The sequence below is a fragment of the Pantoea sp. Fr-CA_6 genome (assembly GCF_024520895.1).
Classification (GTDB): domain Bacteria; phylum Pseudomonadota; class Gammaproteobacteria; order Enterobacterales; family Enterobacteriaceae; genus Pantoea; species Pantoea agglomerans.
Window position 1 is genome coordinate 1 of record NZ_JALNPO010000021.1, and the last position, 42345, is coordinate 42345.

Annotated in this window: 37 protein-coding genes and 1 tRNA gene; 22 read left to right on the plus strand and 16 right to left on the minus strand. The window is 54.8% G+C overall.

The annotated features are described in order from the left end of the window. Nucleotide 1: 1 nt before the first annotated feature. Nucleotides 2-77 (minus strand) — tRNA-Gly (locus tag NR201_RS21555). 154 nt (nucleotides 78-231) lie between these two features. After that, on the minus strand, nucleotides 232-780 hold the full coding sequence (gene orn, locus NR201_RS21560; RefSeq protein ID WP_010256094.1) for an oligoribonuclease: 549 nt from the start codon (nucleotides 778-780) through the stop codon (nucleotides 232-234). A 101-nt stretch (nucleotides 781-881) separates the two neighbouring features. On the opposite strand from orn, the gene rsgA reads away from it, so the two are divergent. The 3 genes from rsgA (at nucleotide 882) to mscM (ending at nucleotide 6345) form a co-directional block, all read left to right on the plus strand. Beyond that, entirely contained in the window at nucleotides 882-1931 is a 1050-nt protein-coding gene (rsgA, locus tag NR201_RS21565) for a small ribosomal subunit biogenesis GTPase RsgA (RefSeq protein WP_010256092.1), read from the plus strand. Between the two features lie 170 nt (nucleotides 1932-2101). Further along, nucleotides 2102-3001: an archaetidylserine decarboxylase gene (gene asd, locus NR201_RS21570; RefSeq protein WP_010256089.1), complete on the plus strand. Its 900-nt coding sequence runs from the start codon at nucleotides 2102-2104 to the stop codon at nucleotides 2999-3001. A 14-nt stretch (nucleotides 3002-3015) separates the two neighbouring features. Then, nucleotides 3016-6345 carry a miniconductance mechanosensitive channel MscM gene (gene mscM / locus NR201_RS21575; protein WP_132500101.1) on the plus strand — a complete coding sequence of 1110 codons (3330 nt, stop codon included), beginning with the start codon at nucleotides 3016-3018 and terminating at the stop codon, nucleotides 6343-6345. 49 nt (nucleotides 6346-6394) lie between these two features. Here mscM and mdh read toward each other — a convergent pair whose 3' ends face one another. Beyond that, entirely contained in the window at nucleotides 6395-7333 is a 939-nt protein-coding gene (gene mdh / locus NR201_RS21580) for a malate dehydrogenase (RefSeq protein ID WP_010699812.1), read from the minus strand. Between the two features lie 428 nt (nucleotides 7334-7761). Between mdh and argR the strand changes: the two genes are divergently transcribed. From argR to yhcN (NR201_RS21600), 4 genes are all read left to right on the plus strand, one after another. Beyond that, nucleotides 7762-8232: a transcriptional regulator ArgR gene (gene argR, locus NR201_RS21585; RefSeq protein ID WP_010256080.1), complete on the plus strand. Its 471-nt coding sequence runs from the start codon at nucleotides 7762-7764 to the stop codon at nucleotides 8230-8232. A 474-nt stretch (nucleotides 8233-8706) separates the two neighbouring features. After that, nucleotides 8707-8970, plus strand: coding sequence for a peroxide/acid stress response protein YhcN (gene yhcN, locus NR201_RS21590; RefSeq protein ID WP_010256077.1), 264 nt, complete (start codon nucleotides 8707-8709; stop codon nucleotides 8968-8970). An 88-nt stretch (nucleotides 8971-9058) separates the two neighbouring features. Next, a complete protein-coding gene (locus tag NR201_RS21595; protein WP_010256074.1) occupies nucleotides 9059-9325 on the plus strand; it encodes a YdgH/BhsA/McbA-like domain containing protein in 267 nt (88 codons plus the stop codon). 93 nt (nucleotides 9326-9418) lie between these two features. Continuing rightward, nucleotides 9419-9682 (plus strand): peroxide/acid stress response protein YhcN, encoded by a 264-nt coding sequence (yhcN, locus tag NR201_RS21600; protein ID WP_010256072.1) that lies wholly within the window; start codon nucleotides 9419-9421, stop codon nucleotides 9680-9682. Between the two features lie 65 nt (nucleotides 9683-9747). Here the strand turns inward: yhcN (NR201_RS21600) and NR201_RS21605 are convergent, their stop codons facing one another. The 5 genes from NR201_RS21605 to aaeX form a co-directional block, all read right to left on the minus strand. Beyond that, complete coding sequence (locus NR201_RS21605; RefSeq protein WP_010256069.1) at nucleotides 9748-10017, minus strand: hypothetical protein; 270 nt, start codon at nucleotides 10015-10017, stop codon at nucleotides 9748-9750. A gap of 55 nt (nucleotides 10018-10072) precedes the next feature. Further along, nucleotides 10073-11524 (minus strand): NAD-dependent succinate-semialdehyde dehydrogenase, encoded by a 1452-nt coding sequence (locus NR201_RS21610; RefSeq protein ID WP_010699815.1) that lies wholly within the window; start codon nucleotides 11522-11524, stop codon nucleotides 10073-10075. Nucleotides 11525-11637: 113 nt separating this feature from the next. After that, on the minus strand, nucleotides 11638-13590 hold the full coding sequence (gene aaeB / locus NR201_RS21615; protein WP_010256064.1) for a p-hydroxybenzoic acid efflux pump subunit AaeB: 1953 nt from the start codon (nucleotides 13588-13590) through the stop codon (nucleotides 11638-11640). Nucleotides 13591-13599: 9 nt separating this feature from the next. Beyond that, the gene (aaeA, locus tag NR201_RS21620; protein ID WP_010256061.1) at nucleotides 13600-14532 is read right to left on the minus strand and encodes a p-hydroxybenzoic acid efflux pump subunit AaeA; all 933 of its coding nucleotides are present in this window, start codon (nucleotides 14530-14532) and stop codon (nucleotides 13600-13602) included. A 7-nt stretch (nucleotides 14533-14539) separates the two neighbouring features. Beyond that, nucleotides 14540-14743: a p-hydroxybenzoic acid efflux pump operon protein AaeX gene (gene aaeX / locus NR201_RS21625; protein WP_010256058.1), complete on the minus strand. Its 204-nt coding sequence runs from the start codon at nucleotides 14741-14743 to the stop codon at nucleotides 14540-14542. Nucleotides 14744-14973: 230 nt separating this feature from the next. On the opposite strand from aaeX, the gene aaeR reads away from it, so the two are divergent. Continuing rightward, entirely contained in the window at nucleotides 14974-15891 is a 918-nt protein-coding gene (gene aaeR / locus NR201_RS21630) for an HTH-type transcriptional activator AaeR (RefSeq protein WP_010256055.1), read from the plus strand. Nucleotides 15892-16143: 252 nt separating this feature from the next. Here aaeR and tldD read toward each other — a convergent pair whose 3' ends face one another. The 8 genes from tldD to csrD all read right to left on the minus strand — a co-directional run bounded on the left by tldD (nucleotide 16144) and on the right by csrD (nucleotide 28648). Continuing rightward, entirely contained in the window at nucleotides 16144-17589 is a 1446-nt protein-coding gene (gene tldD / locus NR201_RS21635) for a metalloprotease TldD (protein WP_060681163.1), read from the minus strand. Nucleotides 17590-17653: 64 nt separating this feature from the next. Then, nucleotides 17654-21478: an AsmA2 domain-containing protein YhdP gene (gene yhdP, locus NR201_RS21640; RefSeq protein ID WP_256850158.1), complete on the minus strand. Its 3825-nt coding sequence runs from the start codon at nucleotides 21476-21478 to the stop codon at nucleotides 17654-17656. A gap of 148 nt (nucleotides 21479-21626) precedes the next feature. Further along, nucleotides 21627-23096, minus strand: coding sequence for a ribonuclease G (gene rng / locus NR201_RS21645; RefSeq protein WP_003855268.1), 1470 nt, complete (start codon nucleotides 23094-23096; stop codon nucleotides 21627-21629). Further along, a complete protein-coding gene (locus tag NR201_RS21650; RefSeq protein ID WP_010699818.1) occupies nucleotides 23086-23679 on the minus strand; it encodes a nucleoside triphosphate pyrophosphatase in 594 nt (197 codons plus the stop codon). The genes rng and NR201_RS21650 overlap by 11 nt, the downstream gene beginning before the upstream one ends. A gap of 8 nt (nucleotides 23680-23687) precedes the next feature. Further along, nucleotides 23688-24176 carry a rod shape-determining protein MreD gene (gene mreD / locus NR201_RS21655; RefSeq protein ID WP_010256045.1) on the minus strand — a complete coding sequence of 163 codons (489 nt, stop codon included), beginning with the start codon at nucleotides 24174-24176 and terminating at the stop codon, nucleotides 23688-23690. Next, nucleotides 24173-25195: a rod shape-determining protein MreC gene (mreC, locus tag NR201_RS21660; protein ID WP_010256043.1), complete on the minus strand. Its 1023-nt coding sequence runs from the start codon at nucleotides 25193-25195 to the stop codon at nucleotides 24173-24175. Before mreC ends, mreD begins: the two co-directional genes overlap by 4 nt. Nucleotides 25196-25343: 148 nt before the next feature. After that, nucleotides 25344-26387 carry a rod shape-determining protein MreB gene (mreB, locus tag NR201_RS21665; RefSeq protein WP_004385136.1) on the minus strand — a complete coding sequence of 348 codons (1044 nt, stop codon included), beginning with the start codon at nucleotides 26385-26387 and terminating at the stop codon, nucleotides 25344-25346. 311 nt (nucleotides 26388-26698) lie between these two features. Then, a complete protein-coding gene (gene csrD / locus NR201_RS21670; protein ID WP_010699819.1) occupies nucleotides 26699-28648 on the minus strand; it encodes an RNase E specificity factor CsrD in 1950 nt (649 codons plus the stop codon). Between the two features lie 286 nt (nucleotides 28649-28934). Here csrD and msrP point away from each other — a divergent pair, with 286 nt between their 5' ends. From msrP to NR201_RS21740, 14 genes are all read left to right on the plus strand, one after another. Continuing rightward, entirely contained in the window at nucleotides 28935-29939 is a 1005-nt protein-coding gene (gene msrP, locus NR201_RS21675; RefSeq protein ID WP_010256016.1) for a protein-methionine-sulfoxide reductase catalytic subunit MsrP, read from the plus strand. Further along, nucleotides 29940-30545 carry a protein-methionine-sulfoxide reductase heme-binding subunit MsrQ gene (gene msrQ, locus NR201_RS21680; protein ID WP_010256013.1) on the plus strand — a complete coding sequence of 202 codons (606 nt, stop codon included), beginning with the start codon at nucleotides 29940-29942 and terminating at the stop codon, nucleotides 30543-30545. 232 nt (nucleotides 30546-30777) lie between these two features. Continuing rightward, the gene (gene aroQ / locus NR201_RS21685; RefSeq protein WP_010256011.1) at nucleotides 30778-31230 is read left to right on the plus strand and encodes a type II 3-dehydroquinate dehydratase; all 453 of its coding nucleotides are present in this window, start codon (nucleotides 30778-30780) and stop codon (nucleotides 31228-31230) included. 25 nt (nucleotides 31231-31255) lie between these two features. After that, the gene (gene accB, locus NR201_RS21690; protein ID WP_010256009.1) at nucleotides 31256-31717 is read left to right on the plus strand and encodes an acetyl-CoA carboxylase biotin carboxyl carrier protein; all 462 of its coding nucleotides are present in this window, start codon (nucleotides 31256-31258) and stop codon (nucleotides 31715-31717) included. A gap of 11 nt (nucleotides 31718-31728) precedes the next feature. Beyond that, the gene (gene accC, locus NR201_RS21695) at nucleotides 31729-33078 is read left to right on the plus strand and encodes an acetyl-CoA carboxylase biotin carboxylase subunit (RefSeq protein WP_010256007.1); all 1350 of its coding nucleotides are present in this window, start codon (nucleotides 31729-31731) and stop codon (nucleotides 33076-33078) included. Nucleotides 33079-33150: 72 nt separating this feature from the next. Further along, on the plus strand, nucleotides 33151-33393 hold the full coding sequence (locus NR201_RS21700) for a YhdT family protein (RefSeq protein ID WP_010256005.1): 243 nt from the start codon (nucleotides 33151-33153) through the stop codon (nucleotides 33391-33393). Continuing rightward, nucleotides 33383-34828 (plus strand): sodium/pantothenate symporter, encoded by a 1446-nt coding sequence (gene panF / locus NR201_RS21705; RefSeq protein WP_256850159.1) that lies wholly within the window; start codon nucleotides 33383-33385, stop codon nucleotides 34826-34828. Before NR201_RS21700 ends, panF begins: the two co-directional genes overlap by 11 nt. Nucleotides 34829-34844: 16 nt before the next feature. Then, nucleotides 34845-35726: a 50S ribosomal protein L11 methyltransferase gene (gene prmA / locus NR201_RS21710; RefSeq protein WP_010699821.1), complete on the plus strand. Its 882-nt coding sequence runs from the start codon at nucleotides 34845-34847 to the stop codon at nucleotides 35724-35726. 367 nt (nucleotides 35727-36093) lie between these two features. Beyond that, entirely contained in the window at nucleotides 36094-37059 is a 966-nt protein-coding gene (gene dusB / locus NR201_RS21715; RefSeq protein ID WP_008925814.1) for a tRNA dihydrouridine synthase DusB, read from the plus strand. 23 nt (nucleotides 37060-37082) lie between these two features. Next, the gene (gene fis / locus NR201_RS21720; protein ID WP_003855228.1) at nucleotides 37083-37379 is read left to right on the plus strand and encodes a DNA-binding transcriptional regulator Fis; all 297 of its coding nucleotides are present in this window, start codon (nucleotides 37083-37085) and stop codon (nucleotides 37377-37379) included. A gap of 543 nt (nucleotides 37380-37922) precedes the next feature. After that, nucleotides 37923-38948 (plus strand): amino acid ABC transporter substrate-binding protein, encoded by a 1026-nt coding sequence (locus NR201_RS21725; protein ID WP_010255984.1) that lies wholly within the window; start codon nucleotides 37923-37925, stop codon nucleotides 38946-38948. Between the two features lie 68 nt (nucleotides 38949-39016). Beyond that, on the plus strand, nucleotides 39017-40195 hold the full coding sequence (locus NR201_RS21730; protein WP_031592703.1) for an amino acid ABC transporter permease: 1179 nt from the start codon (nucleotides 39017-39019) through the stop codon (nucleotides 40193-40195). Nucleotides 40196-40210: 15 nt separating this feature from the next. Beyond that, on the plus strand, nucleotides 40211-41311 hold the full coding sequence (locus tag NR201_RS21735; RefSeq protein WP_064690035.1) for an amino acid ABC transporter permease: 1101 nt from the start codon (nucleotides 40211-40213) through the stop codon (nucleotides 41309-41311). Between the two features lie 8 nt (nucleotides 41312-41319). Then, complete coding sequence (locus NR201_RS21740) at nucleotides 41320-42081, plus strand: amino acid ABC transporter ATP-binding protein (protein WP_010699823.1); 762 nt, start codon at nucleotides 41320-41322, stop codon at nucleotides 42079-42081. Nucleotides 42082-42345: the final 264 nt, after the last annotated feature.

Sequence of the window (42345 nt, forward strand, 5' to 3'; positions counted from 1 at the left end):
CTGGAGCGGGAAACGAGACTCGAACTCGCGACCCCGACCTTGGCAAGGTCGTGCTCTACCAACTGAGCTATTCCCGCGCCTTGTACCGTTAATAAATTCTTCACCGGTACGGGGTGCGCATTATACGAGAAATCGTTGCTGCTGCAAGCGTCTGAAAGCAAAAATTTTCGCTTTCAGCGCGTTTGCTGATTAAATCAGCAACCTGGTGATTTCATGCGCACCCGTCGCCGATTAAAGCTGCAAAAAGTGTTCGCGGTAGTACGCCAGCTCCGCCACGGACTCACGGATATCATCCAGAGCCTGGTGCGTCCCCCCTTTTTTGAAGCCAGGAAGGATATCGGGTTTCCAGCGACGAGCCAGCTCTTTCAGGGTACTGACATCCAGATAACGATAGTGGAAGTACGCTTCCAGCTCAGGCATATACTTAAACAGGAAACGACGATCCTGCCCGATGCTGTTGCCGCAGATAGGCGAGGTGTTCGCCGGAACCCACTGTTTCAGGAACTCAATGGTCGCCAGCTCTGCTGCACGATCGTCAATCTGACTCTCCTTCACCCGCGCAACCAGACCGCTGTTGGTGTGGGTGCGGACATTCCACTCATCCATCAGCGCCAGCTGCGCATCAGACTGATGAACGGCCATGACCGGCCCTTCCGCCAGAATGTTCAGGTTGGCGTCAGTCACCAGGGTCGCAATTTCAATAATGCGATCGTGCGTCGGATCAAGTCCGGTCATCTCAAGATCAATCCAGATCAGATTCTGTTCATTTCCAGTAGCCATGCTGTTTCCTGCGGTTGCTGTAGTCGTCATTTACGATGAATAAGGTGTATCATAGACGTTTTGCCCAGCCGGGCGAAATCTGGCTAACGCTGTGAGGGTGAGTGAGTAAAAATAAACTGTCGAAGGGCCAACAACGCCGCGTAAGCGCTAACCACGATCGCCGTCTCAACCAACGCAGAGAGCGTCCGGAAGCGGATGACAACCTGTTTGGTGAAGCTGCAGATGGGGTCGTTGTCAGCCGTTTTGGCATGCACGCTGATGTTGAGGATAGCGCAGGCGTCGCCCACCGCTGCAATATCCGCCGTACCATTCGTTCGCTGGTCACCGGCGACCGGGTGCTGTGGCGTCCGGCAACCAGCGGCAACAAAGGTATTGTTGAAGCGGTGCATGAGCGCACCAGCGTATTAACCCGCCCCGATTTTTACGACGGCGTGAAGCCGATGGCGGCGAATATCGACCAGATCATCGTCGTCTCCGCAATCCTGCCTGAACTGTCGTTAAACATCATCGACCGCTATCTGGTTGCCAGCGAAACGCTGGATATTGAACCGTTGCTGGTACTGAACAAAACCGATCTGCTGGATGACAAGGCGCGCGCCTTTGTCGATAAGCAGATGGATATCTATCGCAATATTGGCTATCGCGTGGTGATGGTCTCCAGCCGGGCGAAAAACGGCATGGACGACCTGAAAGCGGCGCTGACCGACCGCATCAGTATCTTTGCCGGTCAGTCTGGCGTCGGCAAATCGAGTCTGCTGAATGCCCTGCTCGGCTTCGACAAAGAAGAGCAGGTCGCTATTCTGACTAACGAGGTTTCGGATGGCTCAGGCTTAGGCCAGCACACCACCACCGCATCGCGCCTTTATCACTTCCCGGACGGCGGCGATGTGATCGATTCACCTGGCGTGCGTGAGTTCGGTTTATGGCATCTTGAGCCGGAACAAATTACCCGCGGATTTGTCGAATTCCGCGCATTCCTTGGCGATTGCAAATTCCGCGATTGTAAACACGGCAGCGATCCCGGCTGTGCCATTCGCGAAGCGGTCGAACAGGGCAAAATCAACAGGTCCCGTTTTGATAACTACCACCGTATCCTGGAGAGCATGGCGCAGGTAAAAACGCGTAAAAATTTCCCTGATGGTGAAAGTTAATCGGTATAACCGCGTCTGAACGGATAAGCCGGAGCATTTTGCGAGGTGCATTCCAGTCGCGCGTCCAGACCGTGCAGCGTGCCGGAATTCGGGTATAGTCGCCATCTGAACGGGGCGCTGCTACAATCCGCCCCCTTTTTTACAACGTCATAAATAGCCAGGAGGCTAAGGTGTTTGATCGTTTAAAACTCGGCTTGAATCATATTCTCCCGAAGAAATGGCTGACTGAACTTGCCGGTTGGGGCGCCAGTCGCCGCGGTGGTTGGTTGACCAAACTGGTCATTGACATCTTTGTCTGGTTTTACAAAGTCGACATGGCGGAAGCGCGTAAGCCCGATACCGCCAGCTATCGCACCTTTAATGACTTTTTCGTTCGTCCGCTGAAAGACGATGCGCGTCCGGTGGATGCCGATGCCAATCTCATCGCCCTGCCCGCGGATGGTGCTATCAGCCAGCTCGGCCACATTGATGGCGATCAGATTTTCCAGGCTAAAGGTCATCACTACACCATTGACGCCCTGCTGGCGGGTGATGAGCGGATGGCAGCCCAATTTGTTGATGGCGAGTTCGTCACCACCTATCTGGCGCCCCGTGATTATCACCGCGTCCATATGCCGTGCAACGGCATCCTGCGTGAGATGATTTATGTGCCTGGCGACCTCTACTCCGTCAACCCGCTGACCGCGCGTAATATTCCCAACCTGTTCGCCCGTAACGAGCGCGTCATCTGCTACTTTGAAACCGATATCGGGCCGATGGTGCAGATCCTGGTGGGTGCCACCATTGTCGGCAGCATCGAAACCGTCTGGGCTGGCACCATCACGCCACCGCGTGAAGGCGTGATCAAGCGCTGGCACTATCCGGCAGCGGATGATGAAAGCGCCGTGGTGCTGTTGAAAGGCCAGGAAATGGGCCGCTTCAAGCTTGGCTCTACCGTCATCAATCTGTTCGCACCTGGCCGCGTCAAACTGGCTGAAAGCCTGGAAGCAGAAAGCAAAACCCGTCTGGGTCAACCGCTGGCGATTGCGCTGCCGGTCGCGACAGACATTTCAGACGTCATCGTCGATTAAATTGAGTGTCCTCTGTGCGTTCGATTCTCCTCCTGCTGCTGAGCCTGTGGCTCAGCAGCCCGGCCTTCGCGGCCAGCCTTCCTGATGCCAGCCAGCTCAAACAGCAGCTGGAAGAGATAAAATCGGCCAAAAGTTCACCCTCTCAGGCTGAACAGATCCAGACGATTGAAGCCGCCTTAAACTTTCTCTCTGAACGCGATGAATCGCTGGAGCGCGCGGCGCAATATCAGCAGGTTATTGATGATTTTCCGCGTCTGGCGCGCGAACTGCGTCAGCAGATCGCCGCGCTGAGTGACAGCGGGAAAACCGTGCGCAACAACATGAGCAGCGCCGAGCTGGATCAGGAGATCCTGCAGGTCAGCAGCCAGCTGCTGGAAGAGGGGCGTCAGGCACGGCAGGAGCAGGATCGGGCGCGGGAAATCAGTGATTCGCTGTCGCAACTGCCGCAGCAGCAGACGGAAGCACGCCGGGCGATGACGGAGAGTGAACGCCGTTTGCAGAGCGTCAGCAGCAGTTCGCCACAGGGGCAGCTGCAGCTGGCGGCTCGCCAGGCGGAAAGCGCCGCGAATAAAGCGCTGGTCGATGAACTTGAGCTGGCACAGCTCTCTGCCAACAACCGTCAGGAACTGGCGCGGATGCGGGCTGAAGCCCACCAGCGCAAAGCAACTCAGCTCGATAACTATCTTCAGGCGCTGCGCAACCAGCTCAACGATCAGCGGCAACGTGAAGCCGAAGTCGCGCTGGCCCGCACCGAGCAACTGGCAGAAAACAGTGGCGATCTTCCGCCAGAGATCAGCGATCAGTTTCGGGTTAACCGCGAACTCTCGGTTGCCCTGAATCAGCAGGCGCAGCGCATGGATCTGGTGGCGTCGCAGCAGCGACTGGCCACCAACCAGATTATTCAGGTCCGTCAGGCGCTCTCTACCCTGCGTGAACAGTCGCAGTGGCTGGGTGCCTCTAATCTGCTGGGCGAAGCGCTACGGGCGCAGGTCGCGCGTCTGCCGGAGATGCCCAAGTCGCAGCAGATTGATAATGAGATGGCACAGCTTCGCGTGCAGCGTCTCAATTATGAAGATCTGCTGGAGCGCCAGGAGGCGCTGCGCAAGGGACGGCAGACCGATGGTCAGCCCTTCACCGCAGACCAGAAGCGTATTCTTGATGCGCAGCTACGCACTCAGAGGGAACTGCTCAATTCGCTGATCTCCGGCTGTGACACGCTGATTCTGGAGATCACCAAGCTCAAGGTTGGCAACACGCAGTTGCAGGATGCGCTGACGGAAGTCAAAGAGGCGACGCACCGCTATCTGTTCTGGACCGCCGACGTTAACCCGATTGGTTTGAGTTATCCGCTGGATCTGGCCAAAGATCTTTCCCGTCTGCTGTCGCTGGATACGCTGGGTCAGCTCGGCAAAGCGATGGCGATGATGTTTACCAGCCGCAACTCGGTGCTGCCGATTATTGGTGCGTTGCTGCTGGTCGGCTTCAGCATCAGTTCGCGCCGCCACTTCAATGCTTTCCTTGACCGTTCCGCCAGCAAAGTCGGCAAGGTCACGCAGGATCGTTTCCGCCTGACTATCCGTACCCTGTTCTGGTCGATCCTGGTGGCGCTGCCGCTGCCGGTGTTATGGGGTGCGCTGGGTTATGGCCTGCAAAACGCCTGGCCCTACCCTATCGCCGTAGCGATTGGTGATGGCATTACCGCCACGCTGCCGCTGCTGTGGGCGTTTATGATCAGCGCTGCCTTTGCCCGTCCTAACGGCCTGTTCATTGTGCATTTCCGCTGGCCGCAAAACCGGGTGGCGCGCGCCATGCGCTACTACTCGCTGAGCATCGGATTAATTGTGCCGCTGATTATGTTGCTGATCGCCTTTGGTAATCTGGAAGATCGGCAGTTCTCCTCGTCGCTGGGCCGTCTCTGTTTCATCCTGATCTGCGGGGCAATCAGCATTGTCACCGTGAGCCTGAAGCGTTCCGGGATTCCGCTCTATCTCGATAAAGAGGGAAATGGCGAGAACATGGTGAACCGGATGCTGTGGAACCTGATGATCGCTATGCCGCTGATGGCTGCCCTCGCCTCCGCTGTGGGTTATCTGGCTACCGCGCAGGCGCTGCTGGCGCGACTGGAGACCTCTGTCGCCATCTGGTTCCTGTTGCTGGTTATCTATCACATTATCCGGCGCTGGATGCTGATTCAGCGTCGCCGTCTTGGCTTTGATCGCGCCCGTCAGCGCCGTGCCGATATGCTGGCTAACCGTGCGCGCAGTGAAGAGGAGAAGGAGCAAGGCTCTCTGAACACTGATGCGATTGAAATTGAAGAGCCGGTAATTGACCTGGATGCGATCAGTGCGCAGTCGCTGCGGCTGGTACGCTCTATCCTGATGCTTATCGCCCTGGTCTCCGTGATTGTGCTGTGGTCAGAAATCCATTCGGCCTTTGGCTTCCTGGAGAATATTCAGCTGTGGGACGTCAGTACCTCAGTACAGGGCGTAGAGTCGATTCAGCCTATCACCCTGGGGTCAGTGCTGATCGCCATTCTGGTGTTTATTATCACCACCCAGCTGGTGCGCAATATGCCCGCGCTGCTTGAGCTGGCGCTGTTGCAGCATCTTAATCTGACGCCAGGTACGGGTTACGCCATCACCACACTGACCAAATATCTGCTGCTGTTGATTGGCGGGCTGATTGGTTTCTCAATGATTGGTATTGAGTGGTCGAAGCTGCAGTGGCTGGTTGCCGCGCTGGGTGTGGGACTGGGGTTTGGTTTGCAGGAGATTTTTGCCAACTTTATCTCAGGTCTGATTATCCTGTTCGAAAAGCCGATTCGTATCGGCGATACCGTGACGATCCGCGACCTGACCGGCAGTATCACGCGAATTAATACCCGCGCGACCACCATTACCGACTGGGACCGCAAAGAGATCATCGTGCCAAACAAGGCCTTTATCACCGAGCAGTTTATTAACTGGTCGCTGTCCGATTCCGTGACGCGCGTGGTGCTCACCATTCCGGCTCCGGCGAAAGTCAGTAGTGAACAGGTGACCACCATTCTGATCCAGGCGGCTGAACGCTGCAGCTATGTCCTGGACACGCCGCAACCGGAAGCCTTCCTGGTCGATCTGCAGCAGGGAATTCAGTTATTTGAACTTCGTGTGCATGCTGCTGAGATGGGACACCGTATGCCGCTGCGTCACGAACTGCATCAGTTGATTCTGAGCGGATTTGATCAGCACGGTATTGAGATGCCGTTCCCGCCGTTCCAGATGCGTATGGAAACCCTGGGTAAGAAGCTGCCTGCCAGCAACGGCACACCCGCTGCCCGCGCCTATAAGTCTGGCGGACTGTAATGCAAAACGCCCGGCAAAGCCGGGCGTTATTGCAAGTCTGAGCCGTCAGTTACTGCTTAACGAACTCTTCGCCCTGGGCGATATCTTTCTTCAGCGTATCCAGCATGCCTGACAGCGCCTGCTGTTCGTAAGCGCTGAGGGTACCAATCGGCCTGCGTTCAGCCACACCGTTTTTACCCAGCAGCAGCGGCTGGGAGAAGAAGCGCGCATGTTCACCCTCGCCTTCTACGTAAGCACACTCCACCACATTAGCTTCACCCTTCAGCGCGCGTACCAGTGACAAACCGAAACGTGCAGCTGCCTGGCCCATCGACAGCGTGGCCGAGCCGCCACCCGCTTTGGCTTCCACCACTTCGGTGCCGGCGTTCTGGATGCGTTTGGTCAGATCGGCCACTTCCTGATCGCTGAAGCTGACGCCTTTAACCTGCGACAGCAGCGGCAGAATGGTTACGCCAGAGTGGCCACCAATGACCGGGACTTCAACCTGGTCAGGCTGCTTGCCTTTCAATGCAGCCACAAAAGTATTGGCGCGAATGATATCCAGCGTGGTCACGCCGAACAGCCGATTTTTGTCGTAAACACCGTGCTTTTTCAGCACTTCTGCCGCAATGGCCACGGTGGTATTGACCGGGTTGGTGATGACACCAATCAACGCTTTAGGTGCCGTTGTGGCAACCTGTTCGATCAGGTTACGGACGATACCTGCGTTAACGTTAAACAGGTCGGCGCGATCCATACCGGGCTTACGTGCGACACCCGCGGAAATCAGTACCACATCGGCACCCTGTAAGGCAGGCGTGGCGTCTTCTCCACTGAATCCCTGAATAGCCACTGCGGTAGGAATATGGCTGAGATCAACGGCAACACCCGGCGTAACCGGCGCGATGTCATACAGCGAGAGTTCTGAACCTGCGGGAAGCTGGGTTTTGAGCAGAAGTGCGAGCGCCTGGCCTATGCCGCCAGCGGCACCGAGAACGGCAACTTTCATTCTTAACTCCTTATTAAGGTGGGGCAGAGATGGGCCGAAATTCTATCTGTGTCAGACCTTAATCAACTGCTCAGGCGATGATAAATATCCGTTGTTAATTCTACGTGTTTTCACACTTAATCTCCGGATTCAAAAGTTACTTATCATTGCACCTGAATGACCGACAACTTTGCCGTCGTCAGACAGAGAACGGCTACGTGCGTTTTCTGTTACTACACCACCAATAATATAACAACTTTGCAACCTTCGCCTTCCGGGGCTGTGACGCGTGTTTTGGTCTGAGCGGATTTATTTGCTATTATCGCCGCCCGCTAGCCGCCCGGACGCTGCTCATCAATCGAACGATTGCATAAAAATGCATATAAATGCATAATCACCACTCTGCCGCGGGCGGATGCGCGGTTATTCTCTCTATTTATTGGTAACCTATGCGAAACCCATCGAAACAAGACGATCTGGTTAAGGCTTTCAAAGCCTTATTAAAAGAAGAAAAATTCAGTTCCCAGGGCGAAATTGTTCAGGCGCTTCAGGACGAGGGCTTTGAAAATATCAATCAGTCCAAAGTCTCGCGGATGCTGACCAAGTTTGGCGCAGTGCGCACCCGGAATGCCAGGATGGAGATGGTCTATTGCCTGCCCGCTGAGCTGGGTGTGCCGACCACCACCAGCCCGTTAAAAAACCTGGTACTGGATATCGACTACAACGATGCCCTGGTAGTGATTCATACCAGTCCCGGCGCAGCGCAGCTGATTGCACGTATGCTGGATTCACTGGGTAAGTCGCACGGGATTCTGGGTACCATCGCTGGCGATGACACAATCTTTATTACCCGCGCGCGCGACTTCACCGTTAAGCAGCTGCACGGCGCCATCCTCACCCTGTTTGAACAGGAACTCTGATCGCGGACTGACGACCGGCCATCATGCGCCAGATCGTCAGTTCGTTCTCTCTGCTCACCCCTTTCCACAACAATTACCCGCTCTGGATAAGTAATAAGCCTGCTTTAACACGCCCGGCTGTTGGTCAGATCGATAACTCTGCTTCACTTTCTGCGCTATTTTACACTGCTTTACATCACTGAACCGGCACCATTGCCCGGATCCAGATCAAACTCCAGCCCGATGCACGCCCGACTTTCGCACTAAAAGTTAAAGTGATCTATCTCACTGTTTTTGCAATTAAAAGTGGCTTAAAGGTTACTTTTTGCCCTTTTTTTATAACGTTAAGTTATTAAAAGTAGCCATAAGGATAAAGAATCACAAAAAAACATTATTAGCGGGGTATTAATTTCTGACGTTATTAGTTCTATACTTCTTTTCGTGATGCAAATCACACTAAATAAAAAGATAAAAATAGACGACGAGGAAAAATCTATGAACGTAAAAACTACTATTGCTACCCTGAGCATTCTCTCCGCCCTCTCATTTGGTGCTGTGGCAGCAGAATCTATTGATGCGTCACAGGCACAGGATCTGCAGGCTGTCGGCACCATCAGTGTCAGCGGCGTGGCGGGTTCACCGATGGATATCAAACAGAAACTCAGCGACAAAGCCGATCAGCAGGGCGCAAAAGCCTATCGCGTGATTGAGGCATACAACAACGGCAACTATCACGCTACCGCCGCACTGTATAACTAAGGCGTAACCGATAATGCCATCTGCTCTCTGTCTGACGCGCCCTTTTGCGCTCCGGAGAGCTGAAGCAGAAATTTCAGGAGAGTTGACCATGAAAATGAAATTAGCTATCGCTGCACTGAGTCTGGCATCCCTGTTCTCAGTGGGTGCTAACGCCGCCAGCCTGGTGTCCAATGAACAGGCACAGGGTCTGCAGCCAATGAATCAGACCATCAGCATTGGTGGACGAAATGGCGACCAGACGCATATCCGTCAGGTGCTGTCAGAGAAAGCGGATGCCCAGGGCGCAAGCCACTATCGCATCATCGAAAACAACCAGGATAACACCTGGCATGTCACCGCTGAGCTTTATAAATAATTAACCGTGATGACGCCTGAAGGGCGTCAGAAGATATCGACGACCCGCCTTTACGAGTAACCGCAGGTTGTTGAAAGTATTGAGGAGATAATCATGAATATCAAAACAACCATCGCTACAGTCAGTCTGCTTTCCGTTATGGCGTTCGGCGCATCAGCCGCACAGCTGGTCACCGGCGATCAGACGCAGAACCTGCAGCCTGCGGGCACCGTAACCATCAGTGGAACCGCGGGATCGCCAATGGATTACCGCGCTGAGCTTTCTCAGAAAGCGGATGAACAGGGTGCCAGCGCCTATAAAGTTATTGAGGCGCGCACCGGCGATAACTATCACATCACCGCACAGCTTTATAAGTAATTCCTCGTCAGATGTATGACGAACCCTTTGGCCCCGCTCGCCGGGGCCTTTTTTCATCTGACGTTTTATCTGACATTAAAGTGAAGTTGACCTTCCAGCTCCTCTTCCGCTTCATCAAATAACAGAATCAGCGCGCCATAACGCCGTCGCTGTCCCCTGCCCAGATTAACAAATTCAATCTCCAGCGGCAGCGGTAACAGATCGCCCGTCACCACATCCCATAATCCATCCAGATCGCAGATGCGGCGCTCCTCCAGCGCAAATCGCTCGCTGAACTGGCGGAAGAAATGGGCCTGATCGACAATTTCATTAAAATCAAAACGCTCGATTTTCATGCTGACGGCTCCCATGCTCCGTCTGCGGGCGACCTTCGCCGCCCGTTACTGTCCGCTAGCTCAAACCGCCCAGGTGCAGCGCTTTGACCTCCAGATACTCTTCCATGCCGAGTACCGAACCTTCGCGGCCCAGCCCCGACTCTTTCACACCACCAAACGGCGCCAGCTCGGTTGATACGGCACATTCATTAATGCCGATCATGCCGCTTTCCAGCGCGGCTGAAACACGGAACACCCGCTGCAGATTCTGGGTGTAAAAGTATGCGGCAAGGCCGAACGGCGTATCGTTAGCGCGGCGGATGACGTCATCTTCATCATCAAAGCGGAAACAGGCAGCCACCGGACCAAAGGTCTCCTCCTGCGCGAGCTGCATCCCTTCGTGCGCCTCAGTAATCACAGTGGGCTGCCAGAAGTTGCCACCCAGCGCATGTCGCTCGCCACCCGCCAGTAATTTGCCACCTTTTGCTACCGCATCATTGACGTGCTGCTCAACCTTTTCCACCGCCGATGCCTCAATCAATGGCCCGACAATCACGCCCTCTTCCATGCCGTTGCCCACCTTCAGCTTGTTCACTTCGGTAGCCAGCTGCTGAGTAAAACGATCATAGATAGCATTGTGAATGTAGAAGCGGTTTACGCTGACGCACACCTGGCCCGCATTACGGAATTTGTTGGCAATGGCGCCCTGTACGGCGGCATCAATGTCGGCATCGTCAAACACGATATAGGGGGCATTACCCCCCAGCTCCATCGACACTTTTTTCATGGTTTCGGCAGCATTGCGCATCAGCAGCTTGCCCACCTGGGTGGAGCCGGTGAACGAGATTTTACGCACCGCTTTGCTGGCCATGATGGCATCGCTGATAGCATGGGTATCACCGGCTACCGCATTCAGTACACCATCAGGCACGCCTGCCTCTTTCGCCAGCGCCAGCAGGGCAAAGGCGGAGAGTGGCGTGTTATTGGCAGGTTTAATAATGCCGGTGCAGCCGGCAGCCAGAGCTGGCCCCAGTTTGCGGGTCAGCATCGCCATCGGGAAATTCCACGGCGTAATGGCGGCCACAACGCCAATCGGTTCGCGGGTTGCCAGAATACGGGAGCCGGGTTTAGCTGGCGGAATAATCTCACCATTGGTCCGTTTCGCCTGCTCGGCGAACCACTGAATAAAACTGGCGGCGTATTCTACTTCCCCTTCCGCCTCTTTTAGGGGCTTGCCCTGTTCGGTCGTCATCAGCTGTCCCAGCCAGCGCTTGTTCTCAATGATCAGCTGGTACCAGCGAGTGAGAATTTCAGCGCGCGCTTTTGCAGTCTGCGCCCGCCAGGCGGGAAATGCGCGCTCCGCTGCGGCGATAGCCTGTTCCGTTTCAGCTTTACCCGCTTTTGCCACCTGTGCAATCACCTCACCGGTCGCCGGATTGGTCACGTCAAAGGTAGAAGCCGCCTGATGCCACTGACCGTCCGCTAAATAACCGGTCCGGAACAGTTCGCTCTCTTGCAGTGATTTCATTGATTCGCTCCTGTCAGTTTTGCTCTTCCGTCTGGAGAGTATAGTTGGCAAAAGCGACAGATTTTGTGATGGGTGGGGATTGCGCAGGCCGCTGCAGGTCACAGCGGCCAGATTCAGATTTGGATGAGCGTGTTCTGGTACTTATCCAGCATCATAGCCAGTCGTTTTACCGGTTCCGTTACGCTGGCGGGAGCCTCGTAATGGGCCAGTTTTTCCTGATAGACATCCAGCTCTTTCAGCAGACGTTCAAAGTAGTAACGCCGCTTGTCATCGCTGCTGGCGGAGATCACCCGGTCAGCGGTGTAACGCAACTGCCGGTGATAAGCAGAAAGATCGGCATTCACCGGCACTTCTGCGTCGCGTAACCGCTGATGACCGATGATCAGCGTCAGGGCGATGCGATATTTGTTGATATCGCCCGGAAACAGGTTCAGCAGCAGAAACAGTTGCTGATAGAGCGCTGGCAGATGGTTTTCACGCCGGCGCGCCTGATTGGTCGTCATGGCAGAGACAGCCGCATACATAAAGCGGTTCAGCAGCTTGCGGCCGGTGCGCGCTTTTGATTTATCACGAATCAGCAGGATCACCATCATCGCCACGAAGCAGCCGATGACCTGGCCCAGAACGTTATCGAGAAAGACGTTAATGTGGAATTCCATCGGATTATCCAGCACCAGAACGTTAAGGGTGCCAATCAATGCCCCCAGCGTGCCGAGCTGACGCCGCTGAATGAAGATACCACCGATAAACCCGAGCAGGCCGATTGCGATGCAGAGCAGCAGCGCGCTCTGCTGCGTCGCCGGGAGAACATACATAAAGTAGAGCGCACCCAGCGGAACCGCGACCGTCATGCCGTAGAGAAAGTCCTTTGCCATCATCAGCGGGTTGGGCATACGCATCGCCAGCGCGGTGATGACAGCCAGCATGACCATGCAGCCACTGCCAGAGGTCCAGCCGGTATAGAGCCAGAACAGCGAACCCAGCGCGGTCGCCACAAAGGTACGGATACCATTGATCATCGCATGATGCGTTTCAGCGGAACGCGCCTGGATCACCACCTCGCGCTGCAGAATCTCCTCTTCCAGCGAGGTGATCCGGCTATTACTTTTGATCCCTTTCAGCAGCAGCAGATATTCGGTGGCGGTGCCTACCCAGCTGGCCAGCGTGACCGGCGTTGATTTGCCGCTGGCACCAATCACCCGGCGCATCACCTTCATCCGCTTATGCACCTCTTCAACGGTCGAGGCTGGTTTTTCAACCATCAGACGATACTGGGGCGGAATGTAATCAGGACGGGAATTCTGGATCAGAAAGGTTTCGGCTGCCTGTGTAATCAGCGTCAGTGACAGGGTATTGAGCATCTGCAAACGGCGGTTGCTGTTCTTCCAGCGTGAGGACTCCATCATCAGCTGGCTGCGCATGCTGTTCAATGCCGTGGTGCGCCTTACCAGCGCGCTCCAGGCCTTGTCGACCTCTTCTTTATCACCGTGAGCGACGCAGAGTTGCAGCAGGTTATAGTGTGCCACCAGCAGCGAATCGACCTCAGCGTCGATCACTTTTTTAATCGAACGGGGTGAGAAAATCATGTCGGCCAGAATGGCGCACAGGATGCCGAGTACGATTTCACTGCAGCGCTCTACCGCATATTGTGGCACCAGCGTCAGACCGCCGCTGGCGTTAGCCGTCACCACAATAATCAGCGCGGTGTAGCCCGCCAGTCCGAGCGCGTAAGAGTTTTCTACCTTGATCAGCGAAGAGAGCCAGACGCAGAGTCCTGCCCAGATGCAGCACAGCAGCAGCATCACGACCGGTGCACGCACGGTGGCAATCATGATGGTCAGCGCGGCGATACAGCCAATAAATGTCCCGATAATACGCAAAACGCCGCGATAGCGCAGCGCCCCGGAATAGGGGTCCCCCCCTGCTGCAAACGCGGTGCCGCCGGCCACGATACCGGCGGTCATCACCGCCCAGCGCGGCGTTTCAAGGTTAAAGTGAAAACCCACCATCAGCGCTAACACCAGCGCAAAGGTGAGCTTTACCGGGAACCGCAGGAACTCGATCATATCGCCCTCTTAACCAAACTCACGCAGGCGATTAAACAGTCGGACCATCGGTGAAACCTGTTCAGGCTGACGATCGGCCTGACCGGTGATCACCACTGTCGCTGTCGTGCCCGCCGGGAAGCGATTGCCGGGCTGCTGATCAAGCCGGATGCGCACCGGCACACGTTGCGCCAGACGCACCCACTCCAGATTGGAGTCCACCGTTGCCATGCCTTTGCTGTCGACCGAGCTGCTGCTGTTGGTGACGCCAGCCGCCACACTGTCTACGGTGCCGCGCAACACGATGTTGCTGCCAAGTGGGGTGACTTCCGCGCGGAAGCCCTTCTCCACGCCGTGCAGTTTGGTCTCTTCCAGGTAAGCCAGCACATAGAAAGAGTGCTGCTGAACCAGCGCCACGGCAACCGAACCACGGGTAATAAACTCACCCTGGTAGACATTCAGGTTAGTGACCCAGCCATCGGATGGCGCTTTCACCGTGGTGCGCTCAAGGTCAATCTTCGCCAGATCGCGTGTCGCCACCGATTTCGCCAGCTGATGTTCGCTGGTTTGCAAATCGTTATTGGATTGTTCGATAGCCTCGCGCGACATGGCGGAGGTGCCCAGCTGGTTACGGCGCCCGGCTTCGCGACGTTTCTCACTGACCAGTGCCTGGTAATATTCAACATCCGCCTGCGCCTGATCGAGCGCTTTTTGATAGCGCGGCCGGTCAACCACAAACAGCGTATCGCCCTTCTTCACCAGCTGGTTGTCGTGCACCGGAACCTCGGTAATCAGGCCGGTGACGTCAGGGGAGATCGCCACCACGTCAGCGGCGAAACGCGCATCACGGGTCCAGGGCGATTCGGTATAGAAGACCCAGGCACGGAAAATAATGACCACTGCGATGATGACCAGCAGGATAGTAATCGCGTAGCGCGCGATTTTTCTTATGAGTGCTTTCACTTAAACCTCAGACTAATAAACGGGAGACAAGGTAAAACACACAGCAGTAAAGCGCTGTATTAAAAAGTGCCGGATGCCAGACAAGATCGTAGATACCGCTCGGCGTAAGCACGCGTTTCACTAACCAGAACAGCATCAGTGAAATAATAAGTTCGATGAAAATGGGCGGAAAAGAGAGCCCAAACATGACAAATACCGGAAGCACACTCATCACAAATCCTTAGTTCGACCTTGCCGGGATACTCATGCCTCTTCAGATGTCGCAGGAAAACCCTCTGGAAGCGTTATCCGAACCGCAGCTGGCTTAATAATAGCGTATCATCGAAGGGTATCAGGCAATGAAGAATCACCGGGAAATACCCCGGCGCGCTTATAATAACGCGCCTGACTATAAGTTTTCTACAGAATGTGATCTAAATCACTTTTAAGTCAGAGTAAATAATGGAACGACTGAAAGGCATGTCTGTCTTCGCTAAAGTGGTCGAACTGGGTTCGTTTACCGCTGCGGCGCGTCAGCTTCATCTGAGCGTCTCATCAATCAGCCAGATCGTCGCGAAACTGGAAGATGCATTGCAGGTGAAACTGCTGAATCGCAGTACCCGCAGTATCGGGCTGACCGAAGCGGGCAAAATCTATTATCAGGGCTGTCGCCGTATGCTGGCCGAAGCGACGCAGGTGCATGAACAGCTTTACGCTTTTAACAATACGCCCATTGGCGTACTGCGAATTGGCAGCTCCTCTACCATGGCGCAGAACGTGTTAGCTGGCATGACCAGCGATATGCTGCGGGAATATCCGGGGCTGAGTGTGAATCTGGTCACCGGCGTTCCGGCCCCGGATCTGATCGCGGATGGTCTGGATCTGGTGATTCGGGTGGGAGCGTTAAAAGATTCCAGCTTATTTTCGCGTCGCCTGGGTGCGATGCCGATGGTGGTGTGCGCCGCAAAAAGCTATCTGGCGCAGCATGGTACGCCGGAGAAGCCGGGTGATATCGATAATTTTTCCTGGCTGGAATATAGCGTACGGCCCGATAACAATTTCGAACTGATTGCGCCGGAAGGATTAGTGACACGCCTGGCACCGCAGGGACGTTTTGTGACCAATGATTCCCTGACGCTGATTCGCTGGCTGAAGTCGGGCAATGGCATCGCCTATGTGCCGATGATGTGGGTGATTGATGAGATCACCGCAGGCGAGATCGATATTCTGTTTCCGCAGTATCAGTCCGATCCGCGCCCGGTCTACGCGCTCTATACCGAGAAGGATAAGTTACCGCTTAAGGTGCAGGTCTGTATCGATTATCTGACCGGCTATTTTGAACAGGTGGCTGAACAGTATCAGCAGCATCGTAAAAGCTAACAATAGATTGTTGACAACATCTGTCCCGACCAGCTGTAAGACCCAGCCAGCGAAGGGAACACGGTCAGATCGGAAAGACGCAAAATCCGTCATCCCTGACACGCTCGGCCCGCGCCATCCGTGGCGCGGGACGCTTTCCTCCTCTGCCCGTGTTCCCTGCGCTTTCAGCTATTGCATTGCTGCCAGGTTCATCCGGCTATGGATTTGTCAGCATTCTGACAACCCGCCAGGCGGAGGGTTGTTGGGGTCACATCAGGCGGTGCCGCCGATGGTCAGTTTATTCAGCTTCAGGGTCGGCTGACCGACACCGACCGGCAGGCTCTGTCCCTCTTTACCACAGACGCCGACGCCTTTATCCAGCGCCAGGTCATTACCCACCATCGAGATCTGCTGCATCGCTTCGATGCCGGAACCAATCAGCGTTGCGCCTTTAACCGGTTTGGTGATTTTGCCGTTCTCAATCAGATAAGCCTCTGAGGTTGAGAAGACAAATTTGCCGGAGGTGATATCCACCTGACCGCCACCAAAGTTGGGCGCATAGAGGCCATACTCAACGCTTTCAATAATATCCTGCGGCGATGACTTGCCAGCCAGCATATAGGTGTTGGTCATGCGCGGCATCGGCAGATGCGCGTAGGATTCACGACGTCCGTTACCGGTAGGGCTAACCCCCATCAGTCGCGCATTCAGCTTGTCCTGCATGTAGCCTTTCAGTACACCATTCTCAATCAGCATGTTGTACTGACCGGGAACGCCCTCATCATCTACTGCCAGTGAACCGCGCAGCCCTTCAAGGGTGCCGTCATCCACCACGGTACAGAGGTCAGACGCAACCTGCTGACCAATTTTACCGCTGAACACCGAGGTGCCACGGCGATTGAAGTCGCCTTCCAGACCGTGACCGACCGCTTCATGCAGCAGCACGCCCGGCCAACCCGCACCCAGTACCACTGGCAACGCACCAGCAGGTGCGGCCACGGCGGAGAGATTCACCAGCGCCATACGCACTGCTTCACGCGCCCAGGCGTCAGCGCGGACTTCGCCATCTTCATCTGCCAGGAAAAACGCATAACCGGTACGCGCACCGCCGCCGCTTGCGCCGCGTTCACGTTTGCCCTGATCTTCCACCTGGACACTAATAGAGAGGCGAACCAGCGGACGGACATCTGCCGCCAGCGTGCCGTCAGTCGCGGCTACCAATACCTGCTCGTAAACGCCGGTCAGGCTGGCATTGACTTCCTGCACGCGCGGATCAGCCGCACGAGCCACTTTATCAACGCGATGCAGCAGGGCAATTTTGTCTTCACGTGTCAGGCTGCTCAGCGGATCGATAGCCTGATAGAGCGAACGGTTCATCACGGCAGAAAGCGTGTGTGCCTTGCCATTTCCCTGTTCGCGTACGATGCTGCGTGCGGCTTCAGAGGAGAGACGCAGTGCATTCAGCGTGATCTGGTCTGCATAGGCGAAGCCGGTTTTCTCCCCGCTGACCGCGCGCACACCCACACCCTGATCGATATGGTAGGAGCCATCTTTAATGATTTTGTCTTCCAGCACCCAGGATTCGTGAAAGCTGGACTGAAAATAGAGATCGGCATAATCCAGACGACGTTCTGAAAGCTGCCCTAACAGGGAAAATAGGTCCTGCTGATTAATGCCGTTAGCAGTCAGTAACTGCTCACTTACCAGGTTCAGAGTCATCGTTTCTCACTCATTATGTGCTCAGATAATCATAGCCTGCGGTAATTCCGGTACGGCGTCAAATTCACTTGTTGTCAGTTTCACGCGGTTTACGCAGCACTTCATTGATTTCTGGTTTATCCAGCGGGCCACTGATGTGATAACGCAGCAGCGATATCTTGTTCCACAGGGGTCCCAGAACTTTACTGGCGGCAAACACCGCCGCGCCAATCACCGGATTGATGGCAAAAGCTGTCGCCACACCGACCGAGGCGGATATTTCCGGCGCAACCACCGCTTCCATGTCGATCTGACGCTTCACCAGGTCGAGATTACCCTGCATCGCAATGTCCGCTTCCAGGCCATCCACCAGCAGATTATCGGTGCGCATCATGCCGTTTTCGATCCAGGCGGTGCCGTTAATCGAGTCGAAGTAGAAAGAATTGGTGAAGGTGTCGCTGAAGTCGAAGCGCAGCTTGCGCAGTAGCGCATCAAAGCTCACCAGCCGCAGAATTTTCCCGGCGGCACCGGTATTCACATCGGCGATCTGGCCTTTGCCAAAGTGGGTCTTCAGGGTGCCGCTCAGCGTCTCTGCCGAGGGCTGCCAGGGGGCAGAGCGCAAGTGCAGGTCATACGCAATATCAAATGGCGCATCGCGCAGCGGCGTGTTGACCCCAAACCAGTTGGTCGCGTTATTAATATTCGGGCCTTTCAGCGTGCCCTTCAGCGAAGTGCGCTGGTCGTCCGGGCGGTTAACCCATTCCCCGTTGATTTTCAGCTGTGAACTGCCAGTATCCACTTTTCCGTTAGTAAGCGCTAACGTATCTCCGCGGGGTTGCAGCATCGCGGAGACCTGACCATATTTCTGACCCAGCACCCAGCACTCTTTACAGCGCAACTGTAAAGCGGGCCACTGGCTGAAGTTAATGTTCGTGGCTTTTTGAGGTGGCGCTTTACCGCCTTTGCCTTCACCGTTATCCCACTGCGGATTGTAGTAAAGGTAATCCAGATTCACCTGCCACGGTGCTTTCGGTGCCATTGCCAGCGCACCACGCAGCTCTTTAGCCCTGATGCCGACCTGGCCCTTGCCGCCCGCACTCTGAGCCAGTGTCGCTTCAACCTCATGCCATTGCTGCCCGGCCAGGGTGACCGCCGGGCTACGAAGCGTGATATTGCCGGGCAGCGTGACGCCACCCGTTTTGAGGCCGCCGCCTGACTCGCTGCCCCCGGATGCTCCCCCTGCGGCCATCATCGCCACCCAGGCCTCGCCATCCAGCGCGGGCAGGTTCAGTACCATGCCGGGATGATCGGGCAGAGCAGGTGTTTTCTGCGCATCATTCAGCCAGATGCCACGATCGACGCGCAGCGTCGGCTCCAGCAACCAGCGGCTGTTAAAGCGATGGTTTGCATCGACGCTGCCACTGAGATCGAAATGGTGCAGGTCGCCACTGGCCTTGATTGCGACTGGCATCGCCTCACCGGCTTTCTTATCGAGCGGTGCAGGTAAGTGACTACTTACTTCTTTTGCATTACCGTTCAGCGTCACGTCATAACGCGCCCCGCCATGATGGGGCAGCGTAATATTGACGTCGCCCTGCCACGGCAGATTTCCGCCCAGCTGCTTGCTGACAGCTGCAGGAAGCTGGCTGATTTTAGCGGGCTGCCAGTCGCCCTGAAGTTTGACGTTCACGCCAAAGTCGTCCGGATTCTCTTTGGTGCTGAAACGCACGCCCATCGGCTGACCAAACCAGTTCGCACGCAGATCCTCACTGGCCAGATTGCCGTTGTCGTAACGGAAGCGCCCGGAGAGATTGTTAATGGTGGTTTTTAACGGTTTGATAAACAGCGAATTATTGTTCAGGTCCACATTGCCACGGGCGTGAACCTGCTCACCATCCAGCGGGATATCCAGATTCAGGTGGCCGCCGACGCGGCCTTTGATTTCCAGCTGTTCCAGCGCGGCACCCAGTGAAGGTTTCAGCGGAGTCTGCCCGAAATAGTCCGCGATTTGCTGGCCTTCACCACTGATATCACCCTCAATGATCAGTTTTTCTTTCAGGTAGTCGGGTATGACCGCAGTGACGTTGCGCGCGTCCACCTCGCCCAGTTTCGCCACCGGCGCTTTCATCCAGAGACCGTCATTCAGGAAGTTAAGGTCGATATCGAGATTGCTCAATGCTGGCCATTTGGGCTGAAACGCATAGGTTGCCTGGCGAAGCGGCACCCAGACCTGGAACATGCCATCATTATGCTTGAACGGGAACAGCGCCGGATTACCGGCAAACAGCAGTGTGGCGTTGTCCACCTTGCCACCCTTCACTGCCCCACTCAGATAGTGCGTCAGGCTGTTACCCAACAGCGGCACCGGGAAGTAGCGCCAGGCATCGCCCGCATCGGTAAGCCGGATACCGGCCAGAATATCCAGACGAGGCTCACCGCCGCTGTTCTGCTGGTAGCTGAAGTCGCCGCGCGCCCAGAGCGAGCGCGCCTCCAGGTCAAGATTTTCGCCCGCCAGCGTGAGGCCATGATCATCATTCAGCCAGCGCAGCGCACCGGTCACCCGCTTAATCTCTAACGGAGCCTGGAACATGTCGCCATAGGGAACGGTCGTCGCCCCCATATCCACACTGACCTGACCATTGCTCAGGCTGCCGCGCGCTTCACCGCTTAAATGGCTGATGCCCGGCAACAGTTTCCAGTGCTGCCAGCTGAAATCACGCCACTTCACCTGTACGCGGGTTTTTTCAGGCTGCTGTAACGGAATATCCAGCGCCAGGCCATCGATGGTGCCCTGTGGCTGCAGCGTCTGCCAGTTTTCAAACAGCGCCGGAGAGAGCGGCGCAAACAGCGGAACGATCGGCGCAATATGACTCAGCACCAGCTGTGTGGCACGAACGCGCACTTCCGGCTGACCATCCGGTCCCAGCATCTGCTTATCTTCAGGGCGCCATAACAGAGAGAAGTGGCCAGCGGGCCAGGCGTGGCCGTCGGTGCTGAGCCGGGTTTGTGGCACATTGACCACCCAGCCATTCTGGAAACGTGACAGATGCGCGGTCAGCCCATCGACTTCAATGCGGTGTCGTCCGGTCTCGCCCTGCCAGCTGGCTCCGCCCTTGCGCAGCAGCAGATCACCGGCGTAGATGTCGCCATCGCGCAGGTTAACCCAGGCCGCCAGGCTAAATCGGGCGCTATCCAGCCGGGTATTGGCACGCACCCAACGGCCCAGCCACGGGCGCATATCGACGTCGTCGGCCTGCATCCAGATGCGGCCATCATTGAGTAAACCGTTGCTGTCGTTAAGATCAAGCCGCACCTGGACCACGCCGTGCTGGCCGGTGAAGCTCGACAGACTGACTTCGCCTTCGGCCCGGTGGCGGTTATCTTCATTGACCCAGGTGAGTCGCGGGATCGCCAGCTCAGCATGCTGACCGGAAGGGGTGCGGAAACGGATGGTGCTGTCACGCAGGTCAAAGTGGTCAAACTGACGCAGGAAGAGTTCGTTTATCTGCGCCGGACGGAAGCTGTTTTTCTCTTTGTCGTTATCCAGCAGCGGGCGATTAGTATCGAGGTGCAACTGCCAGAAGGTCAGATCGCGAAACTGCCACCGCCAGTGCAGCAGGGACTGCCAGACGTCGAGAGCCAGATTGATACGTTTGATAGTGAGTTTGCCGTTCTCATGCAGATCGACGCTAAGATCGCGAACCTGCAGGGTTGGGCCAAAATTCTCCCATTTACCCTGTAACTGGCTGGCGTTGACCGGCACGCCGCTGCTGTCGGAGATGTATTGCAGAAGGTTGCTGCGATAGCTGTCGAGATGCGGCATCACCAGACGCAATCCGCTGACCAGCAGCGCGACAATCACGATGATTGCCGCGACCAGCAGTAACAAAATCCTCGGCAACTGCCTCACTCACGCCTCTCCTTGTGTTCCGTAAACGACGGATAGTTGGTTCTCATACCCGACCGTCTCCCGATAAAAGCGTTAAAACGCGCATTTTATCTCAAACAAGGGCGATTTTTCAGCCCGATATCCGAAGAAACCGGTGACCGGGCTGGCGTTACATCATCACCACGTCGAACTGCTCCTGAGTGTAGAGCGCTTCGACATGAACTTTAACCTGCTTGCCGACAAAGATTTCGACTTCAGCCAGTGCATGAGACTCGTCGGTTTTTAACGCCTCACCCACCGTCGGTGAAACATAGACCAGAAAGCGGTCAGAATCATAAGCGTGATGAACCCGGACAATCTCACGCATGATTTCATAGCAGACCGTTTCAACGGTTTTCAGCGTGCCGCGCCCTTTGCAGACCGGGCAGTCCTGGCACAAAACGTGCTCAATGCTTTCGCGGGTACGCTTACGCGTCATCTCCACCAGACCCAGCGCCGAGAAACCATTAATACCGGTTTTAACCCGATCTTTACTGAGCGCGCTTTCCAGCGAATGCAGTACCCGGCGGCGATGGTCTTCGTTGCTCATATCGATGAAGTCGATAATGATGATGCCACCAAGATTACGCAGTCGCAGCTGACGTGCGATCGCCTGAGTGGCTTCAACATTGGTATTAAAGATCGTCTCATCAAGGTTACGATGGCCGACAAACGCACCGGTGTTGATATCGATGGTGGTCATCGCTTCGGTCTGATCGATGATCAGATATCCGCCTGACTTTAGTTCAACTTTGCGATCCAGCGAGCGCTGAATCTCATTTTCGACGTCAAACAGGTCGAAAATAGGCTGTTTACCGTTGTAGAGCTCCAGCTTACCGGCCATTTCCGGGATATATTCACCGGTAAATTCCACCAGCATGTCGCAGGTCAGGCGGGAGTCGACCCGGATGCGATCCAGCGCCGCGCCCGCAAAATCACGCAGAATACGCTGGGCCAGAGCCAGCTCACCGTAGAGCAGGCAGCGGGTCTGATTGCGCTTTTTACGCTCGCTGACTTTGGTCCAGAGTCGTTTGAGAAAAGCCGCGTCCTGCGCCAGCTCCTCTTCCCCGATGCCTTCTGCGGCGGTACGGATAATAAAGCCGCCCAGATCGTCGCAGTAGTCAGCCACGACCGCTTTAAGCCGATCGCGCTCTTTCTCACTCTCAATACGCTGAGAGACACCCACATGCGATGCGCCTGGCATAAAGACCAGGTAACGCGAAGGCAGCGTGATGTCAGTGGTCAGCCGGGCACCTTTGGTACCAAGCGGATCTTTGACGACCTGAACCACCAGATCCTGTCCCTGCCGCACCAGCTCGGCGATATCCCGCACGATAAAGTTTTTCTTTTCGTCGCCCGCCACACATTCAGTATGCGGCATGATATCTGAGGCATGCAGAAAGGCCGCTTTCTCCAGACCGATATCAACAAAAGCGGCCTGCATGCCGGGCAGAACACGGCTTACACGGCCTTTATAAATATTGCCAACGATGCCGCGCCGCGCCTCACGCTCAATGTGAATTTCCTGCAGTATGCCGCCGTCAATATAGGCAACACGTGTTTCAGAAGGCGTGACGTTTACCAGTAATTCAGCCGTCATGTTGACCCCTTACGGCACGCAGTGACTCGAAATGGCTGATCAACTCCCCTGTCTCAACCAAGGGTAATCCGACCACTGCATGGTAGCTTCCATTAATTTTGCGGACAAAGTTTCCTCCCCTGCCCTGAATACCGTATGCACCCGCTTTATCCATTGGCTCGCCGGTCGCGATATAGTCGTCGATGTCGGTGGCGGTTAAGGTGCGGAATGTCACATCAGTGATTACGACGCAATCCAGCGCCTGCTGACTGTCGGCCAGCGCTACCGCCGTCATCACCTGATGCGTATGACCAGAGAGTTTGCACAGCATCGCGCGGGCATCAGCGGCATCGCGCGGCTTTTCCAGCACTTCGCCATTCAGCACCACAATCGTATCCGCGCCCAGCACCGGCAGATCCTGCGCGGCCAGTTTGACACCCGCCTGCGCTTTATCATTGGCCAGACGGCGGACATAGATTTCCGCCGCTTCGTTCGGCTGACGCTGCTCTTCAACGTCAGTCACGATGCGCTCGAATGTCAGCCCAAGTTGAGTTAACAGCTCACGACGACGCGGTGAACCGGAAGCAAGATAGAGGGTTACCATAAATTTCCTTATTGAACAGCGAACTGACGACGAATTTTTCTCATTAATAAGAATAGCCAGGGCCAGAGAATACCGTCGACGACACTGCTCCAGAAAATTTCAGGTCGGAATGAAACGTTGATTACCAGGAATTCAGCCCAGAAGACAATCACATCCATAGCCAGCGACAGCACCATAACCATTAACGCTTGCTGCCACAACGCTAAGTTGCGGAATAACTGGAACTTAAAGGCAATCAGGTAGGCGATGATACTGAGCGCCAGCGCACGCACGCCGAGTGTGGAACCCGCAATCAGATCCATGATGGCACCCAGCACAAATCCGCTACCGACATTGACCCGATGCGGCAGTGCGAGCACCCAATAGATAAGGATCAACAGCAGCCATGAGGGCCGGAACATATAAATTTCATCCGGCCAGGGCATGATCTGCAGGACAAGCGCAACCAGGAAAGAGAGCCAGATGACCCAACGTCCCTGGCTGCGATATCGACTCAAGGCTGCCCCCCGCGTGAACGCGAGGAGTTGCTTTGTCCACTGCTGCTGGTGGCTGACGGTGCAGGCGGTCCCATCTGTACGGCAGGCGCAGGCGGGCCCATTTCTCCCGCAGGCGGTAAGACCTGCGGCATCATCTGCATCAGACGCTCGTTCGCAACGCGATGAACTTCATCCTGCGGCAGCGGCATATCACCATTGCGATCGGCGCCCCACAGCAGCAGCAGGTAACGCAGACGCTGCAGACCCGCGGTCGGATGCGCCTGAATCACCGTATAGGCGCGTTGGGTATCCACTTTTACCGAGGAAACCACACCCACCGGATAGCCTTCAGGGAATCGGCCACCGATACCTGAAGTCACCAGTACATCGCCGACCCGAATGTCCGTATTACCTGGCAGATGCTCAAGCTGAAGATCTTCAGTACAGCCGTTACCTGCGGCAATGACACGGATGTCATTACGCAGCACCTGAATCGGCAGGGCATGTGACGCATCACAGATGAGCAGAACACGGCTGGTGAGTTGTCCGACAGCGATGACCTGACCGACTACCCCTTTATCACTGATGACCGGCTGGCCTTCATAGACGCCGTTAACGCTGCCTTTGTCGATTACCACCTGGTCGGTGTAAGGATCGGTGCCGGTAGAAATGACCTGTGTCACCATCTTTTGCTCATCCTGACGCAGCGGTGAACCCAGCAGTTCACGCAGGCGTGCGTTTTCCTGCTTATATTGCCCCAGCATTAGCAGGTTACTGTTTTTCAGGAAGAGCTCACGACGTAACGCTTTGTTTTCCTGCTCGAGTTGCTGACGCGACGCCAGCGACTCTGACACGCCATCCAGCAACTGACGTGGCCCATTGGCCAGGAAGTAAAACGGACTGACCGACGTATCCAGATAGTTGCGTATTTGGGTAAAAGAACCCACACGGCTGTCGGCAATGATAATGGCAATCGCCACGATAACCGCCAGGAATAGACGCAACTGCAGGGAAGGTCCCCTGCTAAAAATCGGCTTCATATAATCTGCGTGATCCTCGACAACAGGAGAGGAAGCGACGGCATAACACCGTGCTTCCCTGGGCTGAACGCACTGCACCGGCACAGATTGCGCCGGTTCACATGCCACTCCCTCGCATGATCATTGCGTTCTTAGCCGGTTGAGGCAATTATTCTTCGCTGAACAAATCGCCGCCATGCATGTCGATCATTTCCAGCGCTTTGCCGCCACCGCGAGCCACACAGGTCAGTGGATCCTCAGCAACCACAACCGGAATGCCCGTCTCTTCCATCAGCAGACGATCCAGGTTGCGCAGTAACGCACCACCGCCGGTCAGCACCATGCCGCGCTCCGAAATATCTGAAGCCAGCTCAGGCGGACACTGCTCAAGGGCAACCATCACCGCGCTAACGATGCCGGTTAATGGCTCCTGCAGCGCTTCCAGAATTTCATTAGAGTTCAGTGTAAAGCCGCGCGGTACACCTTCTGCCAGGTTACGACCACGCACTTCGATCTCACGGACTTCATCACCCGGATAGGCTGAACCGATCTCATGCTTAATACGTTCTGCGGTCGCTTCGCCGATCAGTGAACCGTAGTTACGACGCACATAATTAATAATAGCTTCATCGAAACGATCGCCACCAATACGCACTGACGAGGAGTAGACCACACCGTTCAGCGAGATCACCGCCACTTCTGTGGTACCGCCACCAATATCCACCACCATTGAGCCAGTCGCTTCTGAAACGGGCAGACCCGCACCAATTGCTGCAGCCATCGGCTCTTCAATCAGAAACACTTCACGCGCGCCTGCGCCCTGAGCGGATTCACGAATCGCGCGGCGTTCAACCTGTGTTGCCCCGACGGGTACGCAGACCAGCACACGCGGGCTGGGACGCATAAAACTGTTGCTGTGAACCTGCTTGATGAAGTGTTGCAGCATCTTTTCGGTCACGAAGAAGTCAGCGATAACGCCATCTTTCATCGGACGAATCGCTGCGATATTGCCTGGCGTACGGCCAAGCATCTGTTTGGCCTCATGGCCCACGGCCGCAACACTTTTCGGTGAACCGGCACGATCCTGTCGAATAGCGACGACGGAGGGCTCGTTCAGTACGATGCCCTGTCCTTTCACGTAAATCAGGGTATTCGCGGTACCCAGGTCAATGGACAAGTCGTTGGAAAACATGCCACGAAATTTTTTAAACATACTAAGGGGTAATCCTGCAAGCTGGGGGCGGAAAATAAAATCCGCTTACTTTACCAACCACACGAAGCTGCCACAAGGCGCAAAAACGTTCTGCTTCGGTGAAAAAAGACGCCTGATTGCGTTTAAGTCATCTGAACTGGCGATCCACAACAGCAGAATGGCGACCAGACGCCATCAGCACTGCATTTCACGCTATTTCCCCTCGCCCTGTCCGACATAAAATCTAACATTTCCGGCAGTAAGTTCAGAGGTTCAGACGCGGATAAACATTAAAAAAAACCGTAAATTTCCGTCAGTACGACCGCAATTCATTAAATACGGTAACGTTGTGAATACTTCTTCACGTTACTGTTAACCGGAAGCGAGGGAGCAAAAAAGTCGCCCTGCCCACCTGCTACGCCCAACGCGACTAAGGTTTGCCACTCCGCTTTAGTGCGGACACCGGTAGCAAACACCTGAATGCCCGTACATTTACAGACTTCCAGCAGACTCTGCACAAACAGCTGATTTTCAGTCCGGCGCTCAATATTGCGTACCAGACCGGCATCAAGCTTGATCAGTTCCAGCGGCAGCTGTCGTATGTAGGCGCTGCTTACCACGGTTAAACCCGCCTGATTTACCGCAACCCGACAGCCAAAAGCCTTAAGTGCGCGGAAAACTGGCGTTAAACGGTTGATGTGTTGACAAACATCTGCCTCGGCAAGTTCAAATAAAAATCGTTTTCTTTGCGCTTTCGGGCACTGCAGCAGCATGTTCTGCAGCCAGAGGACAAAAGAGCGTTGCAGAAGCGAGGTAATCGTCACCGGGATCACCAGCGTCTCTTCTGGCCAGAGTTCAGAGAGTGCCGCAATGCGGGTCATTAACTGGCGATCCCAGCCATCAGCCATGCCGAGCTGCTGTACCAGGGGCATATATTCTGCGGCCAGCACTTCTTTATCGCCGTCGAAGATGCGGGTCAGCATCACCCGGTGCTGTACCTTACCCTCAATATTGACGGTGGGTTTATGATAGAGCCGCGGGCCGCCACGGCTAAGCGTGTTCTCCAGCAGGGTTCGCCAGCGCACACTACCCCGCCCGGCGTCCTGCGGATTTCCGGCACCATTGGTCCAGTTGTTGCCGCCCAGCAGTGCCGCACGTCGGGTAGCCATTTCGGCATTTTCCATCACCTGCGGCACAGTCTGCCCGCTGTGCCAGGCGCTGATGCCGATATGGATGAGATCATCACGATTAACCAGCCGCATCGGCGGCAGGGAATCAACGGCATTGATCAGCTGATCCGCAATACTGTTTGCCTCTTTAAGACTGCGATGCGGCAGTAGCACGGCAAAATCACTGCGGAAATAGCGTGCCAGCAGGGCGCCAGGATAGCGCAGCACAAAGGTGGAAAGCATGTTGACGAAATTGAAGAGGTACTCCTCAACCAGCCCCGGCTCCAGCGAATCCTTCAGCGTGTCCAGATCGGGCAGGCGCACCATCATCACCACACCATGGGTGCCGACAGCTTCCTGATCCTCCAGCAGGGTGGCGAGCTGGTTATCAAAGAACAGCCGGTTGTTGAGACCGGTGCGTCCATCCTGCGCAGCAAAGGTGCGGATCAGCGTGTCGATACGCAGACGCTGCTCGCCCGCCTCCTGCAGATCCGCCAGCAACACATCCAGTGCGCGGCTCGCTCTCGGTGGCCACTCATCCGCACCGCGTTTCGGCATTACACCGCGCTCACCGCTGATAATCGCCTCTGCCCGCACTTCCAGATGCTCCATACCGCGCCACTGACGACTGAGCCAGCGATGCATCAGCAGCAGCACCAGACTCATCACCAGCATGACGGTAAACAGGATGCCCAGCGTAGAGGTGCCGGTAATGGAGCGCAGCCAGGTTTTGGCAGGATCAAGGGTGACGACCCGCAGCTCTAACCCCGTCTGGTGCATCAAAGGCACATCGACCTGGATAAAACGATTAGGTTCGTCTTCCAGCATCTGGTTTTCGTGTCGGGAGAGGGTAAGGAAAGTCTGCCTGCCGTTGTGAAGAGAAATCTGCTCGGCATTCATTATCGGCATCATACGCGTGAGCCAGACATGCAGCTCTGCCGGCGTCTGGGTGAACATCGCCTGATCCACTTCGGTCGCCAGTATCTGCGCCCGATGTTCAACCCGCTGATGACTGAACCAGAAAACACTGAATGCACAGCCTGCCAGCATCAACGACATGGCCAGCAGGCTTAAAAAGGTAATAAACGCAGATAATTTTGTGGTTAATCGCATCCCTGTGCCTGTATTACTGCGGTGATAACCGGATCACCCAACCTTGTACCGTCAGCCTGACGAAAACGCGAGCAAAAATAGCATAATTTGCCGTTGCCGACAGCGCCGGGACGTATGAAGCCGAAGTATATCGTCGGGATATCATCGCTGACGTTGATCCTGGCACTTTTCGGTGCATTCTCATCGTACCGGCCAGCCAGGAAATTTCACATTTTCAGGGCGAAACTGGCTGATATCAGTAATAGTCATCATGCTGGTTAATGACATCCTGTCTGGAGAACGCACCATGAAACGCACACCCCGTCTGACCGAAGCCGACGTAACGCCGGAAAGCATTTTTAACATGAAGCGCCGCCAGGTGCTGAAAACGCTGGGACTGAGCGCAGCGGCGATGGGTATGCCGGGCGTGGCGCAAGCCGATATTCTCAGCTGGTTCAAAGGCAACGATCGCCCACCCGCGCCAGCAGGCCGGCCGCTGGACTTTACCAAACCAGCGCAATATCAGGCCGATCTGACCTTAACGCCTGCGGATAAAGTTTCCGGCTATAACAACTTCTATGAGTTCGGGCTGGATAAGGCCGATCCGGCCGCCAATGCCGGTACGCTGAAAACAGAACCCTGGAAACTGACCATTGATGGCGAAGTGGCTAAACCCGTGACCCTGGATATGGATGACATCTTTAAACGGTTTGCCATGGAGCAGCGAATCTATCGCATGCGCTGCGTGGAGGCCTGGTCGATGGTGGTGCCCTGGATAGGCTTTGAGCTGAATAAGCTTATCTCTCTGGCGGAACCCACCAGCAAAGCGCGTTTTGTCGCCTTTCAGACACTGTACGATCCTGAGCAGATGCCAGGTCAGAAAGATCGCTTTATTGGCGGCGGACTCAATTATCCCTATGTCGAAGGTTTACGTCTGGATGAAGCCATGCATCCGCTGACCATTCTGACCACCGGCGTCTATGGCAAAGCGCTGCCGCCGCAGAATGGCGCGCCGATTCGCCTGACGGTGCCGTGGAAATATGGTTTTAAGGGCATTAAGTCGATTGTCAAAATCACCCTGACCGCAAATCAGCCGCCAACGACCTGGAACCAGATCGCCGCAGATGAATATGGTTTTTATGCCAATGTGAATCCGCATGTTAATCATCCACGCTGGTCGCAGGCTACTGAGCGATTTATTGGCCCGGGCGGCAGTCTGAAGGTCGAACGTCAGCCAACGCTGCTGTTTAACGGCTATGCCGAACAGGTTGCGTCGCTCTATCGTGGCCTGGATTTACGGGAGAATTACTAGGTGGTACGCCTGTCGATAAAACAGATCACCTGGCTTAAGGTGATTCTGCATCTGGCGGCCCTGTTGCCGCTGATTTATCTGGTTCTTGCCGCGATGCAGGGCGGCCTGAGTGCGGATCCGGCAAAAGATATTCAGCATTTTACCGGCCGCATGGCGCTGAAACTGCTGCTGGGTACGCTGCTGGTCTCACCGCTGGCACGTTATGGCAGGCAACCGCTGTTAATCCGCACCCGGCGTCTGCTTGGCGTCTGGACGTTTGTCTGGGCTTCTCTCCATCTGCTGAGTTATTACCTGCTGGAGCTGGGCGCTGACAATCTGCGTCTGCTGGGCAGCGAGCTGATTTCCCGTCCCTATCTGACACTGGGGATTATCAGCTGGCTGATATTACTGGCCCTGGCGCTGACGTCGTTTCAGCGCGCTCAGCGCAAGCTCGGTAAGCGCTGGCAAACCCTGCACAACGCGGTCTATCTGGTGGCCATTCTGGTGCCGATTCACTATATCTGGTCAGTGAAAACCGTGTCACCCCAGCCACTTATCTACGCACTACTTGCTGCAATACTGTTAGCCTGGCGTTACAAAAAATTTCTCAAATGGTGGCCTCGCTAGCGCTTCACCCGTTGTTTTCCTCTGCACTTTTCTGATAAAAGATGTGGCCCGCAGGCCACATCCGATCATCTTCGCAGATAAGACCAGTATTTTGCTGCGAAATGACACGAAACGGATATAATGCCCGGCTTTATTGCTCGTCGGGTCTTCTTTTTCATTCTCAAAGGTGACAAATGAAGATTCGCAAGGTATTTTACGCGATGCCTCAATGATTGCGGGAGATGGCAGCACGATGGCGCATAAATTACATATTCTGCTTTTAAACGGACCCAACCTGAACCTGTTGGGAACGCGTGAACCTGAGAAGTATGGTCATACCACGCTGCGTCAGATCGTTGACGATTTGACACGTCAGGCAGACCAGTTGAATGTGGAATTGAGCCACCTGCAAACCAATGCTGAATTTCAGCTGATTGATCGCATTCATGAGGCCAAAGGCAATGTGGATTACATCATTATTAATCCTGCCGCGTTTACCCATACCAGTGTCGCACTACGTGATGCCCTGCTGGCGGTAGAAATACCGTTTATCGAGGTTCATCTCTCCAACGTGCATGCCCGCGAGCCCTTCCGCCATCACTCCTATCTTTCTGATGTCTCTGCTGGCGTGATCTGTGGGCTTGGCGCTGACGGCTACACATGGGCTTTACAAACGGCAGTAAAACGCCTGTCTCAAACTAATTAATCAAACTGAGTACGGAACCCCACTCATGGATATTCGTAAAATTAAAAAACTGATCGAACTGGTTGAAGAGTCTGGCATTTCAGAGCTGGAAATTTCTGAAGGTGAAGAGTCCGTTCGCATCAGCCGTGCACCTGCAAACGTGGGTTACCCGATGATGCAGCAGACTTACGCTGCGCCGGTTCAACAGCCTGCTCTGGCAACAGCTGTTGCTCCTGTTGCAGCGGTTGCCGAAGCGGCACCGGCTGAAATCAGCGGTCACATCGTGCGTTCACCAATGGTAGGGACCTTCTACCGTACGCCGAGCCCGGATGCGAAAGCCTTTGTGGAAGTCGGCCAGAAAGTGAATGCCGGCGATACCTTGTGCATCGTCGAAGCCATGAAAATGATGAACCAGATCGAAGCTGACAAATCAGGTGTAGTGAAAGCTATCCTGGTTGAAAGCGGTCAGCCGGTCGAATTTGACGAGCCACTGGTTATCATCGAGTAACGGGGCAGATCATGCTGGATAAAATTGTTATTGCTAACCGTGGTGAGATTGCGCTGCGCATTCTGCGTGCCTGTAAAGAACTGGGCATCAAGACTGTTGCGGTACACTCAAGCGCGGATCGTGACCTGAAGCACGTGCTGCTGGCAGACGAAACCGTCTGCATCGGCCCGGCGCAGTCAGTTAAAAGTTACCTCAACATCCCGGCGCTGATCTCTGCTGCAGAGATCACCGGCGCGGTGGCGATTCACCCTGGCTACGGCTTCCTCTCTGAGAATGCCGATTTTGCTGAGCAGGTTGAGCGCTCCGGCTTTATCTTTATCGGTCCGAAAGCAGACACCATTCGCCTGATGGGCGACAAAGTCTCTGCGATTAATGCGATGAAGAAAGCAGGCGTCCCAACCGTACCCGGTTCTGACGGTTCGCTGACCGATGATATGGAAAAAAACCGTGCCTTTGCGAAGCGCATCGGTTATCCGGTCATCATCAAAGCCTCTGGCGGCGGCGGCGGTCGTGGTATGCGCGTTGTACGCAGCGACAAAGATCTGGAACAATCCATCAACATGACGAAAGCGGAAGCCAAAGCGGCTTTCAGCAACGACATGGTTTACATGGAGAAGTATCTGGAGAATCCGCGCCACATTGAGATTCAGGTTCTGGCTGACGGCCAGGGCAACGCGATCTATCTGGGCGAACGTGACTGCTCTATGCAGCGTCGTCACCAGAAAGTGGTTGAAGAAGCGCCAGGCCCAGGTATTACTGAAGAACAGCGCAGCTTTATCGGCAATCGTTGTGCCAAAGCCTGTATTGAGATTGGCTATCGTGGCGCAGGTACCTTCGAGTTTCTGTACGAAAACGGTGAGTTCTACTTCATTGAGATGAACACCCGTATTCAGGTGGAACATCCGGTGACCGAGATGATCACTGGTGTGGATCTGATCAAAGAGCAGTTGCGCATTGCTGCGGGTCAGCCACTGTCGATCAAACAGGACGAAGTGGTTATTCGCGGACATGCGGTCGAGTGCCGTATTAACGCTGAAGATCCGGTCACCTTCCTGCCAAGTCCGGGTAAAATCACCCGCTTCCATGCGCCAGGCGGTTTTGGCGTGCGCTGGGAGTCGCATATTTACTCAGGCTACACCGTACCGCCGTATTACGACTCCATGATCGGTAAGCTGATCACCTATGGCGAAACGCGCGACGTGGCTATCGCCCGCATGAAGAATGCGCTGGCGGAACTGATCATCGACGGTATCAAAACCAACGTTGAACTGCAGATGAAAATCATGTCCGACGAAAACTTCCAGCACGGTGGAACCAATATCCACTATCTGGAGAAAAAACTCGGCTTGCACGAGAAGTAAACGCAACGCTGAGTCAGTCAGAGGCCGGTTAATCCGGCCTTTTTCTTTTGCCGCTGGCGTTAAGGTTGAATCATGGATGCTCGTTTTATACAGGCACATAAAGAGGCGCGCTGGTCGCTCTACCTCACCCTGCTCTGGCTCGCTGCCTGGGGGCTTTCTGCCTGGCTGGGTGGCAGTGAAATCGGTATCACCGGCCTGCCGCGCTGGTTTGAACTCTCCTGCCTGTTTGCTCCCCTGTTGTTCATATTCCTGTGCTGGATGATGGTGCGGTTAATTTTCCGCGACATGCCGCTGGAGGACACAAATGAACAGTGAAATTATCCTGCCGTTACTGATTTATCTGGTGTTGATTGCCGCGCTGTCGGTGTTTGCCGTGCGCAAAAGGCGCGAGGGTAGCTTCCTCACTGAATATTTCCTTGGCAGCCGCTCCATGGGCGGATTTGTGCTGGCGATGACGCTCACCACCACCTATATCAGCGCCAGCTCGTTTATTGGTGGTCCCGGTGCCGCCTACAAATATGGGCTGGGATGGGTATTGCTGGCGATGGTGCAGGTGCCCGCCGTCTGGCTCTCGCTGGGTGTGCTGGGGAAAAAGTTTGCCATCCTGGCGCGTAAGCATAATGCGGTGACGCTGAATGACATGCTCTACGCCCGCTATCAGAGCCCGCTGCTGATCTGGCTGGCAAGTCTGAGCCTGCTGGTTGCCTTTATCGGTGCCATGACGGTGCAGTTTATTGGCGGCGCGCGGCTGCTCGAAACCGCCGCAGGCATCCCGTATGACACGGGTCTGCTGATTTTTGGCGGCACTATTGCGCTCTACACCGCTTTTGGCGGGTTCCGTGCCAGCGTTCTCAATGACGCCATGCAGGGCATCGTGATGCTGATTGGCACATTTCTGCTGCTGTTCGCGGTGATTCATCAGGCTGGCGGCCTGAGCACGGCCGTGCAGAAACTGCAAGACATTGATCCCGCTCTGCTGTCGCCGCAGGGACCGGGTGAGATTATAACGCCGACCTTCCTCAGTTCATTTGTCGTGCTGGTCTGCTTTGGGGTGATTGGCTTGCCGCATACTGCGGTGCGCTGCATCTCTTATAAAGACAGCAAGGCAGTCCATCGGGCCATTATTCTGGGTACCATTGTGGTGGTGATCCTGATGCTGGGAATGCATCTGGCCGGTGCGCTGGGCCGGGCGATACTGCCGAATCTGACCGTGCCGGATAGTGTTATACCCACCCTGATGATCACTGTGCTGCCACCGTTAGCTGCCGGACTGTTTCTGGCAGCCCCCATGGCCGCTATTATGTCGACCATTAATGCCCAGCTGTTACAGGCTTCGGCCACGCTGATCAAAGATCTCTATCTGCGTGTCGCCCCGCAGCAGATGGAAAATGAGACGCGGCTGCGGCTGTTATCTGGCACCATTACGTTCGCACTGGGTATCCTGCTGCTGATTGCGGCCTGGAATCCACCCGATATGATTATCTGGCTCAACCTGCTGGCCTTTGGCGGCCTTGAGGCGGTTTTCCTCTGGCCGCTGGTACTGGGTCTCTACTGGGAACGCGCTAATGCCGCAGGCGCCATCACCGGCATGGTGGTGGGTGGAGGCTGCTACGCTTTTCTGGCGAGCCTGAACCTGCAGATTCTGGGTTTTCATCCCATTGTGCCCTCACTGCTTTTAAGCCTGCTGGCATTTTTAGTGGGCAACCTGTTTGGACGCGCGCCGCAAACGGTCGACGCGCCGCAACATTGACGGAAAGAGAGACGTTATGCCGTGGATTCAAATCAAAATTAATAGCTCAGGTGAACACGCGGAAACGCTGAGCGATGCGCTGATGGACATCGGTGCGGTTTCAGTGACCTTTCAGGATACCAACGACACGCCGGTGTATGAGCCGCTGCCAGGTGAAACCCGCCTGTGGGGCGATACCGATGTTATCGGCCTGTTCGATGCAGAAACTGATATGGCCGCGATTACCGCCGAACTGGCGCAGCATCCGTTGCTGGGCGCCGGTTTTCGTCACCGGATCGAGCAGATCGAAGATAAAGACTGGGAGCGCGAATGGATGGAAAACTTCCATCCGATGCGCTTCGGTGAGCGGCTCTGGATCTGTCCGAGCTGGCGTGATGTGCCGGATCCCGATGCCGTCAACGTAATGCTCGATCCCGGCCTGGCGTTTGGGACCGGCACGCATCCGACCACCTCACTCTGCCTTACCTGGCTTGACGGGCTGGATCTGGTGGGCAAAACGGTGATCGATTTCGGCTGTGGTTCGGGGATCCTGGCGATCGCCGCACTGAAGCTGGGCGCGGCTCAGGCGATCGGGATTGATATCGATCCGCAGGCTATTCAGGCCAGCCGGGATAATGCTGAGCGCAACGGCGTCTCTGATCGCCTGTCGCTCTATCTGCCCCACCAGCAACCCGAAAATCTGCAGGCTGATGTGGTGGTGGCCAATATCCTGGCCGGCCCGCTACGTGAACTGGCCCCGCTGATCAGCGTACTGCCGAAGTCTGGCGGTCATCTGGGCCTCTCGGGCGTGTTAGAGAGCCAGGCAGAGAGCGTCTGCGAAGCGTATGTCAGCGAGTTCACGCTCGACCCGGTTGCGGTTAAAGAGGAGTGGTGCCGGATTACCGGGATTAAATCCTGAATATAGCGCCTGTCTGCCCCCTCTGATATCGCGCTGCCCGTAACAAAGTGCCTTAACAGAACATTCAGCCAGCCCGTAGCGTAAGTTGCGGGCTTTCCCGATTTGAAATGGATGCTTGTATCGTTAATCACGGCATGTGACGTTTTTTATCTGGCGAATTGACGTACTTTTCTGGAAAAACTTTTGCTCACAATTTCAGCATAAGTTGTTAAATCATTGATATTTAAGCTTAATAAATATGCACATCGATCATGACCCGGATTTCATTGATCTTTCTTGCTGATTGTTCAAAGTTTGGCCTTTCATCTTCCTGCAAAAATGCGTAATATACGCCGCCTTGCAGACACAGTATGGCCATTCTGACTTCATGCGTATTGGAAACCTCCAGCTGAGAAATCGACTGATTGCAGCACCGATGGCCGGTATTACCGACAGGCCGTTCAGGGCGCTGTGTCACGAAATGGGTGCAGGCATGGCAGTTTCTGAGATGTTGTCTTCAAACCCGGAAGTCTGGGCAAGCGACAAATCTCGATTACGTATGGTTCACAGCGATGAGCCAGGCATTCGCGCCGTGCAAATTGCCGGTTGCGATCCCAGTGAAATGGCGCAAGCTGCACGCATTAATGTTGAGGCTGGTGCACAGGTCATCGACATTAATATGGGATGCCCTGCCAAGAAGGTTAACCGCAAAATGGCGGGTTCAGCCTTGCTGCAATATCCCACCGTGGTGGAGTCAATTCTCTCCGCAGTGGTTAATGCAGTGAATGTGCCGGTTACGCTGAAAATTCGTACTGGCTGGGATCCTGAAAACAGGAACTGTGTCGCGATTGCCCAATTGGCTGAACGCTGCGGTATACAGGCTCTGACGATACATGGTCGCACTCGTGCCTGCCTGTTCAACGGAGAAGCTGAATATGACAGCATTCGGACAGTTAAGCAGAGTGTCTCCATTCCGATTATCGCGAATGGAGACATAACTGACCCGCATAAAGCCAGAGCGGTGCTCGACTATACAGGGGCCGATGCTCTGATGATAGGACGTGCTGCTCAGGGAAGACCGTGGATCTTCCGGGAAATCCAGCATTATCTGGACACTGGGGAGTTGCTTGCCCCGCTGCCGATGGCAGAGGTCAAGCGCTTGCTTGTTTCGCATATACGTGAGCTGCACGACTTTTACGGTTCAGGCAAGGGATACCGTATAGCGCGAAAGCACGTCTCCTGGTACCTGCAGGAGCACGCCCCGAATGACCAGTTTCGGCGCACATTCAACGCCATTGAGGATGCCAGCGAACAGCTGGAGGCGTTGGAGGCATACTTCGAAAATCTTGCGTAACGAAATAAAGAGCTGAAAGAACTATGTTCGAACAACGCGTAAATTCTGACGTACTGACCGTTTCAACCGTTAACTCACAGGATCAGGTAACTCAAAAACCTTTGCGTGATTCGGTTAAACAGGCACTGAAGAACTATTTTGCTCAACTGAATGGTCAGGATGTGAGCGACCTGTATGAGCTGGTTTTGGCTGAAGTCGAGCAGCCTCTGTTGGACATGGTGATGCAGTATACCCGTGGCAATCAGACCCGTGCTGCCCTGATGATGGGTATCAACCGCGGTACGCTGCGTAAGAAATTGAAAAAATACGGCATGAACTGATTTTTAGTTCTGTCTGTAAATCACGCCAGCCTTCGGGCTGGCGTTTTTATTTGTGCGTCGACGCACAAAGCCACGGTAATGATAGTGAAACAGTTTCCGGTAATATGGTAACTGTAGTTGCAATCGCTGGCGTGATATTTCACCCTCTCGCTTTCGCCCGCTGTGATTTGACTTAGTGCCTGCCTGACCCTCACCTCGCTTCACATCCCCGCCACTGCTGGGTATGTGACTTTCTGCGCATTAAAAAGCAACGCAATCTCTTCATACATTTCTGCCTGAGTGAATGCTCACACTGCTCCCACATAGTGAAACTATTTGCACTAAATGTGATCGGGTCGACTCGCATTGCTTCCTTTTGGTGCGCCATATTAGCGGAACTTTCTAAGTGCTTCCGATTATTAACCGTTCTTTCATACGAATTCAGGAACCTGCAAACCTGGCATCAGCTTTGCAGAGTCGTGGATGGCTGACCGCCACAGACAGGAAAAACGCACACTAAAGTGCGCAAACATAACAACATGATCCCGCCACACAGGATGCTTTATGAAAAAGATGATGCTCTCTACGCTGATCGCTGCTGCCTCGCTGGTTGCCGTTGCTCAGCAAGCACACGCAGGCACCACACTGGATGCGATAAAGAAAAAAGGTTTTGTTCAATGTGGTATCAGTGACGGCTTGCCGGGCTTCTCCTATGCAGATGCTGGCGGCAAGTTTACCGGTATCGATGTGGATGTGTGTCGTGCGACGGCTGCCGCTGTGTTTGGTGATGCGACCAAAGTGAAATATACCCCGCTGACCGCGAAAGAGCGTTTTACCGCTCTGCAGTCCGGCGAGGTGGATGTGCTTTCACGTAATACCACATGGACCTCATCGCGCGATGGCGGCATGGGCTTCCTGTTTGCGGGCGTGAACTATTACGACGGTATCGGCTTCCTGACTCACCAGAAGGCCGGCCTGAAAAGTGCGAAAGAGCTGGATGGTGCCACCGTCTGTATTCAGGCGGGAACCGACACCGAGCTGAACGTAGCGGACTTCTTTAAAGCCAACAAAATGCAATATACGCCTGTAACCTTCGACCGCTCTGATGAATCGGCTAAAGCGCTGGATAGCGGACGTTGCGATACGCTGGCGTCTGACCAGTCTCAGCTTTACGCATTACGCATTAAACTGGGCAAACCGGACGAATTTATTGTTCTGCCCGAAGTGATCTCCAAAGAGCCGCTGGGGCCGTTGGTGCGTCGTGGTGATGATGACTGGTTCACCATCGTGAAGTGGTCGCTCTACGCCATGCTGAATGCGGAGGAGATGGGCATCTCCTCGAAGAACGTTGATCAGATGACGGCCAAGCCAACCACACCAGACATGGCACACTTCCTGGGCGCAGAAGGTGATTTTGGTAAGGATCTGAAGCTGGATAACAAGTGGGCCTACAACATCGTCAAGCAGGTGGGTAACTATCAGGAAAGCTTTGACCGTAACGTCGGTAAAGACAGCGCACTGAAGATCGCACGTGGTCAGAATGCGTTGTGGAACCAGGGCGGTATTCAGTACGCACCACCGGTACGTTAACAGACCTCACTAATCGGGCACCCTATTCTGTGGTGCCCTACCCCAGCTTTCGTTACTGAGGTTTCAACATGTCACAACGCCCAACCGTGAAAAGGGATTTTTCATTTGGTAATCCCACGGTTCGCGCCTGGATTTATCAGCTCATCGCCGTCGTCGCGGTGCTTGGTGTGGTGGGTTATCTGGTGCATAACACCATTATTAACCTTGCTAATCGCGGTATTACATCGGGGTTTGGATTTCTTGAGCGCACTGCCGGTTTCGGCATCGTTCAGCATCTGATTGAGTACACTGAGGGAGATACCTACGCGCGCGTGTTTCTGGTCGGATTAACCAACACGCTGCTGGTCTCTGCACTCTGTATTGTTTTCGCTTCGATTCTCGGATTCGCGGTCGGTCTTGCCCGCCTTTCTGACAACTGGCTGCTGCGGAAACTCTCGAATATCTATATCGAAACCTTCCGTAATATCCCACCCCTGCTGCAAATCTTCTTCTGGTACTTTGCAGTCTTACGCAATCTACCGGGCCCACGTCAGGCGCTGAATGCTTTTGACCTGGCATATGTCAGTAATCGCGGACTCTACGTTCCATGGCCGACCTATGCAGCAGGCAGCTGGCCGTTTGTTATTGCACTGCTTCTGGCCGCGGCTGTGAGCTATGGCCTGTACCGCTTTAACCGTAAACATCAGCTGAAAACCGGTCAGTTACGTCGCACATGGCCCGCTGCCGTTGTGATGCTGATTCTCTTTCCTTTGCTTGCGCACCTTGGGTTTGGCCCAGCCACGCACTGGGATGTGCCACAACTGCGCGGTTTCAATTTCCGTGGCGGCTCGGTGATGATACCGGAGTTGGCAGCCCTGACGCTGGCACTGTCGATTTATACCTCGTCATTTATTGCTGAAGTGATCCGCTCCGGGATCCAGTCGGTACCCTATGGTCAGCATGAAGCGGCGCGATCGCTGGGGCTGCCTAATCCGGTTACGCTGCGCCAGGTGATTATTCCGCAGGCCATGCGCGTCATTATTCCGCCACTGACCAGCCAGTATCTGAACATCGTGAAGAACTCCTCACTCGCCGCCGCTATCGGTTATCCCGATATGGTGTCGCTGTTTGCCGGATCGGTACTGAATCAGACCGGTCAGGCCATCGAGACGATTGCTATCACGATGGGCGTTTACCTGATTATCAGCCTGCTGATATCAATGCTTATGAACTTCTACAACCGCAAAATTGCGCTGGTTGAGCGTTAAGAGAACGGGATAACTATGTCTGTGACTACGCATGAAACGCCCCCCGTCCCGACGACTCTGGTCAGTCGCGCCTGGTTTTGGGCTCGTAAAAACCTGTTTTCCAGCTGGTTTAATACGCTACTGACGCTGTTTTGCATCTGGGTTATCTGGCACGTCATTCCACCCGCGCTGAACTGGCTGGTCTTTCAGGCAAACTGGATCGGCACCACGCGCGCCGATTGCACCAAAGAGGGTGCCTGCTGGGTCTTTATCCATGCTCGCTTCGGCCAGTTCATGTATGGGCTTTACCCGCATGAGTTGCGCTGGCGTATTAACCTGGCGCTGGTGATCGGCCTGCTGTCGATTGTGCCGATGTTCATTAAGAGCCTGCCGTATCGTGGACGCTATATTGCTGCCTGGGCCGTCATCTATCCGGTGATTGTCTGGTTTCTGCTGTATGGCGGCTATCTGGGGCTGGAACGTGTCGAAACACGTCAATGGGGCGGATTAACGCTGACGCTGATTATTGCGTCAGTGGGTATTGCCGGTGCGCTGCCGCTGGGTATTTTGCTGGCGCTGGGCCGTCGCTCACGCATGCCGGTCGTGCGCACGCTGTCGATTATCTTTATTGAGTTCTGGCGCGGCGTGCCGCTGATTACCGTGCTATTTATGTCATCCGTGATGCTGCCGCTGTTTATGTCTGAAGGCACTAACATCGACAAGCTGGTGCGCGCGCTGGTCGGCGTCATTCTGTTCCAGTCCGCCTATGTGGCAGAGGTGGTTCGCGGTGGCCTGCAGGCACTGCCGAAAGGTCAGTACGAAGCAGCCGAATCTCTGGCGCTGGGCTACTGGAAGACGCAGATGCTGGTTATTCTGCCCCAGGCGCTGAAGCTCACTATTCCCGGCCTGGTCAATACCATCATCGCACTGTTTAAAGATACCAGCCTGGTCATCATCATTGGTCTATTCGATCTGTTCAGCAGCGTCCAGCAGGCAACGGTCGATCCGACCTGGCTGGGGATGTCGACCGAAGGTTATGTCTTTGCTGCACTGGTCTATTGGATCTTCTGTTTTAGCATGTCGCGCTACAGCCAGTATCTGGAAAAGCGCTTTCACACCGGGCGTACATCGCACTGAGGTTTTACATGACTGACTCTATGACACACTCTTCCGACGCGTTGATGATCTCGCTTGAGAACGTGAATAAATGGTACGGGCAATTCCATGTACTGAAAGACATCAACCTGCAGGTTAAACCCCGTGAACGCATCGTACTGTGCGGACCTTCCGGCTCCGGCAAATCGACGACGATCCGCTGTATCAACCATCTGGAAGAGCATCAGCAGGGCCGCATTGTTGTTGACGGTATCCATCTTAATGATGACGTTCGTAACATTGAGCGCGTGCGCACCGAAGTCGGTATGGTCTTCCAGCACTTCAATCTCTTTCCACATCTGACCGTACTGCAAAACTGCACGCTGGCACCTTCCTGGGTAAGAAAGATTCCAAAGAAGGAAGCTGATGAGCTGGCCATGCACTATCTGCAACGCGTGCGTATTGCCGAGCATGCACATAAGTTTCCGGGCCAGCTCTCTGGCGGACAGCAGCAGCGTGTCGCCATCGCCCGCTCACTCTGTATGAAACCCAAAATTATGCTGTTTGATGAACCCACGTCAGCGCTGGATCCTGAGATGGTTAAAGAGGTGCTGGATACGATGATTGGTCTGGCTGAGGATGGAATGACTATGCTATGCGTCACCCATGAGATGGGCTTTGCCCGAACGGTGGCTGACCGGGTGATCTTTATGGATCGGGGAGAGATCGTCGAAGTCGCGCCACCGCAGGAGTTCTTTGCGAATCCAAAATCGGAGCGTACCCGGGCGTTTTTATCGCAGGTTATTCACTGATCAGACGTTCAGTTATCTCATTACCCGGCCTGGTGCCGGGTTTTTTTATAGCCTGAACAGCCGCTTTAATATGCTTACTGACCTGTTGCTGTTATGAATAGACAGACAGATACGCTGTGAAGAGGGAGTTTTATCGCGGTTTGCCACAACGAAAAAAGCCCTTCGCATACGCAAAGGGCTCTCTCTTATTTGATGCCTGGCAGTTCCCTACTCTCGCATGGGGAGACCCCACACTACCATCGGCGCTACGGCGTTTCACTTCTG

Bases quoted from the DNA above. Each gene is read 5' to 3' on its own strand.
- msrP (WP_010256016.1), top strand. From the start codon at position 28,935: ATGAAACGCACACCCCGTCTGACCGAAGCCGACGTAACGCCGGAAAGC.
- panF (WP_256850159.1), top strand. From the start codon at position 33,383: ATGAACAGTGAAATTATCCTGCCGTTACTGATTTATCTGGTGTTGATT.
- csrD (WP_010699819.1), bottom strand. From the start codon at position 28,648: ATGCGATTAACCACAAAATTATCTGCGTTTATTACCTTTTTAAGCCTG.
- aaeR (WP_010256055.1), top strand. From the start codon at position 14,974: ATGGAACGACTGAAAGGCATGTCTGTCTTCGCTAAAGTGGTCGAACTG.
- NR201_RS21650 (WP_010699818.1), bottom strand. From the start codon at position 23,679: ATGGTAACCCTCTATCTTGCTTCCGGTTCACCGCGTCGTCGTGAGCTG.
- NR201_RS21735 (WP_064690035.1), top strand. From the start codon at position 40,211: ATGTCTGTGACTACGCATGAAACGCCCCCCGTCCCGACGACTCTGGTC.
- NR201_RS21730 (WP_031592703.1), top strand. From the start codon at position 39,017: ATGTCACAACGCCCAACCGTGAAAAGGGATTTTTCATTTGGTAATCCC.
- NR201_RS21725 (WP_010255984.1), top strand. From the start codon at position 37,923: ATGAAAAAGATGATGCTCTCTACGCTGATCGCTGCTGCCTCGCTGGTT.
- fis (WP_003855228.1), top strand. From the start codon at position 37,083: ATGTTCGAACAACGCGTAAATTCTGACGTACTGACCGTTTCAACCGTT.
- argR (WP_010256080.1), top strand. From the start codon at position 7,762: ATGCGAAACCCATCGAAACAAGACGATCTGGTTAAGGCTTTCAAAGCC.
- yhcN (WP_010256072.1), top strand. From the start codon at position 9,419: ATGAATATCAAAACAACCATCGCTACAGTCAGTCTGCTTTCCGTTATG.
- aaeX (WP_010256058.1), bottom strand. From the start codon at position 14,743: ATGAGTGTGCTTCCGGTATTTGTCATGTTTGGGCTCTCTTTTCCGCCC.
- aaeB (WP_010256064.1), bottom strand. From the start codon at position 13,590: ATGATCGAGTTCCTGCGGTTCCCGGTAAAGCTCACCTTTGCGCTGGTG.
- accC (WP_010256007.1), top strand. From the start codon at position 31,729: ATGCTGGATAAAATTGTTATTGCTAACCGTGGTGAGATTGCGCTGCGC.
- NR201_RS21740 (WP_010699823.1), top strand. From the start codon at position 41,320: ATGACTGACTCTATGACACACTCTTCCGACGCGTTGATGATCTCGCTT.
- accB (WP_010256009.1), top strand. From the start codon at position 31,256: ATGGATATTCGTAAAATTAAAAAACTGATCGAACTGGTTGAAGAGTCT.
- rng (WP_003855268.1), bottom strand. From the start codon at position 23,096: ATGACGGCTGAATTACTGGTAAACGTCACGCCTTCTGAAACACGTGTT.
- dusB (WP_008925814.1), top strand. From the start codon at position 36,094: ATGCGTATTGGAAACCTCCAGCTGAGAAATCGACTGATTGCAGCACCG.
- orn (WP_010256094.1), bottom strand. From the start codon at position 780: ATGGCTACTGGAAATGAACAGAATCTGATCTGGATTGATCTTGAGATG.
- mreB (WP_004385136.1), bottom strand. From the start codon at position 26,387: ATGTTTAAAAAATTTCGTGGCATGTTTTCCAACGACTTGTCCATTGAC.
- NR201_RS21700 (WP_010256005.1), top strand. From the start codon at position 33,151: ATGGATGCTCGTTTTATACAGGCACATAAAGAGGCGCGCTGGTCGCTC.
- prmA (WP_010699821.1), top strand. From the start codon at position 34,845: ATGCCGTGGATTCAAATCAAAATTAATAGCTCAGGTGAACACGCGGAA.
- mreC (WP_010256043.1), bottom strand. From the start codon at position 25,195: ATGAAGCCGATTTTTAGCAGGGGACCTTCCCTGCAGTTGCGTCTATTC.
- NR201_RS21610 (WP_010699815.1), bottom strand. From the start codon at position 11,524: ATGAAATCACTGCAAGAGAGCGAACTGTTCCGGACCGGTTATTTAGCG.
- mdh (WP_010699812.1), bottom strand. From the start codon at position 7,333: ATGAAAGTTGCCGTTCTCGGTGCCGCTGGCGGCATAGGCCAGGCGCTC.
- tldD (WP_060681163.1), bottom strand. From the start codon at position 17,589: ATGACTCTGAACCTGGTAAGTGAGCAGTTACTGACTGCTAACGGCATT.
- NR201_RS21595 (WP_010256074.1), top strand. From the start codon at position 9,059: ATGAAAATGAAATTAGCTATCGCTGCACTGAGTCTGGCATCCCTGTTC.
- yhcN (WP_010256077.1), top strand. From the start codon at position 8,707: ATGAACGTAAAAACTACTATTGCTACCCTGAGCATTCTCTCCGCCCTC.
- NR201_RS21605 (WP_010256069.1), bottom strand. From the start codon at position 10,017: ATGAAAATCGAGCGTTTTGATTTTAATGAAATTGTCGATCAGGCCCAT.
- aroQ (WP_010256011.1), top strand. From the start codon at position 30,778: ATGGCGCATAAATTACATATTCTGCTTTTAAACGGACCCAACCTGAAC.